36 protein-coding genes and 1 pseudogene (1 of these 37 only partly in view) are annotated in these 57,671 nt (G+C 47.9%); 11 read left to right on the top strand and 26 right to left on the bottom strand.

Annotated elements, in window-relative coordinates; all coding sequences use genetic code 11:
* From ACESTD_RS05355 to ACESTD_RS05345, 3 genes and pseudogenes are all read left to right on the top strand, one after another.
* Window positions 1–116, top strand: partial view of a TonB-dependent receptor gene (locus ACESTD_RS05355; RefSeq protein WP_373158713.1) — the 3' end only. Its footprint begins 3,124 nt before the window's first position; the window shows 116 of its 3,240 coding nt (coding positions 3,125–3,240); the start codon falls outside the window, past its left edge; its stop codon occupies window positions 114–116.
* A gap of 21 nt (window positions 117–137) precedes the next feature.
* On the top strand, window positions 138–1,754 hold the full coding sequence (locus ACESTD_RS05350) for a RagB/SusD family nutrient uptake outer membrane protein (protein ID WP_009037857.1): 1,617 nt from the start codon (window positions 138–140) through the stop codon (window positions 1,752–1,754).
* Window positions 1,755–1,878: 124 nt separating this feature from the next.
* Window positions 1,879–2,988 (top strand): annotated as a pseudogene (locus ACESTD_RS05345) (glycoside hydrolase family 105 protein); the annotation flags it as partial.
* A 1,524-nt stretch (window positions 2,989–4,512) separates the two neighbouring features.
* On the opposite strand, the gene ACESTD_RS05340 reads toward ACESTD_RS05345, so the two are convergent.
* Window positions 4,513–7,770, bottom strand: a complete 3,258-nt coding sequence (locus ACESTD_RS05340; protein ID WP_373158712.1) for a S41 family peptidase — start codon at window positions 7,768–7,770, stop codon at window positions 4,513–4,515.
* Between the two features lie 95 nt (window positions 7,771–7,865).
* Entirely contained in the window at window positions 7,866–8,807 is a 942-nt protein-coding gene (gene mdh / locus ACESTD_RS05335; protein ID WP_005829779.1) for a malate dehydrogenase, read from the bottom strand.
* A gap of 230 nt (window positions 8,808–9,037) precedes the next feature.
* Between mdh and ACESTD_RS05330 the strand changes: the two genes are divergently transcribed.
* The 5 genes from ACESTD_RS05330 (at window position 9,038) to ACESTD_RS05310 (ending at window position 14,983) form a co-directional block, all read left to right on the top strand.
* The gene (locus ACESTD_RS05330) at window positions 9,038–9,916 is read left to right on the top strand and encodes a hypothetical protein (protein WP_005829777.1); all 879 of its coding nucleotides are present in this window, start codon (window positions 9,038–9,040) and stop codon (window positions 9,914–9,916) included.
* 121 nt (window positions 9,917–10,037) lie between these two features.
* Window positions 10,038–11,504, top strand: a complete 1,467-nt coding sequence (locus ACESTD_RS05325) for a TolC family protein (RefSeq protein WP_008664221.1) — start codon at window positions 10,038–10,040, stop codon at window positions 11,502–11,504.
* Window positions 11,505–11,549: 45 nt separating this feature from the next.
* A complete protein-coding gene (locus ACESTD_RS05320) occupies window positions 11,550–12,539 on the top strand; it encodes an HlyD family secretion protein (protein WP_151852958.1) in 990 nt (329 codons plus the stop codon).
* Window positions 12,540–12,566: 27 nt separating this feature from the next.
* Window positions 12,567–13,745, top strand: a complete 1,179-nt coding sequence (locus tag ACESTD_RS05315; protein WP_009037852.1) for an ABC transporter permease — start codon at window positions 12,567–12,569, stop codon at window positions 13,743–13,745.
* Window positions 13,745–14,983 carry an ABC transporter permease gene (locus ACESTD_RS05310; RefSeq protein ID WP_005829766.1) on the top strand — a complete coding sequence of 413 codons (1,239 nt, stop codon included), beginning with the start codon at window positions 13,745–13,747 and terminating at the stop codon, window positions 14,981–14,983. The genes ACESTD_RS05315 and ACESTD_RS05310 overlap by 1 nt, the downstream gene beginning before the upstream one ends.
* A 218-nt stretch (window positions 14,984–15,201) precedes the next feature.
* Here the strand turns inward: ACESTD_RS05310 and ACESTD_RS05305 are convergent, their stop codons facing one another.
* Window positions 15,202–16,269: an SGNH/GDSL hydrolase family protein gene (locus ACESTD_RS05305; protein WP_057087131.1), complete on the bottom strand. Its 1,068-nt coding sequence runs from the start codon at window positions 16,267–16,269 to the stop codon at window positions 15,202–15,204.
* Between the two features lie 146 nt (window positions 16,270–16,415).
* Here ACESTD_RS05305 and ACESTD_RS05300 point away from each other — a divergent pair, with 146 nt between their 5' ends.
* Complete coding sequence (locus ACESTD_RS05300; RefSeq protein ID WP_373158711.1) at window positions 16,416–18,317, top strand: TlpA family protein disulfide reductase; 1,902 nt, start codon at window positions 16,416–16,418, stop codon at window positions 18,315–18,317.
* A gap of 65 nt (window positions 18,318–18,382) precedes the next feature.
* Here ACESTD_RS05300 and ACESTD_RS05295 read toward each other — a convergent pair whose 3' ends face one another.
* Window positions 18,383–19,921: a Gfo/Idh/MocA family protein gene (locus ACESTD_RS05295; RefSeq protein WP_005829763.1), complete on the bottom strand. Its 1,539-nt coding sequence runs from the start codon at window positions 19,919–19,921 to the stop codon at window positions 18,383–18,385.
* 289 nt (window positions 19,922–20,210) lie between these two features.
* Here ACESTD_RS05295 and ACESTD_RS05290 point away from each other — a divergent pair, with 289 nt between their 5' ends.
* Together ACESTD_RS05290 and ACESTD_RS05285 are read left to right on the top strand one after the other, a co-directional pair.
* A complete protein-coding gene (locus tag ACESTD_RS05290) occupies window positions 20,211–20,573 on the top strand; it encodes a BlaI/MecI/CopY family transcriptional regulator (protein ID WP_005829755.1) in 363 nt (120 codons plus the stop codon).
* A 2-nt stretch (window positions 20,574–20,575) separates the two neighbouring features.
* Window positions 20,576–22,396 carry a M56 family metallopeptidase gene (locus ACESTD_RS05285; protein ID WP_005829752.1) on the top strand — a complete coding sequence of 607 codons (1,821 nt, stop codon included), beginning with the start codon at window positions 20,576–20,578 and terminating at the stop codon, window positions 22,394–22,396.
* 92 nt (window positions 22,397–22,488) lie between these two features.
* Here the strand turns inward: ACESTD_RS05285 and ACESTD_RS05280 are convergent, their stop codons facing one another.
* The 22 genes from ACESTD_RS05280 to ACESTD_RS05175 form a co-directional block, all read right to left on the bottom strand.
* A complete protein-coding gene (locus ACESTD_RS05280) occupies window positions 22,489–23,589 on the bottom strand; it encodes an Mrp/NBP35 family ATP-binding protein (RefSeq protein ID WP_005829749.1) in 1,101 nt (366 codons plus the stop codon).
* A gap of 74 nt (window positions 23,590–23,663) precedes the next feature.
* Window positions 23,664–24,422 carry a tRNA (guanosine(46)-N7)-methyltransferase TrmB gene (gene trmB / locus ACESTD_RS05275; protein ID WP_195288555.1) on the bottom strand — a complete coding sequence of 253 codons (759 nt, stop codon included), beginning with the start codon at window positions 24,420–24,422 and terminating at the stop codon, window positions 23,664–23,666.
* Between the two features lie 162 nt (window positions 24,423–24,584).
* Entirely contained in the window at window positions 24,585–25,604 is a 1,020-nt protein-coding gene (locus tag ACESTD_RS05270; RefSeq protein ID WP_005833410.1) for a branched-chain amino acid aminotransferase, read from the bottom strand.
* 53 nt (window positions 25,605–25,657) lie between these two features.
* The gene (xseB, locus tag ACESTD_RS05265) at window positions 25,658–25,873 is read right to left on the bottom strand and encodes an exodeoxyribonuclease VII small subunit (protein ID WP_005829741.1); all 216 of its coding nucleotides are present in this window, start codon (window positions 25,871–25,873) and stop codon (window positions 25,658–25,660) included.
* Between the two features lie 12 nt (window positions 25,874–25,885).
* Complete coding sequence (locus ACESTD_RS05260) at window positions 25,886–26,284, bottom strand: lipocalin family protein (protein ID WP_117589003.1); 399 nt, start codon at window positions 26,282–26,284, stop codon at window positions 25,886–25,888.
* A gap of 73 nt (window positions 26,285–26,357) precedes the next feature.
* Window positions 26,358–27,590: an exodeoxyribonuclease VII large subunit gene (gene xseA / locus ACESTD_RS05255; protein WP_195288573.1), complete on the bottom strand. Its 1,233-nt coding sequence runs from the start codon at window positions 27,588–27,590 to the stop codon at window positions 26,358–26,360.
* A 177-nt stretch (window positions 27,591–27,767) separates the two neighbouring features.
* Window positions 27,768–29,141, bottom strand: coding sequence for a S8 family serine peptidase (locus ACESTD_RS05250; RefSeq protein WP_195288556.1), 1,374 nt, complete (start codon window positions 29,139–29,141; stop codon window positions 27,768–27,770).
* Window positions 29,138–30,232 (bottom strand): tRNA 2-thiouridine(34) synthase MnmA, encoded by a 1,095-nt coding sequence (mnmA, locus tag ACESTD_RS05245; protein WP_195288557.1) that lies wholly within the window; start codon window positions 30,230–30,232, stop codon window positions 29,138–29,140. Before mnmA ends, ACESTD_RS05250 begins: the two co-directional genes overlap by 4 nt.
* A gap of 629 nt (window positions 30,233–30,861) precedes the next feature.
* Window positions 30,862–31,896 (bottom strand): C1 family peptidase, encoded by a 1,035-nt coding sequence (locus ACESTD_RS05240; protein ID WP_195288558.1) that lies wholly within the window; start codon window positions 31,894–31,896, stop codon window positions 30,862–30,864.
* Between the two features lie 24 nt (window positions 31,897–31,920).
* Entirely contained in the window at window positions 31,921–33,009 is a 1,089-nt protein-coding gene (locus ACESTD_RS05235) for an acyltransferase (RefSeq protein WP_195288559.1), read from the bottom strand.
* Window positions 33,010–33,088: 79 nt separating this feature from the next.
* A complete protein-coding gene (locus ACESTD_RS05230; protein ID WP_373158709.1) occupies window positions 33,089–35,146 on the bottom strand; it encodes a beta-L-arabinofuranosidase domain-containing protein in 2,058 nt (685 codons plus the stop codon).
* 8 nt (window positions 35,147–35,154) lie between these two features.
* A complete protein-coding gene (locus ACESTD_RS05225) occupies window positions 35,155–36,639 on the bottom strand; it encodes a glycoside hydrolase family 125 protein (RefSeq protein ID WP_195288561.1) in 1,485 nt (494 codons plus the stop codon).
* A 35-nt stretch (window positions 36,640–36,674) separates the two neighbouring features.
* Window positions 36,675–37,679: a glycoside hydrolase family 43 protein gene (locus ACESTD_RS05220; RefSeq protein WP_098032184.1), complete on the bottom strand. Its 1,005-nt coding sequence runs from the start codon at window positions 37,677–37,679 to the stop codon at window positions 36,675–36,677.
* A 129-nt stretch (window positions 37,680–37,808) separates the two neighbouring features.
* Window positions 37,809–40,115 (bottom strand): GH92 family glycosyl hydrolase, encoded by a 2,307-nt coding sequence (locus ACESTD_RS05215; RefSeq protein WP_098032185.1) that lies wholly within the window; start codon window positions 40,113–40,115, stop codon window positions 37,809–37,811.
* 17 nt (window positions 40,116–40,132) lie between these two features.
* Window positions 40,133–42,628 carry a glutaminase domain-containing protein gene (locus tag ACESTD_RS05210; protein WP_373158708.1) on the bottom strand — a complete coding sequence of 832 codons (2,496 nt, stop codon included), beginning with the start codon at window positions 42,626–42,628 and terminating at the stop codon, window positions 40,133–40,135.
* 59 nt (window positions 42,629–42,687) lie between these two features.
* Window positions 42,688–44,868: a hypothetical protein gene (locus ACESTD_RS05205; RefSeq protein WP_098032187.1), complete on the bottom strand. Its 2,181-nt coding sequence runs from the start codon at window positions 44,866–44,868 to the stop codon at window positions 42,688–42,690.
* 118 nt (window positions 44,869–44,986) lie between these two features.
* A complete protein-coding gene (locus ACESTD_RS05200; RefSeq protein ID WP_098032188.1) occupies window positions 44,987–45,802 on the bottom strand; it encodes a DUF3823 domain-containing protein in 816 nt (271 codons plus the stop codon).
* A 28-nt stretch (window positions 45,803–45,830) separates the two neighbouring features.
* Window positions 45,831–47,897 carry a RagB/SusD family nutrient uptake outer membrane protein gene (locus ACESTD_RS05195; protein ID WP_098032189.1) on the bottom strand — a complete coding sequence of 689 codons (2,067 nt, stop codon included), beginning with the start codon at window positions 47,895–47,897 and terminating at the stop codon, window positions 45,831–45,833.
* Between the two features lie 30 nt (window positions 47,898–47,927).
* Window positions 47,928–51,098, bottom strand: a complete 3,171-nt coding sequence (locus ACESTD_RS05190) for a TonB-dependent receptor (protein WP_098032190.1) — start codon at window positions 51,096–51,098, stop codon at window positions 47,928–47,930.
* An 18-nt stretch (window positions 51,099–51,116) separates the two neighbouring features.
* The gene (locus ACESTD_RS05185; RefSeq protein ID WP_117600796.1) at window positions 51,117–52,571 is read right to left on the bottom strand and encodes a glycoside hydrolase family 76 protein; all 1,455 of its coding nucleotides are present in this window, start codon (window positions 52,569–52,571) and stop codon (window positions 51,117–51,119) included.
* Between the two features lie 93 nt (window positions 52,572–52,664).
* Window positions 52,665–54,506: a collagen binding domain-containing protein gene (locus ACESTD_RS05180; protein ID WP_098032192.1), complete on the bottom strand. Its 1,842-nt coding sequence runs from the start codon at window positions 54,504–54,506 to the stop codon at window positions 52,665–52,667.
* Between the two features lie 524 nt (window positions 54,507–55,030).
* Entirely contained in the window at window positions 55,031–57,442 is a 2,412-nt protein-coding gene (locus ACESTD_RS05175) for a hypothetical protein (protein ID WP_232058988.1), read from the bottom strand.
* Between the last annotated feature and the right edge of the window lie 229 nt (window positions 57,443–57,671).

The following is a 57,671-nucleotide window of genomic DNA, read 5'->3' as shown; positions in this document are numbered from 1 at the left end:
TGGAGAATCCTTATACATTCTGTGACATACGCAGCGTATTGAACTATGACAACAGTTGGTTTGCCTCTTACCCGACTGCACGTTCCTACGTACTTGGACTGAACTTATCATTCTAAACTTACTTAAATATATATACAATGAAAAATTATATATCAAAAGCAACTCTAGCTCTGTTAGTAGCTCTGTCTGCTACCGGTTGCTCTGACTTTCTGGATGAGAAACTGAAAAGTGAACTAGCTCCGGACAACACATATACAAGTTCCTATGGTTTCGAAGTAGGTTCTACCGGACTTTATGCCGAAGCACGCTCTGAATACAACACTTGGGGTGAAAACGGTGCCTTCATGCACAATGCCGCTTGCCCTTACGAAGCATTGCAGATTGCCACTGACCTTGCTACCATGGGTACCAAAGACGGTTCTATCCAACCGTTCGGTTTCTTGACATTAACTCCAAATACCGGTATTGTAGGCTCCTACTGGAACTGGGCTTATAGTCTGATTGCAGGAGCCAATGAGATGTTGAAATACTCGGAAATAAACACGAACTGGGATAATAGCACAGACAAGGCGCTCTATCAGGCAGAATCACGTTTTTTCCGCGCCTATGCATACCGTACATTGGTTTATCTGTATGGAGACGTTCCTTATGTAGACAAGATTCAAGATCAGTTCAGAATCGATTTTACCCGTACACCGAAGGAAGAGGTTATTGCCCACATGGTAGAAGACCTTCAGTTTGCTGTCGAGAACCTGCCTACTGACCCTGATGCCGTAAAAGTCGGCAAGCTGACCAAATGGGCGGCAGAACACTTACTAAGTGAGGTTTACTTGATGCAGGGTGATTATGCAAAGGCTGAAACTGCCGCAGAGAATGTCATCAACAGCGGATATTTCCACTTGATGGAAGACCGCTTCGGTGAAAAGGCAAAAGCAAACGGCGATGTGTTCTCCGACCTATTCGTTGAAAACAATCAAAATCGCACATCCGGCAATATGGAAAGCATTTGGGTCATGCAGTTTGAATATAACACTACTGGTGGCGGTACAAATTCCGATGACTGGACACGCCGTGCCTGGGAACCCAAATACTTCGAAATTACCGGTTTTGTTTTGGCAGACTCACTGGGTGGCCGCGGCTTGTCGCAATTGGTACCAATGAAATGGTGGATTGGAGAAGATACCGGTTTCTTTGATGAAGAAGACATTCGTAATTCCGAATACAACATCAAACGTAACTGGTATTACAACAACGAGAACATGCCCGACCTTTATGGTAAAAAAGCCACGATTACAGACGAAACATGGTTTACCACCTTCCGTCTTTATCCGGCTCTGACAAAATTCTTCTATGGCCGTTCCGAAAACCTTTCTTTGACCGGTTCCTACCGTGACCGCATGAAGTTCCGTTTGTCCGAGACTTATCTCTTACTCTGCGAAGCAAGGTTGGGGTTGAACGATATTTCAGGTGCCCGCGAAGCAATCAATGTTGTACGCCGTCGCGCACATGCTCCTGAAATTACGGACAGTGAAATGACCATGGACTTCTTGCTGGACGAACGTATCCGCGAGTTGGTAGGTGAAGAATCACGCCGCTTTACCTTATGCCGTACCGGCAAATTATTGGAGCGTACCCGCAAATACAATACAGAATCGGGGCCCGTTATGCGTGATTACCACACATTATGGCCGATTCCTCAGAGCATAATCGATTCAAATACGGGTGCAGAATTCCCGCAAAACGAAGGATATTAACAGCACAAAGACAAAATAAAACACGAATAAAGGTAAAAAGATAGTTTTCAAGATTCTCATAAAGGGAATTGTCCGCGTCCATTGAGAACAAAGGCAATTCCCTTAATTTTATCAATAAACAATCATGAAGATACACAGACAATTAACAGCAGCAGCCTTTCTGTTTATCAGTATGGCAATCATGGCACAAGTGCCATTCAGCAAAAAGGAAGTAAAAGAGAAAATGAAGCAAGTGGCAGACTGGCAAATTTCCAATCCTAACACTGCCCACGAACACCACGACCTGGATTGGACCAATGGAGCACTTTATGTAGGTATGGTAGATTGGGCTAAACTGGCAGAAGAGGAGTACAATGACAGCACCTACTATCAATGGCTCTATAAAATAGGAAGACGAAACTGCTGGCAACCCCATCAGCGGTTGTACCATGCAGACGATATAACCGTTTCCCAATCATTCATTGACTTATACCGTAAATATAAAAAAGAGGAAATACTGGCTCCTACCCTGGCACGTACGGAATGGATTGTCAACCATCCATCCAACGGTACATTCAAACTGGAGTATGGTGACAACAAAACCCTAGAACGCTGGACCTGGTGTGATGCCTTGTTTATGGCCCCCCCGGTTTATGCCAAGCTATACCGTGAAACCAACAACCGGAAATACCTCCAATTCATGGACAATGAATACCGGGCTACCTACGAATACCTATTCGATAAGGAAGAGAACCTTTTCTACCGCGATTGGCATTATTTCGGTAAAAAAGAAGCCAATGGCAAAAAGGTGTTCTGGGGACGTGGAAATGCCTGGGTACTGGCCGGTCTGGCAGAAGTATTGCAGGAGTTGCCCAAAGGCTTGATGGAACGCGCTTATTACGAAGAACTGTTTATCCGGTTATGCACACGTATCGCCGGATTGCAGAACGAAGACGGTTATTGGCATGCCAGCCTTCTGGATCCGGCTTCTTATCCTTCTCCCGAAACCAGTTCCACCGGTTTCTTTGTATATGCGTTGGCCTATGGCGTAAATGCGGGACTCTTGAATGAAGACGATTTCATGCCAGTCATTATAAAAGGCTGGAAGGCACTGACCGATGCTGTAGATGCAAGCGGTAAACTTGGCTGGGTACAGCCTATCGGTGCCGACCCCCGTAAAGTGACGCGTGACATGACAGAAGTTTACGGTGTCGGTGCGTTTCTTGCAGCAGGATGCCAGATATACAAGATGGCTGTAGATACGGAAGCTGATTATATAAAAATCTGGCCAGACAGAAAAACCATGCAGGGAAACCCTTTAAGTGGTTGGGTTGTTTATGCAAATGAGAATGTCAGCGATGACTTCTGGAAGAAATACGACCATATCTATGTACCGGAAAAAGGAACAACCGTGAAAATCTCCGATTATGCACGCACACTCTATATCCGTACGCATTGGAGTACCTTCAATCCCGCCGAAGGAGTCTACGGCTGGGATACCAACGAAAAGTTGAAAAAAGTAATTCAAGGGGCACTCGACAGAGGTATGCGTCTCTCTTTCCGTGTAGTTGTCGACAGCCGCGACCGAAAAAATGAAGCCACTCCGGCCTATGTATTCGATGCAGGAGCCAAATACTATACAGACAATGGAAAACGCTCTCCCTATCCTGATGACCCTATCTTCCAGGAGAAATATGCAAAGTTCATAGAAGCATTTGCCCAAAAATACAATGACCCTGACCTGGTGGAATTTATAGACGGCTACGGTCTTGGCAAATGGGGTGAGGCACACACTATGAAGTACATTGACCCCAAGAACCGGGAAGCTGTGTTCAATTGGATTACAGACCTCTACGTCAAACACTTCACCAAAGTACCTTTAGTTATCAACTACCATCGTTGGATGGGTGCAGGCAAAGACTGGGCAGGTGAGGAGAATTTTGATCCCGATAGTAAACGCTTGTTGGACAGCGCTTGCGAGAAAGGCTTTTCCTTACGTCATGATGCTTTCGGAATGAGAGAGTATTACGGCCAGTGGGAGCGAAACTATGTGAAACCTTGGATTATGAAACGCCCGGTTCTACTGGAAGGTGGATGGATTGTGAACAAGCACCCTTATCACAATGACCCGAGCGGTTACAAAACAGCCAAAGATGTGCGTATCGGAGAATTTGAAGACGGTCAGGAAGCTCATGTCAACATGATGGATTTCCGTGTAGGAGACGAAACCATGAGTTGGTTCCGTGATGCCTATCCTTTGGTTAAGCGTTTCATCTCCGAAGGAGGTTATCGTTTATATCCCGATTCCATTGTAGTTCCCAAAGAAATGAAGAGTGGTTCAAGAATAAAGATAGTACATCGCTGGAATAACTTAGGCTGGGGATATTGCCCAACCAATATACCACAATGGAACCAAAAGTATAAAGTAGCTTTCGCATTATTGAACCAAGACAATCAAGTAGTCTACTCTTATCTGGACAACAATACTGATTTATCCGTCTGGATAAAAGGCTATCCCACTTCCTATGAGTTCACTCCCAAACTTCACGGGGTAAAAAAAGGAACCTATACCTGGGCAGTAGCTTTAGTCGATACAACCAAAGGCAATGGAAGCAATGTTAAGGGGCTGGATATCTCTGCCAAGGGAACCTTCACTAATTCTGGTTGGTTAAAACTGTCAGAAGTAACTGTAAAATAAATAAGACACCCCATCGACTTTATAAACAAGAGGCTGAATTCAAGATTGAATTCAGCCTCTTGTTTATAAAGTCCAATCCATCTATTTCTTTTGCGGCAACCTCTTCAGCAAGTGGTCCACCGCCGCTTTCAGCTGTGCATCTTCTCCCTTCAAAACAGCTTCCGGTTCATTATAGACCAGGATATCAGGCTGCAACGTGCGGTTCTCCAGATAGTTGCCCTGCATATCCATGCAACCTACCTGCGGAATACCGAATACAATACTTGGATCGATCTGGCTTTCCCACCAGACAGCAGTCATGGTTCCTGCCACGGGAGCACCTATCAGCTTACCGATACCCAACGTCTTGTACACAAAAGGAGTACCGTGGGCATTGCTGTAATTATCCTCGCAAACCAGCATACACGAAGGTTTCAGCCATCTGTCAAAAGGATCGCTGCCGATGTACTGGCCACGCGGCACAAAGCGTTCATACTCCTTGCCGCTAAGTAACGTCGCTACTTGTTCGTGCAGCCACCCGCCTCCGTTATGGCGGGTATCCACCACAACAGCCTCTTTCTTACGACTGCTTTCGCTCAACAAATCGGAGTAAATCTTACGGAAGCTCGGACTATCCATACCTTTGATGTGAATATAAGCAATGCGTCCGCCGGAATATTCATCCACCTTCTTGCGGCAGTTTTCCACCCAGCGCTTATACAACAGCTCATTCTGGGCACCGTAAGATATGGGCTTCAAGGTTTCTTCAAACCGCTTTCCGGTAACAGGATCATAGACCGAGAGAATCACCTTGCGGCCTGCCTTACCTTCGAGTAACGGGAAATAATCAGCGCCAGCCTTAATGGCAACACCATCCACTTTCTCGATAATACAGCCCGGCTTGACATCCGTCTTTTTCTTCGTCAATGGACTCTGAGCTATAATTTCTTTAATCTTCAATCCATCGCCCGCATAAGCTTCATCATAGAACACTCCCAAAGCAGCCGTAGGAAGTGCTGCGCCCGAAGCATAATAACGCGCTCCCGTATGAGAACCGTTCAATTCACCCAGCATCTCACTCAGCATTTCCGCAAAATCGTAGTTATTGTTGATATACGGCAAGAAGCGCTTATAAGTTTCTTTGTATCCATTCCAGTCCGTACCTTGCAAGTCTGCCACATAGAACTTATCATTTACCTGCTGCCAGATGTGGTCGAAGATATATTCACGCTCACCATAAGGGCGGTAATCGAAGAAAGCCTCAAATTCAATTGGAGAAATCTTGCTGCCTTCAATCTCTATCTTCTTCATTCCGTCGCGGGCACAAAGGAAGATATTCTTCCCTTCCTTGTCAAGCTGCAAAGCGCCTGCACCTACTTTCTTCAAAAGAACTTTTGTAACATTCTCTTTCAGATTGTGTTCCCAAAGATCGTACCCATCCTCGAAAACAGAAAGATAATAGAGTTTATCCCCTTTAGCAGAAAGCATGGCATCTGCCATATGCGAGGAGTTGACGGTCAGGCGTACAATACGGTCAAAGCGGTTTGCGAGGTCGAACTTTAACGGCTCTACCTTTTTCTCCTTATCTTTGTCGGCATCCTCTTTTTTCTTCTTGGCATCCTTTTCGTCTTTCTTCCCGGCTTTTTCCTTCTCTGCCTTCTCCGCTTCCTCGAGTAAAGCGGTTTCTTCCTTGTTCATCAAAAAACGGTCGTATGCTTCAGCATCAAAGAACATGATATAAGTATCGTCTTCGGCTCCCCAACTGCCGTGGCTGCGATACCCCGCACGGTCACTGGTCCAAATCATGGCTTTTCCACCCAATACCCATTTGGCATTGCCATCGTTGTATCCGCTCTCGGTCAGGTTCACCATTTCACCCTTGCCATCGGCATTCAGCAGCACAACATCTTTGTTGTTCCATCCACCTACACCGATATAGTCCGAAAGAATCCATTTGCTGTCCGGACTCCACTGAAACCACTGGTCACCGTCCGAATAAGAGTATTGATACTTGCCATCCATAACGGTACGCACATCCTTTGTTTTCAAATTGATGACACGGATGGTGCTGCGGTTTTCGAGAAAGGCAATCTCTTTACCGTCAGGGCTGTATTGGGGTTGGAAAGAAGCGGCATCCGAGTTTGTCAAGCGTTCTTCCTTCAGCTCTGTGGCATAGGTAAACAGCTTTTCATTCTTACGCACAATCGTCGAAGTGTAAAGTTGCCAAAGCCCGCCACGTTCGGAAGCATAAACCAGTGTCCGCCCATCGGGGGCAAAGTCTACGGTACGTTCCTGACAAGGAGTATTCGTTATCTGCTTCGTAGTCTTATATTCCACTGAAGTGACGTAGACATCGCCGCGCAAAACGAAAGCCACTTCCTTACCATCCGGAGACACTGCCATTTCCATGGCACCGCTACTCTTAATCTGGCGGATAATGTCCTTGTCGTTTCTGTCGGAAACAATGCTGATGTTCACCTTTTGCGCTTCTCCACCGGGAAGCAGGGTGTAAATCTCACCATCAAATCCATAGCACAACCTTCCGTCCGTAGCGGCACTGAGATAGCGTACCGGATTTTTGGTATAGTGCGTCAACTGCACGGCCTTCGCATCTCCGGGAGTACGTCGGTAGATATTGAAAGAGCCGTTTTCCTCACTCAGATAGTAGAATGTTTTTCCATCAGGAGCCCAAACCGGTTCACGGTCTTCTCCTCCGAAAGTGGTCAGCTGGCGGTACTGCGGTTCTTTTCCCGGAGTATACATCCAGATGTCACGGGCAATGGGCGATACGTGATGTTTACGCCAGTAGTCCTCGTAACCTTTCTTATCTTGATACAACATCGCTCCCTCCTTATTGATGGAGATGCACTCCATAGGCATGGACGAAATCATCGTCGGGCGCCCTCCCTCCACTGATACTCGATAGACCTGGTTGAACTGCCCGTTAGAGGGAAAGACAACAGCCTCGGCAGACGGCATGATGCCCGCAGAGAACAAGACATGTCCGGCATCTGTAAAAGCAAGCGGCGTTTCGCTTCCCGAGTGGGTAGTCAGCCGTCGTGGTTCGCCTCCGTCTTTGGCCACAATGTAGACGTCCAGGCTTCCCATACGGTCCGAAGCAAAAGCAATCCGCTTACTGTCCGGACTCCATACCGGAGCCGTATCATATGCGGGATTGGTAGTTATCTGCATGGCACGTCCACCGGCAACCGGCACCGTATAGATGTCTCCTTTATACGTAAAAGCAATGGTGGTCCCATCGGGAGAGATGACACTATGACGCATCCACAGCGGAGCATCCTGCGCAAAAGTAAAACCAGCCAGGCAAACGGCAGCAATACCTAATAGTAGTTTTTTCATAATGATTCTTGTTTTTGGAGAATAAAAAAAACCTCACGACTTTTCCTTTCGGAAAAAGACCGTGAGGTTTGCTTATCATTTTAAGTTACCCTCAATTAGAGAGCACCTACTTCCTTCAAAGCGGCATTTGTCTTGTGAACGGCAGCAGCGCTGGCAGCAAATTTAGCTTTTTCGTCAGCAGTCAGTTCCAGTTCAACGATTTTCTCGATACCGTTCTTGCCAAGGATTACGGGAACACCGATACAGATGTCTGATTCACCGTATTCTCCTTCCAGATATACTGAACAAGGAATCATCTTCTTCTGGTTGTGGATGATAGACTCAACGACATAAGCGCCTGCCGCACCCGGAGCATACCATGCAGAAGTACCCAGCAACTTAGTCAGTGTAGCACCACCTACCATAGTAGAAGCTACCACTTCGTTCAGTTTTTCTTCGCTCAGCAGTGTGCTTACCGGCTGTCCTTTGTAAGTAGCCAGACGAGCCAACGGAATCATGGTAGTATCACCGTGACCACCGATAACCATGCCTTCCACTTCGTTGGCGTTGCAGCCCAAAGCCTGAGACAAGAAATATTTGAAACGAGAGCTGTCCAAAGCACCACCCATACCGATGATACGGTTCTTCGGCAAGCCCAGAGACTTCAATGACAGATAAGTCATGGTATCCATCGGGTTGGAGATAACCACAAGGATAGCATTCGGAGAATATTTCAAGATGTTCTGTGCAACCGACTTAACGATACCTGCATTAACACCGATCAATTCTTCACGAGTCATACCCGGTTTACGGGGAATACCGGAAGTAATCACTACAACGTCGGAGTTGGCAGTCTTCTCATAATCGTTGGTACAACCTACAACAGTGGTGTCGAAGCCCAGCAGTTGAGCAGTCTGCATCATATCCATTGCCTTACCTTCTGAAACGCCTTCTTTCACGTCCAGCATTACCACTTCGTCAGCCACTTCATTAAAGGCTAACACATTAGCGCATGTAGCACCTACGTTACCTGCACCTACTACGGTTACTTTTGACATAATTTCTAAAGTTTTTTGTTTATAAGTGTTCTTTAAAGATGACGCAAAAGTACAGCGAACTTCGTAATTAGAGAAATATTTCCGTAATAATTTTAGTTAAATACACATTTAGCCAATGATTAGTGGACGATGATTAATGATTAATGATTAATTTTGCGGACGATTAATGAATGTAGGACGAATAATCAGCCACCAACCATTAATCACTTAACCATTAATCATTATCAAAAATGGCAGTTAAGAAGAATACACTTCTCATCGTGGCAGGCAGCCTCCTTATCTTATTATTAATAGGAGTTACCATTCTGCTGATTTCCGAAAAACAAACCAACAAGGAACTGGTGATGGAATTCAATCTGGATAAAGAAGACCTTGAAAATCAATACACAGACTTCGCCAGACAATATGACGAACTGAAGTTGACAGTCTCCAACGACTCCCTCTCCGTACTCTTAGAGCAGGAACAATTGAAGACCCAACGTTTATTGGAAGAACTCCGCACCGTGAAGAGCAGCAATGCCACCGAGATACGCCGTCTGAAGAAGGAACTGGCCTCTCTCCGCAAAGTCATGATAGGCTATATCAACCAGATTGACTCGCTGAACCGCCTGACTGCTCAACAGAAGGAAATCATAGCCGATGTCACCAAGAAGTACAACGCCGCTTCCCGGCAAATCAGCAACTTGTCCGAAGAGAAGAAGAACCTGACCAAGACCGTGACACTTGCCGCCCAACTGGACGCCACCAACATCTCTGTGCAGCCCACAAACAAACGCGGCAAGACTGCCAAGAAGGTGAAAGACATCGTGAAGTTCAAAATAAACTTCTCCATCGTGAAAAACATCACTGCAGAGACCGGCGAACGTACCCTCTACATCCGCATCACCAAACCGGACAATGACGTGCTGACCAAAAGTTCCTCGAACACCTTCCCATACGAGAACCGGGAACTGGTATATTCCATCAAGAAGTATATAGAATACAACGGAGAAGAGCAAGCCGTCACCGTATATTGGGATGTAGAAGAATACCTCTATGCAGGCACCTACCGCGTAGACATTTTTGCTGACGGTACCCTTATCGGTTCGCAATCATTCAGCTTGAATTAATACAAAAAAATCTAAATTATTTTGCAATATCATTGAAAGCCTATACATTTGCATCGTTGTTTATGCAATTATTGTTGCTGTATAAACAACAGATTCATCACCTTAATTAATGTATAGCCCAATGAAAAAGTTCTTCTGTTTCATCTGTTTGGCATACCTATCCTTCCCCATGAAGGCCCAGGAAGCATTAAGCTTGGATAGTTGCCGTGCATTGGCAATCTCCAACAACAAAGAACTGCTGATAAGCCAGGAAAAAATCAACGCTGCCCACTATCAAAGGAAAGCGGCATTTACTAATTACCTTCCCAACATTTCGGCCAGCGGCGGATATATGCGCAGTCAAAAAGAGTTGTCCATCCTCAGCGACGCTCAGAAAGGAGCCTTGTCCGGATTGGGTACAAGTCTCAGCGGACCGTTACAGCAGGCTGCCCAAGTCATCGCACAGCTTCATCCAGAACTGGCAGGCCAATTGCCGGCTTTAGGACAAAGCCTGGTAGGTGCCCTCGACGGTGCAGGCCAATCCTTGGTTGACGCCTTTCGTACAGACACCCGCAACATGTATGCGGGCGCACTGACCTTGACCCAACCCCTATATATGGGCGGCAAGATACGTGCCTACAACAAAATTACCAAATACGCCGAAGAGCTGGCCCGCCAGCAGCACAACACCGGTATGCAGGAAGTAATCCTGAGTACAGACCAGGCATATTGGCAGGTAGTGTCCCTTGCCCATAAAAAGAAGCTGGCAGAAGGTTATCTGAAACTACTGCAGAAGCTCGACAGCGACGTTGACAAAATGATTGCCGAAGGCGTTGCCACCAAAGCAGACGGACTCTCCATCAAAGTAAAAGTGAATGAGGCCGAAATGACCCTGACCAAAGTAACCGATGGCCTGAGCCTTGCCCGGATGCTGCTGTGCCAATTGTGTGGTCTCGACCTTTCCACTCCCGTCATGCTCACAGACGAACAGAAGGAAGACCTGGCTCCCACTACTCCGGAAAACGGTGCCATCGACATCAACAATGTTTATGCTACCCGTCCCGAAGTGCGTAGCCTGGAACTTGCCACGCAGATTTATAAGCAGAAAGTAAATGTCACCCGTTCGGAATATCTTCCTTCCATAGCACTAATGGGCAGCTATATGGCAACCAACCCTTCCGTCTTCAACAGTTTCGAGAAAAAGTTCAAGGGGATGTGGAATGTGGGTGTCATGGTGTCGGTACCCATCTGGCACTGGGGCGAAGGCATCTATAAAGTAAAAGCAGCCAAATCGGAAGCACGCATCGCCCAATACCAGTTGGATGACGCCAAAGAAAAGATAGAGCTGCAGGTCAACCAGTCGGCTTTCCAAGTGAACGAAGCTGCCAAGAAACTGACCATGGCCGAAAAGAACCTGGAAAAAGCCAACGAGAACCTGAGATACGCCACACTTGGCTTTGAGGAAGGCGTTATACCTGCCAGCAATGTGCTCGAAGCGCACACCGCATGGCTTTCTGCCCAATCGGAAAAGATAGACGCACAGATTGACGTAAAACTGACGGAAATCTATCTGAGAAAGGCAACGGGGGAATTGACAATTGATAATTGATAGTTTCTTCAATCGTAAATAGTAAACAGTCAAATAGTAAATAATATGTTGGATACAAAATCACAAAACAGTAACATGTTGTTGGCATTCCTCACGCTGACGGGAGTGATTGCCATCGTTGCCCTTGTAGGTTTCTTCATGTTGCGTAAAGGGCCGGAAATTGTGCAAGGACAAGCAGAAGTAACGGAGTATCGAGTATCGAGCAAAGTGCCGGGACGTATTCTGGAATTTCGTGTAAAAGAGGGACAAAGCGTACAAGCCGGAGACACCCTTGCCATTTTGGAGGCTCCGGACGTGCAGGCCAAACTGGAACAAGCACGCGCCGCCGAATCGGTAGCCCAAGCCCAGAACGAAAAAGCTCTGAAAGGCGCCCGTCGGGAACAGATACAAGCTGCCTATGAAATGTGGCAAAAGGCACTGGCCGGACTGGAAATTACCGAAAAATCCTACACGCGTGTGAAGAACCTGCACGACCAAGGCGTGATGTCTACACAAAAGCTTGACGAAGTTACCGCCCAACGCAATGCAGCCCGGGCTACGGAGAAAGCCGCCAAAGCCCAGTATGATATGGCCAAGAACGGTGCGGAACGCGAGGACAAAGCCGCTGCCGCTGCCTTGGTGGAACGTGCCAAAGGAGCTGTGGCCGAAGTTGAATCGTACATCAAGGAAACTTACCTGATTGCACAGACTGCCGGTGAGGTATCCGAGATATTCCCCAAAGTAGGCGAGCTCGTGGGCACGGGTGCTCCCATTATGAACATCGCCATTCTGGACGATATGTGGATAACCTTCAATGTACGCGAGGACTTGCTGCAAGGGTTGGGTATGAATACCGAATTCGAGGCGTTCATCCCTGCACTCGATAAGAATATCCGCCTGAAAGTGTACTATATGAAAGACCTCGGCACATATGCCGCCTGGAAAGCGACCAAGACTACCGGCCAGTTCGACCTGAAAACATTCGAAGTAAAAGCCGCTCCGCAAGAGAAGGTGGAAGGACTGCGTCCGGGAATGAGTGTTGTATTGAAGAAGTAAAGGAGTTATGAGTTATTGGAGAGGATGATGGAAAGAAATAAGAAACATACGGCTTTGTGGAATGTAGCAAGACGCGAATGCCGCCGTCTTGTTTCCCGCCCGCTCTATCTGTTCTGTATGGTGATAGCACCGTTGTTCTGCTACATATTCTTCACCACGCTGATGGACTCCGGGCTTCCTACGGACATGCCCGTAGGTGTGGTGGACCAAGACATGAGTGCCACTTCACGCCAGCTGATACGTAACTTGGACGCTTTTGAGCAGACAGCCGTCGTCGCCCGCTACCCTACCATCAACGAAGCCCGTACCGCCATGCAGCGCGGAGAGATTTACGGTTTCTTCTACATTCCCGAAGGTACCTCTGCCAAAGCGCAGGCCGGACGGCAGCCCAAACTCTCTTTCTATACAAACAATACCCTGCTCATCGCAGGTTCACTCCTCTTCAAGGATATGAAGATGATGAGCGAATTGGCATCCGGTGCCGCAGCACGTAGCACCCTATATGCCAAAGGAGCTACCGAGGAACAAGCGATGGCCTTCCTCCAACCCATCGTCATAGATACGCATCCACTCAATAACCCGTGGCTGAACTACTCCGTATATCTGTGCAACACCTTTGCACCGGGCGTATTGATGCTGCTTATCTTCATGGTAACCGTCTATTCCATCGGAGTCGAGATAAAAGACCGCACCGCCCGCGAATGGCTGCGCATGGGCAACAACTCCATCTGGATTTCCCTTGCCGGCAAACTGCTGCCGCATACCGCCATCTTCTTCCTGATGGGAATATTATATAATGTATACCTCTACGGTTTCCTCCATTTTCCCTGCAACAGCGGCATCCTGCCGATGCTGCTTGCCACCCTTTGCCTGGTGCTGGCATCGCAAGGCATGGGAATATTGATGATAGGAACCCTGCCTACCCTGCGTCTGGGACTCAGTTTCGCTTCCCTATGGGGCGTACTCTCTTTCTCCATGTGCGGATTGTCATTCCCTGCCATGGGCATGCACCCCGTATTGCAGGCATTGGCAAATCTGTTCCCCCTGCGCCACTATTTCCTGATTTATGTGGACCAGGCACTGAATGGATACCCCATGATTTACTCGTGGGTCAACTACGTAGCGCTGCTTATTTTCATGATGCTCCCGTTCCTTATAGCCCATAGGCTGAAAGGAGCGTTGGTTTACTATAAATACATGCCCTAATGAAAGACCTGACGTTCAGACAGAAAGTGATACAAGGCATTCATGACTTGTTCTATATATGGAAACGGGAATTCGGCACCACCTTCCGCGACCAGGGCGTGCTCATCTTCTTCGTGCTCGTTCCGTTGGTCTATCCGTTGATATACGCTTTCATCTATACCAACGAAACTATCCACGAAGTGCCCACTGTCGTGGTGGATGACTCACGCTCCTCGTTGAGCCGCGAATACCTGCGGAAAGTGGACTCCAGTCCCGAAGTGAGCCTCGTGAGCTACTGCGCTGATATGGAAGAAGCCAAACTGATGTTGAAGGACCGCAGGGCATACGGTATTATCTACATCCCCTCCACCTTCAGCGACGACATTGTACGCGGTAAGCAAACGCAGGTCAGCATCTTCTGCGACATGAGCGGACTGCTGTATTACAAAGCCTTGCTGACTGCCAACACCAACGTGTCGCTTGCCATGAACGCAGACATCAAAGTGGAGCGAAGCGCCAATACCACCGACCGCCAGGACGAGATTACCGCCTACCCGATAGAGTATGAGGATGTCGCCCTCTATAATCCAACCAACGGATTTGCCGCTTTCCTGATTCCGGCAGTATTGGTATTGATTATCCAGCAAACGCTGCTACTCGGCATCGGCTTGTCTGCCGGGACGGCACGCGAGCAGAACCGCTTCCGCGACCTGGTGCCTATCAACCGCCACTACAACGGCACACTACGCATTGTGATGGGAAAAGGGCTGAGCTACTTCATGGTATATTCACTGGTATCGGTATATATACTGTGTGTGGTTCCATGGCTTTTCAGCCTCAACCAAATAGCGATACCCGGTGTCCTGACTCTGTTCACCCTGCCCTACCTGGCCGCTTGTATTTTCTTTGCCATGACAGCATCCATTGCCATCCGCAACCGCGAAACGTGCATGCTGCTGTTCGTGTTCACCTCCGTGCCGCTGCTGTTCCTCTCCGGCATTTCATGGCCGGGAGCTGCTATGCCCGCTTTCTGGAAGTACTTCTCGTACATCTTCCCTTCTACCTTCGGCATCAACGGCTACGTACGCATCAACAGCATGGGAGCCACACTCAATGAAGTCTCTTTCGAGTACCAGGCACTATGGATACAAACGGGCTTCTACTTCATCACCACGTGCCTGGTATATCGCTGGCAGATATTGCAGAGCAGGAAACATGTGATTGAAGAGTATAAGAAGCATAAGAGTATAGAAGCGTAACACATTGTTCCAAGCCTACGAAACAAAGTGTTCACATGCGTTTGAACACTTTGTTTCAGCGTATCAGAACAATTTGTTCCAATATATAAAAACAGTTTGTTCACCATATTGAAACAGTCTGTTCCCTTATAGGAAACAGACTGTTTTGTTAAAGGAAACAAATAGTTGCCCTACAGCATCGGCAAGGCAGCAAACAGACAAACGGCTGTAATACCTAATTACGGTCGCATGTGTTTCTCCAATATCGGGTAAAGTATCTCAGCATACCTCATAAAGCCCAAATCGGTAAAATGAATGCCGTCTACTGTAGCCTCCCCGTCGTGGCCGATGATGTCACGGGAAGCAAGGAAATAGATGTTTTTCTCTCCACGTTGCTTCAAAGAACGGAAAAAGGCATTCAATGTCTCATTCTTGTCCTTTACCTCCTTGGCAATCCTGGTGTCAAAAGGAGAGTGGGTAAAGAGAGGGTCTTCCACGAAAAGGACAGGCGTATCGGGATGCTTGCTGCGGATAGTGGTATAGAATTTATCGGCACGCTCTCTCATTTGCTCCACGGTAGCATTGGGCACAAAGTCGAGGACAAACATAGAAGCGTCCACACCGGCTATGACATCGGCAATCTCCAGGTCGAGCAAGGCATTGCCGCTAAATCCCAGATTGATGCACTCACGATTGAGCCAACGTTCCAGAATATTGGTATGCGCCATGCCGGGACGGGAAGCGCAGCCTCCCTGCAAGATGCTGGTACCATAGAATACCACCGGCTTCTCACGTTTCGGTAAGTCTACTGCCGGCAGGGTAATGGCGGATAAAGAATCCACGCCGATGGAAAGCGAGGTAACCCCATCATATAAAGAAAGGTACAAAAGGTATTCGCGCTCCTCGGGCAACATATTGCTTACGATAGTCGCCTTATTGATTTTGCCCTGCGGACGTCCGCTACCGGCAAATATCCACTTGCCGTCTTGCAAGCAGTAGAGGTCGAGGCCTTTAATGCCGGTCGGTGTCATGTGGTTCATACTCATATTGTTCCTTACTTCCCATTTGGCAGAAATGCTTGTAGAGTTGGAACGGAAGCGCACGGCGAGTCCGGCACTGTTGCGGCCTAAGTCCCACAACGGCTTGCGGGAGATGTTCTGCAGAGAGTCCGGCAGACGCTCATAGCGGGTAAGGGTAGATTCTGTTGCTTTGCCCAGAAGGGGGAAGGCGGAAGCATCATGATAGATAGTCTGGGCATTGGCAACAGCGGCCAACAACAAGCCCATCAAAAGAATTCTGGTTCTCATATGACAAGATATTAAGTGTTAAGTATCAGATGGCAAAGATACAAGGTTTCTTTGAAAAACGAAGAAATGGAAGTATTTTACATCAATTAACTCCCACATGCTTGTTTCTTTACGAAACATTCGTAATTTCGCAAAAAACAATTTATATGAGACACATTCATTTACTCTTAGCAGGCTTCCTACTGTGCATCTGCTGTACCCTGCAAGCCAAAAACCGTGTGATTGACCAACCACCGTTTATCGTAAGAAACACGACTTCCATCGAAGTGAGTAAAGTAGTCATCAGTGACACGGCAACCGTGCTCCATATCTATGCCAAGTATCGTCCCAAGTACTGGATACAGATTGCACCCGACAGCTACCTGACAGACAATAACGGAGAAACCTACCAACTACGTTCCGGTATAGGCATCATACCAGGTAAAGAATTTTGGATGCCCGAATCGGGCGAAGCGGAATTCCAGTTGGTCTTTCCTCCCCTATCCGACAATGCTACCTCCTTCGACTTCACCGAAGGCGAAAAGGTGGAAAACGGATTCAGCATCTGGGGAATACAACTGAAAAGCAAGAAACTGCCGGAACTGGCACTTCCCCAGAACGCCGTAGTACACAAAGCCGACCCTAATGCCGAACTTCCCGAACCGGTCATCCAATACGGAAAAGCCATGCTGAAAGGAAAACTCCTGGATTCACGCCCCAATATGGGAATGCCAATCAGTATTGCCGTGTGGGAGAATATCAAAGGAGACATCACGGACATACCACTCGACATCCAGCCTGACGGCAGTTTCACCAAAGAAGTAACATTGCCCGGCACTACCCCATGTACCATATATTTGGGTAGAGAGCATATGCTCCAGTTCTTCATGGAACCCGGCAAGACAACAGAAATATACGTCAATCTACGCGAAGCTTCCCGGCGCAAGTCTAAATTCCACAGCGAAGGGAAACCCTATGGAGAAATGGTATATATCAACGGACCGCTGGAAACCGTGGCACAAGAGTTGAACGGAAACCACCTCAGCATCGACATGCAAGACAAGCTCTATCAAAACATAGCTGCACTGGCTGGCAAGGATATTGATGCAGCCAAAGCATACGTACTTCAAATATCCGACGAAACACAAGAAGCAATAGACAAGTTGCCTTGTAGTGCTTCTACCCGACAACTTTTGACTATCAATAACAAACTGATTACAAATGCCATGCTGTCTTCCGTTGCCAGCATCTTGACATCGGCTGCCCTACAAGCCAATCTCATCAAACGGGAGGAAGCAAACAACTACTATCAGGAACTTTCCCGGAAAGTACCCGCCAACTACGTGTCCGACGAAGATATGAGCATATTGAATGTGCCGCAGGCAGTCTTGTCCAACCAGTATGTACAAATGGCTTCAAGAAATGTAGAACGGAGTGGAGAATTAGCCAAAGCCTGGGGAACCGACAAAGGTATCTTCTTCGATATAGCCCGTAATGTCACCCTCTACCGGGGTATCAAGAACTTCACCCCGCTCACCGACGAACAAAAGGCAACCGTTGCCGCCATGCCCGCCGCATACCGCGAAATGCTGACTGCCGCCAATGACGAGTTGCTTGCACAACTCGAAGCCAACAAGAAAAAGACGGGTTACACCATCAACCAAGTGGACGCCAACGTCAACAACGAAGAGTTGTTTACTTCCATCATCAGCAAATTCAAAGGAAAAGTATTGTTAGTAGATTTCTGGGCCACCTGGTGCGGTCCATGCCGTATGGCAAACAAGATGATGGTCCCCATGAAGGAGGAACTGAAAGGTAAGGACATTGTATATCTGTACATCACCGGTGAAACCTCCCCCTTGAAGACCTGGGAGAATATGATTCCCGACATCCACGGCGAACATTTCCGTCTGACAGATGCCCAATGGAAATACCTATCGGATGCATTCAAGATAGAAGGGGTACCGACTTATCTGATTGTAGACCGCGAAGGAAACACCACGTTCAGACAAACCGGCTTTCCGGGAGTGGAGAAGATGAAGGAAGAGTTGCTGAAAGTGACTAAATGACAAACTGATAAAAAAAAACAGCAGGCTTATCACCTGCTGTTTTTTGTTTTATCAGTATACCGCTATTACTTTTCAGCCCATTCCTTGGCTCCCTGCTCTTTCAGTTTAGCAGTAAATGCCTTTGCCTTCTCCATAGCAGCCGCTTCCTCTTCCGGAGTTGCATATGCATGCTTGTAGCCCTTCACCACATTCCATTCACCACGGGTGAAATCGGGGAATGCCACAGCCGCACAACCGTTGTCCATAGAAAGTTCTCCCAATTCTGCAAGGCAGCACCACTCAGCAAGGTCGTATACATCCATATCCAAAGGAAGACCGTTTTGCAGGCAATATACCAGACGGCTGTCCATCACGAAGTCCATGCCACCATGACCTCCTACTTCCTTCGCCATCTCACCGTACTTCTTTAAAATGGGATGCTGGTATTTCTCCACGAGTGCCTCCATCTCCGTCTCCGGCAGGAAACCGTGTGAATTCAAATCATCCACTTTGGGCTGAACGCCCGATGCACTCAGCTGGTCAGCGTCAAGCGCATACCCTTCTACCGGATATTTGTTGGCGAATCCCTTGGTACCCGTAAGCTGATACAAACGGTTATAAGGCTGTGGTGTCATTACATTGTGCTGAATCTCAATCACCTTTCCATTGGCTGTACGAATCATGGTCGTGGTATGGTCACCGTTACGGAATTCCTTGCACTCCTCGCCGGTTCTTTTTTCTACCAGCTCCTTGCCCACTACAGACTTGGTATCCATGGCTACCAACGTTTCCATACGGTCACCACGGTGAATATCCAGTGCTTGCGCCACCGGGCCAAGGCCATGGGTGGCATACACGTCACCACGATGCTTCATGTTGTAGTCCAAACGCCAGCCCAGCTTGTCATTTTCTCCATTCTTCCAATAATGGTCCCAAAACGGGCTCAAATTATGTATATAAGCACCCTGCGCACGGATAACTTCACCGAACACGCCATGCTGCGCCATGTTCAGCGTATTCATCTCGAACCAGTCATAGCAGCAGTTCTCCAGAATGAAGCAATGCTTACGGGTAGATTCACTCAAGTTAATCAAATCCCAGCATTCCTGCAGATTCATGGCCGAAGGCACTTCTATCGCTACATTCTTTCCATTCTCCAACGCACACTTGGCAACGGGGAAGTGATGCAGCCAGTCTGCAGCAATATAAACCAAATCTATATCATCACGTTTGCAGAGTTCCTCGTATCCTTTGTCACCGGAATAGACGGCGGCTTTGGGCATGGATGCCTTCTTCAAGAGCTCCTGACATTTATCTGCACGGGCCTCTTCATAATCACAAAGAGCCACTACCTGCGTACCCGGAATATAAGTGAAACGCTCCACTGCTCCGGGGCCACGCATACCCAAACCAACAAAACCCACACGGACTGCCTCCAACTTCGGAGTAGTCAGTCCCAATACACTCTTCTGTCCTGCCGGACGCTCGGGAGTTTTGACAACAATGGTACCATTCTGCCATTCCCATTGAGTTCCCTTCTCTGTGGTTTGCACAGTAGAAGTCTGGCTTGTGCATGCACCCAATACGAAGCACATTCCCAGCAACAACGATTTAACTGTTCCCATATTTCTGCTTTATTTAAGGTAAAAGAATTCATTGCAACAAAGACAGCGCAAACCGAATGCAGAATAAAATGAACCCGTTCATTTTTTATGCTGAGGTGCCGCCAGTCTTCGCTTCTTCTGCAAAGATAGACAATCTTAGCCAAAAGAAGATTATCAACAGCCATGTTCTTTTCAATCTGGCAAAAGAATATACACACAGCAGGAACATTTAGATTAATTAACTCACTGTTTGATGTTAGCTTACGAAATATTCGTAGATTTGCATTGAATTCATTTAAATACTTTATCCATGGAAAAGTTAACGATACAAGAAGAAGAAGCAATGTTGTACATTTGGGAACTGGGCAGTTGCTTCGTAAAAGACATTGTTGCCAAATATCCCAAACCGGCGCCTCCCTACACAACTGTAGCATCTATTGTGAAAAACCTGGAGCGCAAGCAGTATATCCGTGCCGCACGTGTAGGCAACACTTACCAGTATACCCCGCTTATACGCGAAAGCGAATACAAACGTACCTTTATGAGCGGTTTTGTGCGCAACTACTTTGAAAATTCTTATAAGGAAATGGTTTCGTTCTTCGCCAAAGACCAGAAGATTTCGGCCAATGACCTGAAAGACATTATAGACATGATAGAGAAAGGAAAGGAGTAAACATGTTAGCCTATTTTCTGAAAGTGAATGTAGCGATAGTACTGTTTTATGCATTCTATCGGCTGTTCTTCTACAAAGACACGTTTTTCGGCTGGCGCAGAACCGCACTGCTCTGCTTCTTTGCCGTTTCTGCCGCCGTACCTCTGCTGAACATACAAACGTGGATTACGGAGCAGGAACCGATGGTGGCCATGGCAGACCTCTATGCCAGCGTTGTGCTACCGGAACTCACAATAGGCACCGAAGCGGCTCCTACCGACTGGAAAAGCATCCTTTCAGAATATGCCAATATCGCCTATTGGGGAATAGTGGCATTGCTGATGATACGCCTCATCATGCAACTGGCGGGCATCATCCACCTGGCATGCCGATGCCGCAAGGTACAAATAGGCAACACAAATATACATCTGCTTCCCAAAGCAGACGGGCCTTTCTCCTTTTTCCACTGGATTTTTATCCATCCGTCCTCGCATACGGAAGAGGAATTCAACGAAATATTGACCCATGAGCAGACACACGCCCGGCAATGGCACTCCATTGATGTCATCATCAGTGAACTGGTGTGCATTTTTTGCTGGTGCAATCCCTTTGCCTGGCTCATGAAACGGGAAATCCGCACCAATCTGGAATATATGGCCGATGCCCGCGTATTGGAGAACGGCTATGACTCCAAAACCTACCAGTACCATCTGCTAGGATTGTCACATCAAAAGGCTGCAGCAACTATCTATAACAGTTTCAATGTTTTACCTTTAAAAAAACGCATCAAAATGATGAACAAAAAGAGAACAAAAGAAATAGGAAGGACCAAATATCTGATGTTCCTTCCTTTAGCGGCCTTACTTATGATTGTCAGCAATATCGAAGCAGTGGCACGTACCACAAAGAAGATTGCAGCGGAAGTCATAGAGGCTGTAGACGCCAAAACCGGACAAGCGGTACCGGAAGTTCAAGCCCCTCAAGTAGCTCCCCTACCGGAACAAGATACGAAAACAGTGACTTACAAAGGAAAGGTAGTGGATAAGGATACTCTCGACAATCCGATTTTTGAGGTAGTGGAACACATGCCCGAATTCCCCGACGGAGGCATGTCTGCACTAATGGAATACTTGAGCAAGAACATCAAATATCCGGAAGCAGCCATGAAGAAAGGTACGCAAGGACGGGCTACCGTGCAATTTGTAGTGGAGAAGGATGGCAGTATTACCAATGTAAAAATACTGCGCGGCATTGACCCGGAATTGAATAAAGAAGCCGTACGCGTAATCAGTGCCATGCCCAAATGGAAACCCGGCACACAAAAAGGAGAAGCCGTGCGGGTAAAATATACAGTTCCCGTGATGTTCCGTCTGACGGAAAACAATACACAGGTTAAGTATGCTCCCATTGAAAGCAAAATAGATGAAATGGTGGTAGTGGGTTATGCTCCCGAAGAGGCAACCTACCCGGAGGAAGTAACCGTTTTCGAAGTCGTAGAAAAAATGCCGGAATATCCCGGCGGCATGTCCGCAATGATGGAATTCATAGGCAAAAATATCAAATATCCGGTAGCCGCACAAAAAGCTAAGATTCAGGGAAGAGTGGTCATACAGTTTATAGTGGATAAAGAAGGGAACATCATCTGCCCCAGAGTAATCCGTGGTGCCGACCCACTGCTAGACGCTGAAGCAATCCGTCTGACTACTATCATGCCCAAGTGGAAGCCCGGCATGCAAAGAGGACAAGCTGTAAACGTAAAATATACAGTCCCCATCATGTTCCGTCTGCAAGAACCGGAGAAAAGCCCTGCTGTCCAGAATGCCACTGTTACTCCAACTAAATAAACTAATTTTCTCTCTAAACAAGTCTAAATGAAAAAGGAGCAGTTACCCGTCGCCGGGTAACTGCTCCTTTTTCATAAGGAAAATATCCATGTTTATTTATGCACTTCCACAATCCGTGTCGGCGCCATTTCCATATTTCTGCGGTCTACCTGACGGACTACGGCAGCAGCCAGTTGCAGGAAAGCGCGCCCGGTCACCGTATTCTCATCCAAAGCAACCGGAGTCCCCTTATCACCGCTCTCGCAGATACTCTGCACGATAGGAATTTGTCCCAGCAAGGGTACGTTCATTTTCTCAGCCAGTCTCTTTGCGCCTTCTTTCCCAAAGATATAATACTTGTTTTCCGGCAATTCGGCAGGCGTGAACCAAGCCATGTTCTCCACCAAACCGAGAATGGGCACATTCACCTTATCATTGGTAAACATATTGATGCCTTTGCGGGCATCTGCCAGCGCCACAGCCTGCGGCGTGCTAACAACGATAGCTCCTGTCAGTGCCAAAGTCTGCACCACTGTCAAGTGAATGTCGCTCGTTCCGGGAGGAAGGTCGATAAGGAAATAATCCAGTTCTCCCCAATCGGCATCACCAATCAGCTGCTTCAAGGCATTGCTTGCCATACCTCCCCGCCACAAAGTGGCCTGGTCGGGGTCTACAAAGAAACCGATGGAAAGCAACTTGATGCCATACTTCTCTATCGGAACAATCAAGTCACGTCCACCAATGTTCTCTGCCACCGGACGGGCATCTTCCACTTGGAACATCTTTGGAACAGAAGGCCCGAAGATATCAGCATCCAGCAGACCTACTTTATAACCCAACTTTGCCAAAGACACGGCAAGGTTGGCAGCAACCGTGGACTTACCTACCCCACCTTTTCCGGAAGACACTCCGATAACATTCTTCACCTGGGGTAATAGCTTACCCACTTCCGGACGTGCCGCCTGACGGCTTTCAGTCGTAATCACAACCTCCACCTCGGGAGAGACATACGTATGTATAGCTGTCTCGGCAGCCTTCACCATTGACTTCATGAACGGATCAGTCGGTTTCTCGAATGTCAACGAGAAGCTGACCTTCATCCCGTCAATCCGCATGTTATCGGCCACCATCTCAGCCTCAACAAGATTCTTTCCGGTGCCGGGATAACGCACTGTTGCCAATGCATCAAGGATTAATTTTGGATATAATGTCATTGTATGTACTATTTGACGATTTACTATTTACTATTTTTATGCGAATCAGTAGTATTTTTAACCACTGATTCGCATCATTTACTGGTTTGTAGTCCACTACGCTTACTACGGTTATAACTGCGGTACTCATCCAGCTCTATCTCCACATCCGGCTCCTGCAACTCGCCCTCTTGCGGAAGATGGAACTTGATGTACTTGATATTCAAACCACGATCCAGCCATTGTTGTTCATAATAGGTCTTGATGCTGAGTATCTCATCAGCCATGCCGGAGTGGTACAAGTCTTCCGTCATCACATCCACCGGCAGCCGGTTTCTTTCAATCATGTACCGGGTATAGGTAAACATGAAGTTGCTGTCCGTCTTCAGATGGACTATGCCGTCATTCTTCAGGAACTTGCGGTAGCACTCCATGAAATAAGTGGAAGTAAGCCTTTTGGTCGCCTTCTTCATCTGCGGGTCCGAGAAAGTGAGCCAGATTTCGCTCACCTCATCTGTAGCAAAAAAGCGGTCGATGATTTCGATATTCGTACGCAGAAAGGCCACATTCTTCATGCCCGACTCCAGCGACTCGGTGGCTCCCGTCCACATGCGGGCACCCTTTATATCCACTCCGATGAAGTTCTTTTCGGGAAACATGCGTCCCAATCCGACAGTATATTCTCCCCTACCACAGCCCAGTTCCAGGACAATGGGATGGTCGTTCTTGAAAAACCGCCCGTGCCAGTTCTCTTTCATGTCAAACGGCACATTATCCACCGCGGAATACGGATACTCGAAAACATGCGGATAACTCGCCATATCGGCAAACTTCTCTAACTTGTTCTTTCCCATTTAAGAAGCATTGAAACATAAAACATATTATTTTAGGCACGGATTACACGGATTTTCACGGTCTCTCTTCAATCCATCCGTGCTTTCCGCGCAATCCGTGCCTAAAAGTATAAAAAACAAAGTCCCGGCAAGTCTTATACGATAGACATTGCCATCACCGTATTATTCAACAATCGTCACCCACCCGTGAGTATCCGGCTCGTCACCATACTGGATGGCACGCAGCTTGTTGTAGAGCTTCGTACATACCGGTCCCGGTTTTCCATCCTTGGAGATAACGTATGACTTGCCGTTCTCTACGTCGTCAATACGTTCGATGGGGCTGATAACGGCAGCCGTACCGCAGGCACCCGCTTCCTCGAAAGTCAGCAACTCTTCTTCGGGAACCGGACGGCGCTCCACCTTCATGCCCATATCCTCTGCCAGCTGCATCAGGCTCTTGTTGGTGATGGAGGGCAGGATGGAAGTGGACTTCGGAGTGATATACGTATTGTCCTTGATGCCGAAGAAGTTGGCAGCACCACATTCGTCCATGTATTTCTTTTCCTTGGCATCCAGATAGAACTCACAGGCATAACCCAAATCGTGCGCTTTCTTGTTGGCACGCAAGCTGGCTGCATAGTTACCACCTACTTTATAAATACCGGTACCCAATGGGGCAGCACGGTCGAATTCGCGGATAATGACATACGGATTGGTTGAGAATCCACCCTTAAAGTAAGGACCTACCGGGGTCACGAACACCACAAACAGATATTCGCTGGCAGGATGTACGCCTACTTGTGCACCGGTACCCACCAGCAACGGACGGATATACAGAGAAGCACCCGATTCATAAGGCGGAATGAAACGCTCGTTCAGCTTCACCACCTTCAGAATAGCTTCTTTGAAACGCTCCGTAGAAAGTTCCGGCATCAAGATGCCACGGCAAGTGGATTGCAGGCGGGCTGCATTCTCCTCCAAACGGAAGATACGCACTTTACCGTCTTTGCCACGAAAAGCCTTCAAACCCTCAAACGCTTCCTGACCGTAGTGCAAACAAGTGGCAGCCATGTGCATAGGAATGGTTTCCTCACTGCAAACTTCCAGTTCGCCCCATTGTTCGTTACGATAGTAAATTCTCACATTGTAATCTGTCTTCATATATCCGAACGGCAGATTAGCCCAATCAAGTTCTTTCATATCTCAAAGTATTAGTTACTTCTATTACGTACATTTTGCAACAAAAATAGCTTTTATTCTTCAGATTCCCACTTCTCCGACAGTAATTTTTCAATTTCCTTGTCAGCTTTGGTCAATTTATCGCTGCAAAATGCTATAATTCCGTTTGCTTCCTTTATTTTTTCAGCAAGCACATCTATCTCCAGTTCGTTGTTGTCTATCTGGCTGACAATTTTCTCCAAACGTGCCATGGCTTCGGAGTAGGTCTCTTTTTTCTTGGTTACCGGCATAATTGAAATTAATTAATCGTTGTACTTCTCAAGCCGTTTGTCAGAATTCCCGTCTTTGGGCGATGCGTTCTCCCACTTCATATCCTTGGACGTCAGTTTCAAAATATGATATTGTTCAGTATAATGTCCCTCTTTATCATACAACGTAATCAATTTTTCATCAAGACTTATGACATAAGTTCCACGAAAAGGGACTCCGTTAGATAACGGGCTTCCGGTATAAACTTCATAGGTCTTGTCTGCATTAAACGTATAGCAGGTCACAAAATCGTCCTGCAGGACTGGTTCTTTCACAATCCACTTACCTACCAGTTGAGGAATTTCGACCTTATCATCCTCATCCGTACATGAAATAAAACTAAATGCCATACTTATCAGTATCAGCATAAAAAACAAATTTTGTGTTTTCATCTTTGTTCATTTTAAATGATTTAAGCAATATTCATAAAATACAGAGATTTGCAAAACACTGCATGAATGAGAGTTAAATATGTACTATTGAAACCACTTCACCATTCTGCAGACGGGTTGTTATCATATCATTCTCCTGCAGTTCATCTGCATTCTTCACTACTTTCCCATCTTTCAACGTAATGCTGTAACCGCGAGCCAACAACTTTTCCGGTGAAGCATCTGCCAATCGTTGTTGCAACAATTCCATGCGATGGCGATGGCGGAACAAAGAGGAAGTCACAGCCTGCACCACATCTTTCCGCACAGTCAGCAAAGCCATTTTTGCATCGGATATACGATGGTATGCGGCAGAAGGAATCCGGTTCTTGTAACCAGAGAGTCTGCGCTGTTCCTGCTGCAACAGATTCCTGACACCCTCATGCAAGCGAGAAGCAAGCATTTCCAGTTCATCAGCAGCGCTGTCCATGGACTCTATTAAGAATTCGGCAGCCGCCGTAGGGGTCTTTACACGGGTATGTGCCACAGAATCCAGCACCGTGTCATCCCGCTCGTGACCGATGCCCGTTATGATAGGCAACGGAAACTGTGCACAAGCAGCAGCAAGCAGGTAAGTATCGAAACCGGATAAGTCGGACGTGGCGCCTCCACCACGAATAATGACAACCACATCAAACTCGGACAAGCGTGCATTTACCCGGTCGAGAGCAGAGAGGACAGACTCCTCCACACGGTCACCCTGCATCAGGGCAGGAAACAGTTCCGTATAAAAGTAGAAACCCCGGGAGTTGTTTTCCAGCTGATGACAGAAGTCACCATAGCCCGCCGCCGTCGGTGAGGATATGACGGCAATACGTTGCGGCAGGCGGGGCATCTCGAGTTCCTTATTGAGGGTGAGCACCCCCTCTTCCTCGAGCTGTTTCAGTATCTCCCTGCGGCGGCGTGCCATATCGCCCAAGGTATAGGTGGGGTCTATGTCCTGCACCGTAAGGCTATAACCATAAAGTTCGTGGAAGCTGACGGTGACCTGCACCAGCACTTTGATGCCCGAAACAAACGCCTGCCCCGTGGCTTCCTCAAAATAGGGCTTCAGCAGGCGGAACACATTTGCCCAGATTGTTCCTCTCGCCTTAGCTATCAGGCTGTTGCTGCGAGGGTCTTTCTGCACAAATTCCAGATAGCAATGCCCCGTACTGTTGGTACGCACATCGCTCAACTCCGCCTGCACCCAAAACACATCGGGGAGACACTGCTCCAGACTGCGACGCACAAGGGCATTCAACTCATGTAAAGACAAGGCTTCCATATTGCTATCATTCAATCAGTTACAACTTTATAAAATTTTATCCGTAATAAAGTGGCACTTTATCCGCGGTAAAGCAGTACTTTATCCGCAGTAAAGTAATGCTTTATCCGCAGTAAAGTAACACTTTATTCGTGATAAAGTGACAATACACTATTGGCAAACCAACAGAAGTTCCCGTTATTTGTTTCTTTCGGGCTGATAATCCTGATACGCCTTCCACATATCGGGCACGCCATAGCCGTAGATGTTATCGGGAAAATCGGCACGGTCACCGGAACGGCGCACCAATTCCATCACTTCTTTTGCCGTAAGTTCGGGGCAAGCCTGCCACAAGCAGGCCACCATGCCGCACATAATGGGTGAGGCAAAAGAGGTACCGTTCGCCCTTCCCTGGTTGCCGTCCGTGCGTATCACGTCGGCACCCAGCCCGACGGCTACAATATCCGGCTTTATCCGATGGTCTGCCGTATTCCCTACAGACGAGAAAGGAGCCAGGACAGCTTCCTTGTCGACAGCTCCCACCGTCAACACATTCTCGGCATCGCCCGGAGGCGTAATCTTCTTCCAAGAACCGGCGCCCGAATTTCCGGCACTGCATACCAATATCATGCCCTTATCGGCTATGCGCGATGCCTGACGTGACATCAGCGCATGGTGCCCATCCAGATTGCGGAGCTTATAATTCTTGGATTTATCATCGAAAGCGTAATATCCCAATGAAGTATTGAGTACATCCACTCCCACACTATCGGCATATTCCACAGCCGCAGCCCAGTAGTCCTGCTCTACCAGATGCTCGGAGTATTCGTCTTCGCTGCGCAGCAACCAGAAAGAAGCTTCGGGAGCCGTACCGGTCATGACACCGGGGCGGTTCATGGCGATGCACGAGAGCACCGCCATGCCGTGGCTGCTTTCGGCAAATATATCCGATTGGGGGTTCACAAAATCCTTCGTACCCAGGATGCGGATATTCTGCATGGCGGTTATCTTGTCGGCATTGTGGAAGCCCGCGTCGATAACGGCAATCGTCATTCCTTGCCCCTTGAAGCCTTCTTCGTGCAGCTTATCGCCATTGCTCAGCCGTATCTGGTCGACAGCCAGTCCATAAATGCTGTCGGGATGCACGCTCGGGCGGTTTATCAGAGAGTCGCGCCCTGTCGCCATGAACGGCCCGTCACCTCCGGGAGCTATCCATACCTTTTCCGTCTCCCGGACAAAAGGCAGGGCGGCAATGCGCTCCACCAATGCAGAGTCGTTGCAGGATACTGTAACAAAATTCTCCCACTTGCCGGTAACGACAATCTTCACGCCTTGCCTGCGAATCTCATCCACATACTTACGGCATACCGGAAGGTCTGTCGAGTCTATCGGAAGGTTCTGCTTCAGGCGACGCTCAATCGCCTTTTCAGAGAGGAACGCTTCCGGATGTTCCAGCGAATACGTGGTGGCAGCCTTGTCCTTCAGGCTGATGCGATACTTCAAAGTGTCTTGTTGCGCCGATGCGCCTACAGCAGCCAAGATGAAAAGTAGAAGGAAAAAGAGTTTTCTCATATATCTGTGTTTTTATTATTTTCTGCAATATACATCCCGATGCCCCGTTGGGAAGCGATGAATGAGCCGCCAACCACACGCCGGCCGACGTAGAACACGGCAGACTGTCCCGGAGCAATGGCAGAAGCCTCCGACAAGAAGCGCACCAGCAGACGCCCGTCCTCCAGGCGCTTCACGGTGCAAGGGATGGGTTTGCTGCGGTAGCGGATGCGCACGGTAAGCTCTTCACTGCCAAAGAATTCCGCCTCATCAATCAGGTTTTCCTCTTCGGCAAGCATGTATCCGGCTTTCAACTGCTCCGCATCGCCCAGCATCACGGTGTTCTTCTGCGGATTGATTTTCAGCACGTAGGCAGGTTTGCCCAAAGCAATCTCCAGCCCCTTCCTCTGCCCGATGGTGTAGTAAGGGAATCCTTTGTGCCCGCCCAGCTTGACGCCTTCCGAATTGACAAACCATCCCGGCCCCACCTCGCTGTCTATCTCCGGAGAGTGCTCGCGCAAGAAGTCGCGGTAGTCGCCCTTGATGAAGCAGACTTCCATACTTTCCCCTTCTTCCGCCTTGAGCGTATATCCTTTATCACGAAGATACCCGCGGACCTGCATCTTGGTGAACGCCCCCAGCGGGAAGATGCACCGCTTCAACACCTCCTGCCCCAGCCGCCAGAGGAAATAGGACTGGTCTTTCTTGTCGTCATCTCCGGTAACGATGTAAGTCTTCCCGTTCCGCTCCTCCAGACGGGTGTAGTGCCCGGTAGCGATGAACGCACAGCCCAGCCTGTCCGCCCACTCCGTCAGGATGCGGAACTTGAACAATGGATTGCACATCACACAAGGATTGGGAGTACGCCCCCGGCGATACTCATCAATAAAGTTCCGAACGATAATCCGGCGGAAAGCATCGCGCTCATCCGCCACATAGTGCTCAATTCCCATACTGTCGGCAAGGCTACGGGCTTCCACCGGTTCGTCTCCCCACACCCACATGGTGAGACCGATTATCTCATAGCCCTGCTCCCTCAGCATCAGACAAGTGGCGGTACTGTCTATACCTCCGCTCATGCCGACCAATACTCGCTTCCCGGGTTTGTTCATATTCTGCAATTCATTTATATAGTCTGCAAAAGTACGCGTTTTCAAGCAGAATACACAGCTTTTTCGCTAAAGAGAAATGTATTTTCATCCTCCATCTCCTTCACCTTCTCCCTCAACCTTCCTATTCATCGGCTTTTGCGGTGAAACTCCTTTCCTTCGCGCTACCTCGCCCCGCAGGTGCTCCCGCATCTTCTTATCGACTGCGTACCGGTCTTTGATTGCACATTCCTTCCCCTTGGCATAACCATTTATGAATCAGCAGACAAGCACTGCAAAGACAGTGCATCCATTTTGCAGTAGCACTGCAACCGTATTTGCAGTGACGCTGCAACTGTTATGCAGTGACACTGCAACCCTTTTGCAGTGACGCTGCAACCGTTGTGCAGTGACGCTGCAACCGTTGTGCAGTGATGTTGCAGAAGTGAGGGAGTGAGGCGGATGAAGGGAGAGAGTCATGCAACTAAAGCGAGGCAGTGATGCGGAAGCCGATTGGCAGTGTCGCCGCGCCTTTACCGCAGTGAAGCCGGCAGCTGTCAATTGACGGCTGCCGAACCTTCAACGGGAAAGCGGACACAGAGTAAAAGCAGTTTCATCGCAAAAACCGATGAACGGAAAAGATTGGAGGGGGATTACTTCCTCAGCAGAACCGAGACAGCCTTCGCTCTGAAATAATCTTCGGACATGTAGAGCAGCCCTGTGTAGGCGCCATATCTTCCGTACGAATTCTTCAAGAGATAGTAGAAGCGTCCCGCCTCATCGTGCGCCGTGCCGATGAGGTGCATCATGTGGTCGTCTGTGGTAAGGAAACGCTCGAACTCATGTTGCCGCATCTTCTGTGTCACCGGATGCTGCGTCCAAAGAGCCATTCCCTGACGCGAACTGAAAGTATCTTCGCTCACATCTCCATGCCAAGCCACCGTCTTGCCGGCAGACAGAGCACGGCGCACCACCTGCTCCAACTCGTCCAGCGGAAGGTTGAAATAGCACTGATGCTCCCAGTTGTCCGGTACTTCCAATATAAAAGGGGTATAAAAAGGATGATGCGTGAAGCTCGTCAACTGCACATAATCCTCCGTCTTGAAGCGAAGCGAGTCGGCAAACGAACGGGCGGTATAGCTCCTGCCACGGTAGAGAAACGAATCGGGCACCGCCCCCATCTGCTCGTCCAGCAGGGCTACAGCGCGTTTTCTGTAGCCGGGGAGGTCGCAATGCTTCACGGTCTCCTCCGCCAGCTTCTTCAGTTGTTTCAGCAAAGCCCCGTGGTCATGCCTTTTGCTTCCCTGCCGTCGCCCCCGATATGCTTCCAACGGCAGCACACCGTCTTCCTCCAGCACACGGAGGAAAGAATGTCCCAGTCCGCCATTCTTGATTTCTTCCCTGCCGCAAGAGTAATAGTAGGCATCAAACTGATTCAAGTATTTCTGCCTGACCATGTACATAGGCGACAGGCGCACGGTATCTCCGGGATGCCCCGCCAGCCAGTCAGACTCCAACAGAGAGGCCGAAGCATAAGCCCAGCAGGTAGAAGTGCGGCCCTGGTTCAGCGCCGGCGTATGGGCACACACTGCATCCGGTACGAAAACATGCGCCTCCAACCTCTTTTCCGTACGTGAACAGGCGGACAGAGCGAGGGAAAGGCATAAGAGGGGAAGTAATTTATTCATATGCAATCTTAGTTATTACCGTCTCTACCCGATAATCCACTTACTGCCCGGTATCAACGAGATGAGCTTGGTTGCCACGAAACAACTGATAAACGTACATACCGCTATAACCGGAATGGCAGCCACGGTGGGCAATCCCAATGTAGACTTAAACACCGACACCCACAAGCCAAGCCAGAATATGTGCATAAGGAACATGCCGTAGCTGAGTCTCGACATTTCGGCAATGAAGCGCGGAGGTTGCGGAATGCTGATGCAACTGAACAGCAGAAACGTGCCTGCCGTCAACGCCACGCAATTAAGGGTGCAGAAAGCCCATCCCACCTCAATGACCGGCGTAGAATGAACCACTCCCGGAACAGCCTGGACATAGAACGACCATATGGTAGCCACCGCCCCGACCAGCATAAGCAGGAAACCGACCCGCAGACGCAAGGAACGCCCCCAAGTAAGATGCACGCGGATATAATGTGCCAGCACAAGGTAGCCCAAATAACCCGAGAAATACCATAGCATGTGATATTCGTTCCAGAAGCACTGTCCCCACACCTCACCAAACCAACGGTTAAGGAAAGGTATGCAAGTAGAAACCAGGAACAGTCCGATGAAGAAACGTTCTTCTTTCGCCGAAACCTTCTCCAGCCACGGTGAGATGACCGGGATGAACAGGTAAAGGCCTATCAACGGATACATGAACCAGAAGTGTCCGGCAAGCATAGGAAAGTTCAGCCAGATGCGTGAAAGGTCGTTCATAGACTGTTCGCCGTCTATCTGTCCCCACAACATGGGCAACGTGCTGTACAGCACCATGAAAAAGATGAACGGCGGCATGATGCGCAGGAAACGTTTGCGGTAAAACTCCCAACAGCTTTGTCCCTTCTTCATAGGCGCAAGCAGGTAAGCCGAAACAATCATAAACAGAGGCACAGACATACGTGAGAAGCCATCGTAAATAGATACCCATAACCTATCGGCCTCGTTCTGAAGGAAAGCCTGCGGTCCCACCATGTCCGTAGAGCCTACAGCTCCATAATAATTCTCGCTGGCATGAACCAACATCACCAAGAAGCACGCAAACACGCGCACATAATCCAAAAAAGCAATACGTTTCATTTTATTTCAAGTTTTCTGTTTATGCAAGTCAGGAGTTAAAGGTATCAGCACTTCACTACTGTCCGCATCATTCATCAATTTATTCTGTTGTATTCGGGAACGCAGTTATCCTTAACCGCGCCGCGCCCATGGGGATGAGTGTGATTTCTTCTTTATCGCCTCTCGCCGCATCCTCTTCGGGCAACACACCACACAACCCGGTTTCATCTATTTCCCATTCGGGAACCAATCGGCCGACAGCCTTCACCTCCAAAGGTACATTGGCCACCGTAAAAGGGTAGTCGTCAGCCGGCCATGATTTACGGATTACCTCGAAGTGCTTCAAGGGTTCTGTCTTGTCCAACACCAGCGAATAATTCCACGCGCTGCCGGGATATATCTCAGTAGTGGGGCATTTTTGAGGGTCAGCATCTTTCTGCCATTTAGAATCACCGATGGCCGTTTCGCGGCTGTCCTTCTCCACATATTTCTCAGCAATCTTAAGAGAGAGCGTGAGAGGACCGTAATCCACACTTACGCTGTTTTTATTGACCTGCCAGGTGCGCATGGACAAAGACATCGGAAACGTCAATTCCACACGGTCCCCATCCGACCACTCGCGATGGATGCAGAGATACTTTCCTGCCACGGGAGCCGCATCCACTTCCTCACCATTCACGCGTACTTTCGCCTTTTGAGTCCATGAAGGAATCCGGAAATAGAACGGGAAGACGACTTTCCCCCCGGTAGAGACAGAAAAGCGGATGTCTTCCTCAAAAGGATAATTCGTCTCTTCGTGCAAAGTGATTTCCTTTCCATCAGCTACTTTCACCACAGCCTTGCAAGCTGCATAAAGAGCCGTTGCCACTCCATTGTCGGGAGTTGCCAAAACCAGATGTTCGGCAAAGTAGGGCCAGCCTTGTGCATGATTGTGCTGGCAGCAACGACTGCTGAAAGGATTCATCGAAAGAAACGGTCCGCGGTTGTCGATGCCCGGATGATGATTCTTGGAATCACTGACGACATGGTTCGGGCAAGTGATGTAGCGCAGCGCTTTAAAGTCCGGCATCACGGCAACCGGATAAGAGTTAAATGCCACTTCTTCGCAATGCTCGGCCCATAAGGGGTCGCCCGTCATGCGAAGCATAATTTCATCGGAAGCCATCTGCTCAACCAGCCCGCAGGTTTCCACCCCCTGGCGAGGGTCGATATATCCCAAACGGGCATTCTCATCCGCCCCAAACATGCCGCCGGGCACCTGCCCGAAAGTACGACGGATCAGCCGATGGACATTATAAGAGGCTTTCAGCATGGCAGAATCACCGGTCTGCATATAATAAGTGGCAGGCTCACGGAAACATTGGGCAATGTTTACGTTGTGCCAGTTGGGCAAAGAGGTCGACTGAGTCCAGTCCGCAGTGTTGCGATGAATCTTTTCGGCCAATTCGAGCAAAAAAGCATCTCCCGTATGGCTGTAAAGCCAGTAGATGCTGATGATATTATCACCTCCACGACTGTTCTCCCAAAAGTCTTCCAGAAGCTGGTCGTCGGGGACCGTCATCTGCCATTTAAAGTAGTTTGTCATCAGGTCTATGACACGCCGGTCCTGAGAATACTCGTAATAAGATTGCAGGCACCAGAGCATGATCATCTGTGCCCAAAGTTCGCGCTTCCCATTGCGTTCGTTGACCGGGCCGAAATAACCGTCCGGCTGGCGGCTGGCAAATACGCCTTCAATCCAGTATTTGGTTTCTTCTATCATCTCCGGATCATTCAGAATATATGCCAAACTGCTATACCCTTTGAGCCAATAGGGAACTTCCTCCCAACCATGGTCTCCGCCGGTCGTAAGCCAAGCGTTGTCATCCTTTTCCAACCAAGCACTGATTTCCCCTAAATGTCCGGTCAGGCCGTCGCGCTGCAACTCCAGAAATTTCCTTACCCACCCCTCGGGACGGATGCTGCCTACTGGCAATTTTATAAAGTTCAATGGACGAAGTGGGGCACGGTAACCCATATAATTAGTATTGACAGCATGTATATCCGGCCGGTCAACCACCGTCACCGTACCAGCAGAAGAGGCAGAAGTACAAGCCATAACCGAAATTGCCAATGCCACGAAAAGGAAAACAGCCACCCATGTATATAAGTTCTTCATGTTATATCTTAATCAATGCTATTCAATAAATCCACCTTCCCTTCATTAACCAACTTCAATATCAACTCACCGAAAAGGGTGTTCTGCCAAGCAAACCAAGGGCGGGTGAAGTTAGTTGCATCATCCTTATGGAACGACTCGTGCATGAAGCCCGTACCGGCATCCGTATCCATCAGCATCTTGATGCAAGTTTTGATTTCGGCATCATCCCGGCTTGTGAAAGCTTTCATCATAATGCTCATAGGCCACACCATGTCATAGCCGATATGCGGTCCGCCGATACCCTCACCGGCTTTGCCGCTGAAGAAATAAGGATTGCTGTCGCTCCACACAAAACGGCGGGTATTCTGATAAATAGGGTCATTGACGTCTACATCTCCCAGATAGGGCATGGCAAGCAAACTAGGCACATTGGCATCGTCCATCAGCAAATGATTACCGAAACCATCAACCTCGAAAGCATAAATGGTACCAAATTCAGGATGATTGTAGGTTGCATAGCGTTTCAAAGCCATTTCCACCTCATCGGCCAAGGCACGGCAATCGGCAGCCAAAGCAGTCTCCTTGTTCACTGTTTCCAGAATCTCGGCAGCCTTACGCAAGGAAGTGACAGCAAAGAAGTTGGAAGGCACAAGGAACTGAAGCGTTGTGGCATCGTCCGACGGGCGGAAGCAGGACACGATAAGTCCCACCGGACGGACAGGAGCACCCAGACCATCATTGTTCAGCGTATCGAGCGCACGCTCCGTCTTGCGTTGAAATTTGTAGGGACCGGTACCCTCTTTGCGCTGCTGCTGACAAAAAGTAGTATAAATATTGCGGATGGCTTCCAGCCATTCAGCACCGAAAACCGAAGTGTCACCCGTCACCTGCCAGTAGTGATAAGCCAACCGTAAAGGATAACAAAGCGAGTCGATTTCCCATTTACGTTCATGCAGTTCGGGCTTCATGTCAGTAAGGTCACTCATCCAATGCCCATCGGGCAGCGCACCATCGTTGTAAGCATTCGCATATGGGTCGATATTGATACATTTGAACTGGCGTAGAATAACACCGGCCAGCATCTCTTTCAGTTTCGGGTCGTTATTGGCAAGCTGCACATATGGCCATACTTGCGCCCCTGAGTCACGCAACCACATAGCATGGATGTCACCCGTATATACAAAAGTATCAGGCTTTCCATCGCTGCCCTTGCGGAAGTGCACAGTAGTATCCAGCGTATTTGGAAAACAGTTGGCAAACATCCAGGAAAGCTTGCGGTTCTTCAAAAGCATCTGTACACGGACAATCTCTTTCTCCACGGAAGTGGAACGGAAAAGTCGTTGTTTCTCTTTAGGACGGTTAGAGGTATAGTTACCGGCAGATACCGTATTATCCTGCACGGCTACAAAGCCCGCATCGGCAAGAAGGCAGCTACTATTGACAGCCTGAACCATCCCGGCAGCCGCAGCCAGGACAAGGCTGAAACAAATCTTTTTGGAATTAAGACTCATATTTCTTCTATATAAATTTGAATTGAAAATTGCTATTAGTCAAGTGGAGGGGTGGTAGCTTTCACTCCCTCGAAAGTCATGCGCACCGGCTTTATCTTTCCTTTTTTGTCAAAGTACATCCGGTCAATGCAGGTGGCACGGCTGTTTGCTGCCGTTTCTCCCAACGGGCGACGGTGGTAAATGATGTACCATTCGTCCTTACCTTTTCCACGCACCACTGAATGATGTCCGGCACCGGTAGCCACATCGGCATCCTGCTGAAGAATGATTCCCTCGCGATGGAACGGCCCGAAAGGAGAGTCGGCAATGGCATAGGCCACACGGTAGTCGGGACTTCCCCAACCGCCTTCCGACCACATGAAGTAATACTTTCCGTTACGTTTCAACATGAAAGGACCTTCCACATAGTCCTGAGGAGTCACTTCTTTATAGACTGTGCCATCATCAAAAGGAACGACACTAAGTAAATCGGAAGACAGTTTCACGATGTTGCAATGCCCCCATCCGCCATAGTACATATAGTAAGTGCCATCGTCATCACGGAACACAAACTGGTCGATGGGCTGTGCGCCATTCACAATTTTATCAATCAGGGGCTTGCCCAGCACATCTTTGAAAGGACCTGCCGGATTGTCTGCCACAGCCACACCGATACCGCCAATCTCAGAGTTGTTCTGTATATCGTTCCCTCCGAAGAAAAGATAATAGCGGTCATTGGCCTCGATAACAGCCGGCGCCCACAAAGCACGGCGCAACCATGGGATATTTTCCTTTGAAAGCACGCGTGGATGTTTGGTCCAATGCACCAAGTCGGGCGAAGAATAGGCATCCATAAAAGTCTGTTCATCATAAGGAGCGGAATATGTAGGATAAATCCAGAACTTCCCGTCCAGCACTACTCCCTCAGGGTCGGCATACCAACCGGGAAAAATCGGATTGCCGCTACGTTTCTTTTGAACTTCTTCACCAGATTGCGCATAAACAGAAGAAGAGGAGCAAAACAATGCCAAGCAGTAAATAGTAAGTTTCTTAAGTTTCATGGTAAATAGGGTTTTCAAACAGTGATTTATCGTAAGAGAGAGAGGGTGTGTCAAAACGTTTTTCAGCTATCACTCCGTCAGACATTCGGCACACCCTCATCATTAATTGCTATGGTTTTGGCTTTGAGGTCACTTCTTCTTTTTAAGCGTTTTCGAGAAGGAGTAAGGAGCATCCTCCTCTCCTGTCCCACGCAGTTTGTTGGGCACATTGTCCATAGTGAAGCGCAGCGAGGAGCCGTTCGTCAGTTGCTCGTGTGTCAGAAAGTTGCGTGTATAGTCAACGCCATCCACTGTAAGTTTCTGCACGTAGCGGTTGGCACGACTATTCTCAGGAGCTTCAATCGTCACAGTCTTGCCATTCTCCAAGTGCAGACGCACAGAACGGAAAAGAGGAGCACCCAGCACATACTGATCTGTACCCGGACAGACGGGATAGAATCCCAAAGCTGAAAACACGTACCAAGCAGATGTCTGGCCGTTGTCCTCATCACCGCAATAGCCGTCGGGATTGGCACTGTACATACGCTCCATAACCTCACGCAGCCAGTACTGCGCCTTCCACGGCTGGGAGGAATAGTTATAGAGGTAAATCATGTGCTGTATGGGCTGGTTGCCGTGAGCGTAGTTGCCCATGTTCATGATCTGCATCTCCCGAATTTCGTGGATGACACTGCCATAATAACTTTCGTCGAACACAGGCGGCAACACAAACACGGAATCCATCATCTGGTTGAAGGAGTCCTTGCCACCCATCAGGTCAATGAGTCCTTGCGGATCGTGGAAAACCGACCACGAATAATGCCAACTGTTTCCTTCGGTGAAGGCGTCACCCCACTTCAAGGGGTTGAAAGGCGATTGGAACGTACCGTCTTCATTCTTGCCGCGCATCAACTTATGGGCAGGGTCGAAAAGATTCCGGTAGTTCAGCGCGCGTTTGGCAAAAGGAGCCAGTTCTTTCTTCGACTTGCCGAGCGAAAGTCCCAACTGGTAGATGCACCAATCATCATAAGCATACTCCAGCGTACGGGCTACATTTTCGTTGATACCCACATTATAGGGCACATAACCCAGCTTGTTGTAATACTCATGTCCCAGGCGTCCGGTAGAGGAAACCTCGGGATGCACATTCTCCGTACCGCTCTTCACAGCATTCCATAATGTCTCGATGTCGTAGCCACGCAGACCTTTCAGCCAGGCATCCGCCACCACAGAGGCGGAATTGTTGCCCACCATGCAACCACGGTGTCCCGGACTGGCCCATTCGGGCAGGAAACCGCTCTCCTTGTAAGTGTTGGCCAATCCTTCCTGCATCTTGGCATTCATGGATGGATACATCAGGTTGAGAAAGGGGAAGAGACAACGGAAAGTGTCCCAAAAACCGGTGTCGGTAAACATATAGCCGGGCAGCACCTCACCATTATAGGGGCTGTAGTGCATTACCTGACCTTGCGCATCTATCTCGTAGAAACTGCGCGGGAAAAGCACAGAACGGTAGAAACAAGAGTAGAAAGTACGCAGACGGTCGAGGTCGGTATCCTGCACTTCAATGCGGCCCAGTACCCGGTTCCATTCGTCACGCCCCGCTTTCGCCACCTCTTCAAGCGTCCGGTCACCCAGTTCCTTCAAGTTCAACTCGGCCTGCTCGTGACTGATGAACGAGGAAGCCACACGTACATTCACCTGCTCGCCACGGAGGGTATGAAAACCGATGATGCCACCGGCATGATTGGCACTTGCCTCGGTGGTACGGGGGGCAATCTTTCCGTCCTTCACGGCAGCAGTATAAGTAAAAGGCTTATCGAACTGCAATACAAAGTAGTTCTTGAAATTGCTTGGCACACCACCACTGTTCTTGGTGGTGTAGCCTATGATTTTCTTTTCAGCCGGAATGATTTTCACAAAAGAACCGTTGTCCATGGCATCGACCACCACATAGGCTTCCTCCGTTTCAGGGAAAGTGAAACGGAAGGCAGCGGCACGCTCGGTAGGAGCAAACTCCGCCGTCACATCATGGTCGGCAAGATAGACTTTATAATAATAAGGAGTGGCGGTCTCGGCTTTATGAGAAAACCAACTGGCACGCTCGTCCTGGTCGAAAGCCACCTTTCCGGTGATAGGCATAATGGCAAACTGTCCGTAATCGTTAATCCACGGACTGGGCTGGTGTGTCTGCTTGAATCCGCGAATCTTGTCGGCATCATAAGTATAAGCCCATCCATCCCCCATAGTACCGGTCTGTGGTGTCCAGAAATTCATACCCCAAGGCATTGCCACAGCAGGATAAGTGTTGCCCGTAGAAAGGGCATGCTTGGATTGCGTGCCAACCAAGGTGCTGACGTAATCAACAGGAGTAATCGGCTCGTCAACCGGCAGTAAGGCCGCCTGCATACCGCCTACAAGAAGGAGGGCGGTTCCCCATGCAAAAAGTCTTTTCATTCGTTTAATAGATTTTGTCATTGTTTATTTCCAATCAGCTTGCCTTCAAGCATTTTCATGTAATATCCGCCTACTACCGAGCGGGCCTTGAAGCCACGCCAATTGGGCTTGTCGGTAAACACCCAGTCGGACATAGGCACGCGGTCTATCGTTTCGTTCATGAACTTATGCAGAGGAACGATGAATTCACGGAAAGTGGCCAGGTCAGGAGCCATTGTAGCAGTCCACATGATCCAGTCGGTCTTGGTATAAGTCTCACGACTGTCCAGAGGCAAACCATAAATATTCTGCTTCGTCAGATAATAAGGTATCTCCATTTCTGCAATTTTTGTATCAAAGATGTTCAGTCCGAGCAATTTATCCCAGACAAGGTTGTACTTCTGGCTCCAGGTACCCGGCTTGTCAAAGGTCAGACGATAATGGTCGCCGTCGTTGGCCATACGTTCCCACTCAGCCGCCATCTGACGGGCCTTCGTTGTATAGCTTTCGGCAACATCCTTCTTGCCGAGCATTTCGGCCAACCGGCCATAAGAGGCCACCCCTAAAATTGCCTTGATGGAAAGATTCGTGTTATGGGCAAAGTGTCCGGCGAAGTCGTCGGTACAGAGCTGGTTCTCAGGATCGAGTCCCTTTTCCACCAGATAGTCGGTCCAGGTGGTGAGCACTTCCCAATGTTTGGCAGCATAGTCGGCATTGCCTTCTACGGCAGCAATGGCAGCCGTAAGAATCAGCATGTTTCCACTCTCCTCAACCGGCATATCGCCTCCGTAAACCTGTCCGTTGGCAAGAGGATAGGTACCCAAATCATGGGCGGCGAAGGGCTTGGTCCATTTGCCGCTTTCACTATAATGGAAGATACCGTTCATCATGCCTTTCTCCAGTTCAGGATTATAGATCAGATAGAGGGGAGCCGAGGGGTAGGTCAGGTCCACCGTATTGATACAGCCGTTACTGTTGTTTTCCTTCGACAGCCACAAAAGGTCACCGTTGGGAGCTTCCACCAGCTTGTGGGCGGCAATGGACTGACGGTAGGCCAACGCGCAGAGTTCGGCATATTCCTTGCCGCCTACGGCAGAAGCATCCTCCATTAACTTTTTATCGAAGGCATAGCAGCGTGCCAGCAACTCGTCATACTCATTGTAGGCGGCCAGCATTTCCGACTCGATGGTACGGTCGCCTCTCGAGTTCCAGTAAGAACGCAAGTTTGTACCGAAGTATTGGATGGAATAGATGTCGTCATATCCCAGCATTATCTTGTCGGTAACCTTCCTCACTTTACCATAGTCACGCACCAAGGCCATATTCCCGTTGCTGTCCTCACCCGCAAGCGAAGCTGAATTAAAGGTGCCGTTCACGAAGTTCTTGCGCAGTTCGGTACTGTTGCCGATGCTGTATGCTGTGTTTTCTTTACCGGAAACCATGTAGAAATATCCCCAGTCAATGCGAAGGTCATCGCCCTGCTTAGCCAGGATATTCTGCTCTTTGCTTCCGCTCTTCAAGTAAAGCAGCCCGTCAGCTTCATATCCCTCGCTTGCAGATTGCTGGTAAGGCTGGTCGAGCGCCCAGCGCGGCGAGGCCTCAAAGTACACCTCCACATCGTGTTCCTTGCCATCACGGGCAGCAACACTGTAAGTAAGGTAATTCACGGGGCGGCTCAACAGCTTCAGGTCTTCCATGAAAAGAGGTGCCGTGAAAGTGACTTTCAAGTCGACATCACCACAGGTAAAAGCGTAGTGTGTCTGCATGGGCTGCACGTCAGCAGAGGTCTGCACAGCTGTGTTGCCAAACACGGTTTCCTGATGTTTCGGAATCTGCAGGCCGAAGTCGAGCAGACCGTTGCCGACCGGATTGATACACTCGGCGGCAATGATGTTGTCTCCTTGTTTCAAAGCAGCCAAAGCCTCATCGGAAAGTTTCACGACCTTGTTCTTATTGCATGTGGTTCCCGTACTGTGTATCTTCACTCCGTTGATATAGAATACGGCATTATCATCATTGGAGAATTCCAGATAGACAGGTATGCCGGTCAAATCGCGGTCGATATTTACCGTACGGCGCACCCAGATATTGCGGGTTCCCCATTGGGTCTTGGCTGTAGGCTCATTTTCTTTGGTACCAAAGGCACCACGGTCCGACTTCCATCCGGAATCATTGTAATCGGCAGATGTCCAGTCGCCAGCGGGCTTGTCTGTGATATACCGTCCAGTCCACTCCCCTTGCTGAGAGGTGGGCACGATTGCATTCATCTCCAATTCTTCAGTCCCCATAAAACGGTAGGAAACACCGTCTACCTTCACCACGCCAATCAGAGGGAAATCCTTACCCGTCCAATGGCGAACGGGGCTGTCATAAAGGTTATCGCTCATGGACCATGCACTGGCATAAGGGTCGATGGTAACAAGCGGGTAGGCTGGAGCTCTCAAGTCATTCTTGACGACTTCATAAGACGTATCCTTGTCACTGCACGCAAAAAGGCATGATGCCAACAAGGGGTATAAAAGCTTTTTTCTCATATCGTTTATATAATATAATTGTTTATGTTGTTAAATGCTAAAAAATAAAAGGTCTGAGATTACCAGCAAAACTTCACCGACACTCCGTCAGGATTATTCTCAAACTCTATCAAATAGGTATGACTTGCTGCATGCCAACGCTTGGTATCGAATACTTCTTTGCCATCGACTGTCACACTCTTAGGACAACTCGGCAACAGTACCCGCGATACGTTTGAAGTCTCGGCAGGACTTTTCGCCACATAGGAATACCAGCCTTTTCCGCGTTCTTCCTGTTCTTCGCGACTTGCCGAAGCCAGCACTTGAGGCTTCTTCTTACCGGCTACACGTTCTACATTCAGCAACAAGGCTTGCTCACCCGGATTTATCCGCTTGGAAGTGTATATCGGTAATTTGGGATCAAAAAGGTCAATCAAACATCCTTCCACAGTAAACGGCTCGTCGCTCACACTCTCTTCAAGCACAGCAGCCAAGTCGTAATCTCCCCTTTGCAGATAGAAGTTGTTTTTGAACTCCAGCTTTCCCGCTTTCGCGTTCTGCTCGTACATCCGGGCCGCAAGATACAAAAAATATTTGTCACCACCCTCATGCAGGACATAATCTTTAGGATCGGTACGAATAACACATACAGTTCCCTTACCGTAACTATATTCTCCCTGATTCGGCCAGGCAGGAAGCCCCATCTGCTCAAAAAGATGTGCGGAAGGGGTAGCATAGTTATGCCCGTTGGTATTCCACCATTCCCTTACATTCTGGAAAGGGTCGTTGTCCGTTCCACTATAAATCAATACTCCCCCTTTCTTCACCCAATCGGCTATGTGGCTGTGCGCTTCAGGCTCAAGCGGTTTCATGTTCGCATAAGTCATCAACAACACTTTTGTGTCAGCCAGCGCTTCCTTATAGCCGAGGTTCTCAATGTGGACGGTCTTGACGGGTACCCCTCGTTTGAGCAAAGGCAACGCCTGACCGTAGAAATTCGCCAATTGTGGGTCTTCATATCCGTTGTGCGTAGGGAAACGCTGGAACATCAAGGAGTTTGCCATCAGTACGCTGAATCCTTTGCTTCCAGTCAGTTCTTTATCAGTCAGAGGCATACGGTTCAAGGCATTAATCATCACCTGCATCTGTGTGGAATAGAAACGGGGAATACGTTCTTTCTTGTCGCTATTGGCACTTGTCCGATATAGTCCTTCGTAGATACGTTCCGGCCAAGGCATCACTTCGTAATCGGCTATATTGGGATAGAGTAATTGTGCAGTAAAGGTAGCCTGATAGTTTTTCTTATAATCTGCCCAGTCACGCGGCCAGTCTTCGATAGGGTCGGTCAGAAAGAACATCTTGCGACCAGTAGGAGCAGTCATTGACTCCATAGAGCCATACTCCAGATAGGCAGTCTCGAACACACGCTCACGTTTGCGACCGTCAAAGAAATTCGGCTCACGCGAAGTTCCGGTCCACACCTGAGCAATGTAACCGTCCACACAAGGAAGTGAGGCAAGGCTTGCTTCTGGACTGACAATCTGCCATTGCGAATAGTTCACCAGCGAGTGGGTGGGAACGTAGCACTTCACGTCCATCCCTTTGCTTTTACCATATTCTTTGGCAAAGGTGAAAACTTCATTCAGTGCACGATAGTACAAGTAATACTTGAGTTTGCTCGACAAGTAAGTATTTTCCGGAGACTCGTGTTGCGGTCTCCACTCGAAGCCATAGTATTTTTTCCATTCCTCCTTAAAAGAATCACTGTAACCGGCTCTTGCCCAAAATTCAGGCTCTTCCATGAAGATGGCATCCACACCGGCGTCGATTACCCTCTTCACATGTCTCTCTTTCAGATAACTTAAAAAATTCTCCGACGGTACGATATAGGGCACCATGTGACCGTGCCATATCGTATCTCCAGTCTGTGTGACTTGTCCCTCATCCAAATGCCATTTCCCGTCCCATTGTCCGGTAAAATAGTCCTGATATTCACCCCAAGCAATACCGGTCATAAAGTGTATGATATATCCACGCTCTTTCCAGGACTTCACCCGTTCCTCAAAAGATAGTTTGCGTGATTTATCCGAAGGATTTCCCCCTACTCCATACACCATCACCGCATCGGCCCTATTGTCTATAGAAGGCTTCCACTCGCGTGAGGTTTGAAAAGTGGTTTTAACATTGTCCTTGGTCTGAGCATCTACAGAGATGCCTATTGCCAAGACAGTCAAACTTATCAAAAAATGTTTTTGCTTCATATTGGTTTCTTGTTTTTATGGTATTAATCATTGTCCTTACCACTATAATGGCAAAAGATTGCTCAACAGCCGAGGCTTTGGCACTATAGCAGCAAAGCCTCGGCTGTATGCCATCAAGCTACGGAATAAGTACTTCTACCGGCTCACTGTAGTTCCAACGGCGTGTGCCGCTACCTACAGGTGTGTCGTAGTTAATACGTGCGGCAGCGCGTACAAACACTTTGCGGCCCGAAGGTATACTGCCGTTAGACTGGACAATAACTTCCTTACCCAGTAAATCTTCGAAACTCTTACCTTCATAGCTGATGCTGCTCGACCAACGCTCGTCGCGTGCCCGGTAGCCTACTGTGTTTGAGTAGCTGACGAAGAACTGGATGTCAGTTACATTCAAGTATTCGTCTTTCCAATTGCCCATCGGCTGGATTTTTTCACGGAAAACTTCATCCGACACACCGCGTGTCACGCGTACTTGTGCCTTGATGACCCCATTGCTCACCTGCGGATCACCTACAAACTCAACGTTCAGAAAGGGCTGTACTTCAAATTTCACTTTCGTCGTACCACTGATTTCAGTATTGACGGAACCATCATGGAGCAAGGTACCGTCTGTATTTTCACGCACTAATGGAATGAACGGGCCGTCGATACGGACATTATACTCACCTTTGAAGAGCTTCGTGTTCTGGAATGTACCGTCCATCATACAGTAAAAATCGGGATTATGTTGCACATTGTCACCCCAACTCAATTCGGTCAGACGGACACGGATACCCTCACTGCCCTGGTCGGTCAATACACGCTTACCAGTTGCTTCATCTACCACTTCGCCCCAAATTGTTTCTGCCGGTTCCTCATAGTTGTCTATTTCGAACATGCTGCATGAGGTTAACATGAACAAGGCGCTGAATAAGCTATAAAATATTGTCTTTTTCATACGTTTTAAGTTTTTTAATTATTGAGTTTTATCGATTAGGCTGCTGGTCAATCACAGGACTCTTAGAAACCTCACCACCCGGAATCGAGAAATAATAGTCCACCGGAGTGTAACCGAAGTCCTTGTCACCGGCAGTCGTATAGTTGAAACAAACATCAAAGAACCACTTGCCGGTCGCCGTCGAATAGAACGGATAGATACCACGGAAACGATAACGAGTCGTGTTGCTGAAACGGTCCTTATTGCGTTGCTCACCCCAGAATCCATCGCGACCTTCATAGTGATTCACACGCCAGCGACGCAAGTCCCATTTGGTCTTATGTTCGAAGGCCAACTCCTTGCGACGTTCCTTGCGGACGATATCACGGCTGTCTGTTGTACCAGTCAACGAGGCAGTCAACAACCGGGCACCGGCACGCTCACGAATATCATTGATGGCTTTCGTTGCCACACTCAACATATCTGTACCATCAGGAGAAGAGACGCCCGCTAACGAAAGTTCCACAGCAGCCTCGGCTGCATTCAGCAGCACTTCGGCATAACGCATCAAAATAAAAGGTTGTGCACTATTGCCTTCCCGAGGAACAAATGCAGGATCAGGGTTCAACCATTTACGTGCCAGCAGACCGGTCATAGCACTTCCACCATCTTCATAGAAAGGACCGTTCTGGCCAGCAGCCTTCATCGTAGAGCCATCAGGCAGGGTTACAATTTCCTGCTGATCTTCAGGTTTCGGACTGAGATAAAGCGTTTTGGGCTTCTCTTTATAAGCACTCAGATGATTGTACTTGGTAGTGGCAGCACCATACGAATAGTCACTAAGAAGCGGTTTGACAGGCGCAGCCCCCGTATAAACACCGGCATAAATTTCAATTTCCTTACCCTTAAACACATCACCAGGGAAGATGACGTAAGCACGCAATCTAGGTTCAGCATTCTTGTAATAGTCCATGGGACTATCATACATAACGTAATTACCTTCGGTACAAGAATTGCCTGTCGTCACCTTCAAGGTACCGTCGGGATAACGGTCGAAACCATCAAACAACTCAACAAAGTCGGCTGTCGGGCAAACACCACAGTTCAGCGGAGCCTTAAAGGTGAGCGGTAAGTTGTAAGAATCGTAAGCATGAGTACTGGTGGGGTAAACGTACTCCTTCACATAGATGTTCTCAGGATTATTGCTAAGATCGGAGAACATATCCACCATATTTTGATATTGTGCTTCCGGATCATTAGCGGCCCATTTCTTCTTGTAAAGTGAGTATACACCGCTTTTAATCACCTCGGAAGCGGCTTTGTAGGCTTCAGTGAAATACTTCTTGGAAGCCTCTTGCCAGCGGTCCTCATCGAATCCGATCACGCGTACTCCCGTCTTGGTACCCAAACCGGTCAAACGTCCAGTTACCGTTTCATTATACTTAGCTACACTACCGGCATAGAGCATTGCTTCTGACTTGAAAGCCAATGCTACATACTTATTACTGTAACCACTCTTGGGGCTACTAGACATCATCAATTCAATGGCCTTGTCATAATCTGCCAAAACCTGGTTCCATGTTTCTTCCTCACTGGCACGGGGAACCTCCAAATTTCCGTCTCCAGGATACTGGATGACTTTTGTCACCAAAGGGATACCTCCAAAACGACGGGCCATGGCATAGAAAACTGTGGCACGCACATAATAGGCTTCGCCCAAATAGTGGTTGTAAGTAATTTCTGCATAGGAACTCTGATATTTCGGCAGGTTCTCAAGCAGGAAGTTGGCATCGCGCAACAATTCAAAAGCCTTGCCCCAGTAAGCATTGTCTTCACCGGTAAACGCACAGCAAATACCGTCCCTGTTCATGGCTTCACCAGTACCGTCAATACCCATGGCATTCAACCAACCATTAAAGTTCACCCCCCATTGTGAGAGGTATTTAAAGTCTTCCCATGGCATATTGCTATACAAACGTGCCATATAGATGTCCATACCAGACTCATTGGAAAGCAACGACTCGGAAGTCACGATATTTTTGGGAGCAATATCCATATCGACACATGAAGTGGCAAGAGTCATGCACAACATCGCGGATATCAGTTTATGTCTCATATTTATTATTTTTTAGGTTTATATCATTAATTAGAAAGAAAGGGAAACTCCCAATGTATAGGTCTTGTTCAACGGATACATGCGTCCCAAATCATCATCGGGATGCTCAGGGTCTACAAATTTCACACCCGTAAATGTCAGCAGGTTGTAAGCATTGGCATAAATACGCAGACTGGCATTGGGAATCTGTTTCAATTTCGGGAATGTATAACCCAGCTCGATACTCTTCAGACGAAGGTAAGCGGTGCTTACACGATTGAAAGCTGAATTGTTTTTCGCCCAACGACCTGTGTAGGCGTAGTGACCGGAAGTCCAGACAGTAGAAGGGTCATAGGGATCGGCCTTCGGGTCTACGGGATGCCAGCGATCAAGAAACTGTGTCAATGCACCGCCACCGTTCTTACCCCAAATTTCATGCAAAGGCTCTTTGTACTCCATAGAACCCAGCGCAGAGCCTTGCAACAGCATGTTGAAATCTAAGTTCTTCCATTGCAAGCCGGCATTTAAACTGAACTGCAACCATGGAGTCTGGTCAAAGGCAAACGGATGTTCGTCCTGACCGTTAATCTCACCGTCACCATTCCAGTCTTCATATTTGTAGTCACCCGGCAGAATGTCACGTTCCTTGTAGCCAGGATAGCTCCAAATATCATTCCAGCTGGTGTAGCGTCCGGCAGAAGTATAACCGAACTGTACTCCCTGATAACGGTTCGTCAAGTTGTCATTACGCCAACGATCGTAGGAATTGGCCCAAGGACCTTTTTCCGAAGCAGTCAGGTATTTCTGACGGGTAACGGTAGCAATACCTTTCAGATTATAGGCCACTTGTCCAATCTTGTTGCGGTGGGTCAATTCCAATTCCATACCGAATTGGCGGTCACTGTCCAAATTTTCGCGCGGAGCAGAAGCACCTACCACCGTAGGCAAATCACCGGTACGGCGAGCGAAACGGCCAGTACGCAGACGATTAAAATAGTCGAACGAAACACCCAGCAGACCGTTCCAAGCTTCAAAATCGAAACCCACGTCGAATGTCTTCGACTTGAACCAAGTGATGTTCTCATTAGGTAATGCCATCGGGCTTGCTGCACTGATGAATTTGCCACCGAAGATATAGCCCGGTGAATAACCGTTATAGTCGCCATTAGACATGTTACCGCTGGTTGCAGGATAAGTGTACCCCATAGCCCAGTCATAATTCAAGTCACCATCATCACCCAGCACACCGTAGCTGGCACGCAGCTTCAGCTGATTGACAAACTTCAAAGCATCTATGCTTTTGAAGAAAGGTTCTTCGGATACTCTCCACCCAGCCGATACTGAAGGGAAGAAACCCCATTGATGCCCCTTGGCAAACTTGCTGGAACCGTCGTAACGAAACTGTGCTTCCAGCAGGTATCGGTCGGCAAACGAATAGTTGACACGACCTATCAAAGCTTCGTTAGCTTGTTCATACAAATCATTATTACCAGTCTGCATGGCGCCGATCTGTCCTTCAGTCACACCAGCCAGCAGGTAAGGCATAGAGAATGCCAGGTCGCGGACAGCGTAGAAGTTGTCACCGTTGCGCTTCTGTACCTCCCAACCGACAACACCACCCACATGGTGGACATCGTTAAAAGTGCGGTCGTAGTTCACTGTGAATTGTCCCAACATCTGTGATTTGTCATAGAACTCGCGACGCATGTTGCTGGGCGAACTTTCGTTATAAACCTTCTGATTGTAGGTACCGGTCTGCTCGTCATAAGCATACTGGTAGTACTCTTTGCGGAAAGCCTCGTTGTTGTCAGCACGATAATCGTAACTGAACATAGCTTTGGCAGTCAATCCCTTCAATACCGGTGTGTATTCACTGAAATCTACCGTCAAAGTAGCCGAAGACTGGAAATATTTCTGCTTGTACTTCTTGTAACCGGAAATATCGGCCGTCATCATAGCCACAGTATTCTGTTCCATGTCCAAACCGTTGTAGTTCAACATCGTCCCTTCAGGATCAGCGTATGCAGGATAAAGTACACCTTGGCGCCAATAGTTACGAATGATATCCTGTGCGCTACTGTAAGGCGTATTGCGTTCGTCGGAGATGCCACTTACACCAAGTTCGAATTTTATACCTTTAGCAACTTCAGTTGAAATGTTGGAACGCAGGTTGAACTTATTATAATTCAAGTCTCCCGAACGGAAGATACCTTCCTGGTAAAAGTAGCCCATACTGATATAGAACTTCGTCTTCTCGTTGCCACCGGAAATGCTGATGTCGTGTTGTGTCTGTGGAGCCACATTAGAGATAATCAAGTCATTCCAGTCCGTCGTACGGCGTGTACCGTTACGGAATGCTTCAAAGCTCTCTTCGCTGAAGACCCATGAACCGCCATTGATGTTATTCATCGACATTTCGTTGAACAGCGTCATAGATTCATAAGGATCACACAGTTCAGGCATACGTGAAGGTTGTTGGAAAGTGTAGGAACCATTGTAAGAGAATTCCGTTTTTCCAGCTCCTCCTTTTTTGGTGGTCACCAACACTACACCATTGGCTGCACGTACACCGTAAATAGCGGCAGAAGCATCTTTCAACACAGAAATATCATCGATATCCATTGCATTCAAACGCTGGAATTCTTCCGTACTCCGAGGAATTCCATCGATGATAATCAATGGAGATCCCATACCTCGAATATCGAAACTGTTATTGAAAGTTCCGGGCTCAGAACTCTTCTGCCATACGCGCAAACCAGGAATACGTCCTGTCAGCATATTCTGCGGATTTTCGTTCTTGGTCTTTATCATATCCTGCCCTTTGACGGCAGAAACGGCACCCGTCACCGATCCGCGGCGTTGTGTTCCGTAACCTATCACCACTACTTCGTCTATCATCTTGGAGTCAGTCTGCATAATGATGTTGATAGTGGTACGTCCGTTCACTTTCTCTTCCTTGTCCTTCAATCCCACATAAGAGAAACTGAGAATACCATCTGCAGGAGTACTGATGGTGTAACGTCCGTCAATGTCGGTAATGACACCTATAGTGGTGCCCTTCACCATAACGGCAGCGCCAATGACAGGTTCATTGGTGTCATCCATAACTATTCCTGAAACGGAAATAGAGTTTTGTGCGAAAACACCTGCCGGAATCAGCATCAGAAGGAATGCCATTACCATGTAGGATAATCCTTGTCGCATCTTGCTAAAATTCTTCATAGTCCATTAATTTTAAAATTATTTCTTGCTCCATTCATAATTCGCCAACACTGCATATTCGGCGGCAAAAGCAAAAGTGAACATTCCTTCCACGTTGTTCTTGTTCTTTTCAGCTTTGTACCACCCCACCAGCAGATTGGTGGGAAGCATATGTTTGTATTGATAGTTTTCGTAGGCATAATCCAGATTATTCTGGAATGCCTCGATACAGCTTGCGGCAGCAGTGTGGGTTGAATAAGCATCCACATACCCACGCATCAGTACACCGTTGAACCAGTTGCAGAATCCGCTGACATCAAATGTATAACAGCCCGGTTTGGCAGCTTCAGGTTTGGCAAAGTAAGCAAAACTATTATCGGTCAATTCCGCCAAGTCCGTCTGATAAGTCGCATCGCTTGTAACTCTGAAAAGGTCGGCAGCACCGGAAAGCATCGTACCACTATTGTAAGTGATGGCCGGACCTACACGATCACGCAGTTTGGAACCAGTCCGGTAGCGTTCACCATCAATGGTAACATATTTTATGTCCGGTGAATCATAACCACCCATCATATCGTCGTACACCCCGTCTGGTCTCAGCAAATGTTTCTTCTGCCAATCGTAAACAGCTTTGGCAAAATTCAAGTAATAGTCAGATTTCTTCTCAGTGCGTAGCTTGCGACTGTTGTCGGCAGCCACGTAGCCATAGGTCACTTCGTCAGGTTTTCCTTTGTAAATTTCGTGCAGCCACACCAGAGGACTGACAATAGGGCCATTACTGCAAGAGTGCTTGGTGATATACCCCGGTCCCCATGTGATGCCTCCCAATGGACTACCTTGCTCATCAAGGGTGCAGTCCCAACCGTCAAGCACGTATTCTGTCAGGTATTCTGCCTTTTCCAGATAGCGCTGTTCACCAGTAATATGATAGGATTCCAACAGTTCACGCACCAGCCACATCTGGTCATCGTAAACATTGAGGGTACCTTCCACTTGTGCAGCTCCCTTGCCGTTGCCGCGGTTTACGCCGTATACCGTCCACTGTTTGGTCTGCGTATAAGAGGTCAGCGTAAAAGTACCTGCATAAAACTCCAGATTGTCATAAAGTTGAGCTAAAAGTTCCTTGTAGCGGTTAAAGTGAGAGTCATAAAGAGCCGTCTCTCCCTTTGTCTTCCCGGTCTTCATGGCTTTCATCGCAGCATTCACGGCCTCAATGGAGCTAGTGTACATCCACACACTGCCCAACTCACTGGAACGGTTTCCGGTATAAGGGTTATAATAACGTGACATAGCCATGCCCGTACCCGTAAAATAGCACTCTACAGCATTGTCAATCAGCTCTATGGCACGTGCCACATTCTGCACCGGCAGATTACCTGGAACATACGTACCTCCGTTGTCCGGCTTTTCATCAACAGCAGAGTCATTACTGCAAGCCACTAACGTCAATAAGAGCAAAGTCAATAAAGTAAATAAATTTTTCATTATATTCATACAATTAGTTTCTTCAGTCCCCGTCTCTCCCCTCACAAGATGCAAAAGGAGATAAAGAGGGAAAAACAAAAAAAATTAAATATCAGCAGTTTGTCACTCCATTGTGATGTCACGCAGCACCAGTTTGTTCTCGTCGCCGTTCTCTTCTCCCTTAAAGACACCAATAGTCAACATTACATCTTCTCCGTTGAACTGAGACAAATCATAGACAAAATCGGCATATGCCTCCGGATCCCCCTTTCCTCCGGCCTGATGGATAAATTTCCAGCAACCGTCGGCAGCAGCCTCAGCAAACTGAGCCGTATGGGATGCAGGTGCCAAGTGTACGACAGTTCCGTCCATACGGATAGCTGTCACCTTGAAGAAGGTAGCATTCGTTCCACTGAAGTTGCGAGTCTTCAATGTCATCCTATCACACCCAGACGCAATGGAGAATTTGGCATAGAAATAAGATTCGGGAACGGTGGTACTTACGTTGTTTCCACTACGTGTCTTTATCAGATAGCCTTCGGAAGGGAATACCTCAGGATCTTTACTGAGCGGCATATACGACCACTCGGCACAAATATGGTCCACCTCGCGCCATGCACGATAGGCGTCCACATAGTTATCGCGATTTCCCTCAACCGGACTCAAGCCAGTGAACTTCGACTTCATTTGCGGCATGGTAGAGCGTACCATTTCCCGGGTCATCTCCCAACCATCCAACTCTTCGACCGATGTTCCGGGCAACCAGCCCCATCCTTCAACGGCTTCTTTAGCAAAAGCGATGCGGCGCAATACCAACTGCTTCCAGTAATCACCAGTCTGGGCACGGAATGTACCGATGGCAATGATTACTTCCTTACCGATGTATTTGCTCAAGTCTACTGGAACAGAAATGTAATTTTCCGAGGCATAGGTTCTGACATCACCCACCATCTCAGCCTTCGGATCGGTAGCAGTCAGGTCTACCACCTGCACGCCATAATATACCGGAGCAGCTTCGTCGGCACTGTGCGTACGGATCTGGAGGGTCATCATGTAGTTATCTTCTGTAATCAGCTTGCTTCCGAATACAAAGGAATCGAATATCTCCAAGTCAGCAGGATTCTTGCGGTCCTCTTCATTGTTACGAATGCGGAGAGTGGTTCCTTCGTTCTGCTCTTCCCAGTCGCCACGGAAGTCCATCGTACACATGTAGTTGCAAGCCCAATCCCAGTGGGGATAGCTTTCAGCGTTTCGTCCGCCACGGTATTCGTTATAATACCATTTTTCTGCAGCTTTCAAATCATCAAGAGTTAGTCCGCGCAATATTTCTGTCCCACCCATGCGAACCTCTATAGTGGCAATGCCATCCACAAAGTCAGCTATAGCTACCTTCTTCGCAATGGAAGCATAGCCTGCTTTGGTAAAAGTAACGGTGTAGTCTGCCAATGGCAAATTACCAATTTCAAATGTACCATCGCTTCCGGTGGTGGCAGTCTGTGTGGAACTGATGCTGACCGTCACTCCTTCCAACGGAGTATTTCCCTTTCCTGCATCAACTACTTTTCCTTTGATTTTTGCGGCTGCATACTCCATTTTAGGGCTAACTTCAGCCACTTGTTCTTCATTGAATTTTCCTGCCACAACGGTAACACTTACCGTCTGGTAATCGGCTTTCGTAAATGTAATTATATGTGTACCTATTGAAATATTTTCGAGTGTATATACACCCTGCGAATTTGTCGTGGTCTGAGGACCGTCCGGTGCAGCCGTTATACCGGAACCATCGACTAAAACTGTGACCCCTTCAAGAGGGGAAGATAAATCATCCGTGACGACACCCGTCACCTTTCCATAAGATAAAGCCCTTCCGCCCGTATCATCGTCCGAACAAGAGCTCGCCATGATGACCATACTTATAAGCATGGCCATCAGTCCAAAAACTTTCAGCTTTTTCAACTGTTTCATAGCTTAAATTATTAATTAGAAGTTAATATAACAAAGGAGCCGATGCCAATCGCCCACATCAGCCTCAGGGTGTTGCAAACCGCCCCCTTATTTGCAAAATTGATTCCACATGGGTTAATTTTAGGGTTAATTTGGGTATAATGGCATAAAAAAAACATTAATCCAGATCATTTTAACCCATAAAAGAAAGTACAGACTTCGCCTAACACTTTAAGCCACAAAAGTAGTGCCGCGAATAAAACAATTATCGTATAAGTCCTACTAAATCTTTATTTTCAACAGCCCATTTGTCTTCATTTACCATATTGAATTCATCGATTTTGGGAGCCTAATTATCAGAGGAGAAATAATGGGCTATCTCAGTATACGACTGAGATAGCCTACATATGTGCCTAAACTTAAAAATATTTTATAAATACTTTTCAATTGCATATAAGAACAACAACAAGAACTTCAGGAAAGCAGACAGAAAAATAAAAGAAAAAGCAAAGACAAAAAATACCGGATGCAGCATACCGGGAAAGCTAATTCCAATAAAGGCTGAAAGGAGTAGGGTAGTCTTCCCCCGTATGTTTTTTGTATTCTGCCACAAATCTTTGATAAGTACCAATAGCAGCATTTTCATGCTTAAGCATGAAAAGTGACTTGATGCAACAAGACAAGGCTGTTTCGTTCACCGGATCAATATTGAATTCCGCTTCAGCCAAACTCACAGCTTCCGAATAATCCTGAGCCTCAAAAGCCTCTTTCATCAACTGTAAAACAAGCACTTCCAGGCGGCACTCCACATCTTGCTTAAAACCGTCGAACAACGGATCGTCCATAAAGCCGACAAACTTGCCACGCCCTACAATATGCAGGAACTCTTGCCGGCAATTCTCTACCCGGTTTTCAGCAACTATCGCCATAAAACGCAGATAATCACAATAAAAGACAGAAGACAGCGTGAAACGAAAACATCCTTTCTCATAAACCAGTTCTATGCCATCCAGTTCTTTCAGAATCTTGCGCAAATGATTGATGGCTACTCCACGCGAGTTTTTCACTTTATCTTTTGGCTTGTCGGGCCATATCAAGTCACTCAGTTGTTTGGAAGAAATTCCGTCGGCATCGCTATAACGCAAAATGAGACAGAATATTTGTTTGATACGCAAGGAAAACATATAAGAGATGTTGCGACCACTCCGGTCGAAAACGGAAAAATCACCGAATAAATACATGGAGTTGGCAGTTCCCGCATCTACTGCCTGCCTCTCCATCTTAGTGGTATCAGAAGCATCAAGAAGCTGTTCCTTGTCTTGTCTCACAGCTTTGCCGGCCTCGCCCTTACCGGAGTTTCGGCGCCACTTGTACACTATCCATACGCCTCCACCAACTACAACCGCGACCGCCAGCACTAGCCATACACGTGAAACACTTCCTCCACTGTTATTCGCAATATATTTTTCAAGAGAAACCGGTGGAAAGAGTAACGAATAAACAGAAAATTTGGAAGATACGTCATCACGTGTTTCCTGCACCGTCACAAAAAGCCTGCTTAAACGCTCGTTATAATAAAGACGAGCATTTGTCGTGATTTTATCAGAGTAAATGGGAATGGAATCACCCAATATCTGACAGCTGCCATCTTTTATAAGAAAACGGTAGAGATGCAAAAACGAGTTAGACACACTCTCGGGATAACGCAAGACATAAAAACAAGAATCATTCTGTATCAGCATATCCTGCACCGGCACCACATTGGGCTGTCCTTCCGAAATATCCCAAAGTTTCTGCACATGCATCTCTTGCAAATCCACCTTATAAAGATCGTGAAAATAACGGCGGCCTATTACCTGGTCACCCGACTCATTGCCCATACCGCCAAAAATATAGACAGAATGGTTACTGTCCAAATAACCGGCCGAAGAGAAATAACGGGGACAAAGAAAATCACCGGATAGAGAACCAAGTGTATCCCAACGCGCTTCTTCCGGATCGAATATATAGAATTTATTACTGTAATACATATTGCCGAAACCACCGAAGATGGTGTAACGCTTGCGGACTGCATCATAATAGGAACAATGATGATGCAACTGCATGCTGAGCCGACTGTAACTCTCTACTCTCCAGCCCAATGTATTCAAGTCTAGACTTGCTATCATAGGCTCCGCATCCCCATTCTCTGTATATACCTCGTAGACATATAACCTTTCACTGGCACTGTCAAAGAAACTACCGGCAAGAAACAACTTCACAGGACACCGTTCGGTAAAAGCCTTGGCAGAAATATTTCCCGTCTCCATATTGTAGACAAACAACGAATCACGATTGAAATAATAAATCTCATTTCTACCAATATTATAACAAGAACCTGCTTCTGAAGCCGACGCAAAACCGCCCTCCCGCTTCCAGTGAAAGGCCTCATTAATCAGCCACACCGGATTTTCCACTTTACCGTAAAGAATCCCTTCCCGGTCAAAAACCGATTCTCCTTCCGCCTCATCCAAAGGAAACGTGTAAGTGTGGTCAGCGTGCACAACCAACTTATCAATAGCTATCTCTGGAACGTCAATAATGTGGTCGCTCTTACCGAACACTATTTTCGGGCTGAACTCATCGGCAAGTGCTACACCCTTGCATACTTTTTCCTGATCATGAATCTTGAGAGTAATCTCATCCTGCTTCAAGTTAAAGGCTATCTTCACCCTAAACCAATGGGATTTCATCGCTCCAGCCTTATTGACAGGCAAGGCTATCAACACACACTTCCCCTCTTGATTCAAACGGAACAAGATATCATCACCACGAAAATCAAAAAAAAGATTGAAAATCTGTCCTTCATCCTTCCCCTTAACACGCAAGATATAACCGACGCTCTCGGTAGAATACAAAGCTATATTGAACTCCAAGTCAAAATAGTCTCTGAAAGAAGGATAACTATGAGCAAACACATCATAGGATGTTCTTTGATCAATAGGACTGACCGCGCCACGAAATCTTAATCCGTATGCGGAAACCAGTTGGGTAGTGCAAAGGCCAATTATAAAAATGATATATCTATACAAGTGTACCATTAGGTTTCATTTAAGGTTATGCAATACCATCATCAAACACTAGCCAACATTTATTAACAAATGATGGGAAGATTGGAATGCAAATATATTAAAATATAAACGAACG

The organism is Bacteroides sp. AR20 (assembly GCF_964250605.1).
In the GTDB taxonomy this organism is placed as follows: Bacteria; Bacteroidota; Bacteroidia; order Bacteroidales; family Bacteroidaceae; genus Bacteroides; species Bacteroides uniformis.
This window is presented reverse-complemented; position numbering and strand designations above follow the sequence as displayed.

Coding starts and splice junctions, on each gene's coding strand:
- ACESTD_RS05350 (WP_009037857.1), top strand. CDS start 138: ATGAAAAATTATATATCAAAAGCAACTCTAGCTCTGTTAGTAGCTCTG.
- ACESTD_RS05340 (WP_373158712.1), bottom strand. CDS start 7,770: ATGAAAAAACTACTATTAGGTATTGCTGCCGTTTGCCTGGCTGGTTTT.
- mdh (WP_005829779.1), bottom strand. CDS start 8,807: ATGTCAAAAGTAACCGTAGTAGGTGCAGGTAACGTAGGTGCTACATGC.
- ACESTD_RS05330 (WP_005829777.1), top strand. CDS start 9,038: ATGGCAGTTAAGAAGAATACACTTCTCATCGTGGCAGGCAGCCTCCTT.
- ACESTD_RS05325 (WP_008664221.1), top strand. CDS start 10,038: ATGAAAAAGTTCTTCTGTTTCATCTGTTTGGCATACCTATCCTTCCCC.
- ACESTD_RS05320 (WP_151852958.1), top strand. CDS start 11,550: ATGTTGGATACAAAATCACAAAACAGTAACATGTTGTTGGCATTCCTC.
- ACESTD_RS05315 (WP_009037852.1), top strand. CDS start 12,567: ATGGAAAGAAATAAGAAACATACGGCTTTGTGGAATGTAGCAAGACGC.
- ACESTD_RS05310 (WP_005829766.1), top strand. CDS start 13,745: ATGAAAGACCTGACGTTCAGACAGAAAGTGATACAAGGCATTCATGAC.
- ACESTD_RS05305 (WP_057087131.1), bottom strand. CDS start 16,269: ATGAGAACCAGAATTCTTTTGATGGGCTTGTTGTTGGCCGCTGTTGCC.
- ACESTD_RS05300 (WP_373158711.1), top strand. CDS start 16,416: ATGAGACACATTCATTTACTCTTAGCAGGCTTCCTACTGTGCATCTGC.
- ACESTD_RS05295 (WP_005829763.1), bottom strand. CDS start 19,921: ATGGGAACAGTTAAATCGTTGTTGCTGGGAATGTGCTTCGTATTGGGT.
- ACESTD_RS05290 (WP_005829755.1), top strand. CDS start 20,211: ATGGAAAAGTTAACGATACAAGAAGAAGAAGCAATGTTGTACATTTGG.
- ACESTD_RS05285 (WP_005829752.1), top strand. CDS start 20,576: ATGTTAGCCTATTTTCTGAAAGTGAATGTAGCGATAGTACTGTTTTAT.
- ACESTD_RS05280 (WP_005829749.1), bottom strand. CDS start 23,589: ATGACATTATATCCAAAATTAATCCTTGATGCATTGGCAACAGTGCGT.
- trmB (WP_195288555.1), bottom strand. CDS start 24,422: ATGGGAAAGAACAAGTTAGAGAAGTTTGCCGATATGGCGAGTTATCCG.
- ACESTD_RS05270 (WP_005833410.1), bottom strand. CDS start 25,604: ATGAAAGAACTTGATTGGGCTAATCTGCCGTTCGGATATATGAAGACA.
- xseB (WP_005829741.1), bottom strand. CDS start 25,873: ATGCCGGTAACCAAGAAAAAAGAGACCTACTCCGAAGCCATGGCACGT.
- ACESTD_RS05260 (WP_117589003.1), bottom strand. CDS start 26,284: ATGAAAACACAAAATTTGTTTTTTATGCTGATACTGATAAGTATGGCA.
- xseA (WP_195288573.1), bottom strand. CDS start 27,590: ATGGAAGCCTTGTCTTTACATGAGTTGAATGCCCTTGTGCGTCGCAGT.
- ACESTD_RS05250 (WP_195288556.1), bottom strand. CDS start 29,141: ATGAGAAAACTCTTTTTCCTTCTACTTTTCATCTTGGCTGCTGTAGGC.
- mnmA (WP_195288557.1), bottom strand. CDS start 30,232: ATGAACAAACCCGGGAAGCGAGTATTGGTCGGCATGAGCGGAGGTATA.
- ACESTD_RS05240 (WP_195288558.1), bottom strand. CDS start 31,896: ATGAATAAATTACTTCCCCTCTTATGCCTTTCCCTCGCTCTGTCCGCC.
- ACESTD_RS05235 (WP_195288559.1), bottom strand. CDS start 33,009: ATGAAACGTATTGCTTTTTTGGATTATGTGCGCGTGTTTGCGTGCTTC.
- ACESTD_RS05230 (WP_373158709.1), bottom strand. CDS start 35,146: ATGAAGAACTTATATACATGGGTGGCTGTTTTCCTTTTCGTGGCATTG.
- ACESTD_RS05225 (WP_195288561.1), bottom strand. CDS start 36,639: ATGAGTCTTAATTCCAAAAAGATTTGTTTCAGCCTTGTCCTGGCTGCG.
- ACESTD_RS05220 (WP_098032184.1), bottom strand. CDS start 37,679: ATGAAACTTAAGAAACTTACTATTTACTGCTTGGCATTGTTTTGCTCC.
- ACESTD_RS05215 (WP_098032185.1), bottom strand. CDS start 40,115: ATGAAAAGACTTTTTGCATGGGGAACCGCCCTCCTTCTTGTAGGCGGT.
- ACESTD_RS05210 (WP_373158708.1), bottom strand. CDS start 42,628: ATGAGAAAAAAGCTTTTATACCCCTTGTTGGCATCATGCCTTTTTGCG.
- ACESTD_RS05205 (WP_098032187.1), bottom strand. CDS start 44,868: ATGAAGCAAAAACATTTTTTGATAAGTTTGACTGTCTTGGCAATAGGC.
- ACESTD_RS05200 (WP_098032188.1), bottom strand. CDS start 45,802: ATGAAAAAGACAATATTTTATAGCTTATTCAGCGCCTTGTTCATGTTA.
- ACESTD_RS05195 (WP_098032189.1), bottom strand. CDS start 47,897: ATGAGACATAAACTGATATCCGCGATGTTGTGCATGACTCTTGCCACT.
- ACESTD_RS05190 (WP_098032190.1), bottom strand. CDS start 51,098: ATGAAGAATTTTAGCAAGATGCGACAAGGATTATCCTACATGGTAATG.
- ACESTD_RS05185 (WP_117600796.1), bottom strand. CDS start 52,571: ATGAATATAATGAAAAATTTATTTACTTTATTGACTTTGCTCTTATTG.
- ACESTD_RS05180 (WP_098032192.1), bottom strand. CDS start 54,506: ATGAAACAGTTGAAAAAGCTGAAAGTTTTTGGACTGATGGCCATGCTT.